This is a genomic window from Cupriavidus sp. (genome assembly GCF_057315035.1).
Window position 1 is genome coordinate 1 of sequence record NZ_DBHKYV010000025.1, and the last position, 52526, is coordinate 52526.

At 63.4% G+C, this 52526-nt stretch carries 50 protein-coding genes, 2 tRNA genes and 1 pseudogene; 27 read left to right on the forward strand and 26 right to left on the reverse strand.

What is annotated here, in order from left to right; all coding sequences use genetic code 11:
- Nucleotides 1-77: 77 nt before the first annotated feature.
- Nucleotides 78-551 carry a deaminase gene (locus tag ACO550_RS25040; RefSeq protein WP_315598320.1) on the reverse strand — a complete coding sequence of 158 codons (474 nt, stop codon included), beginning with the start codon at nt 549-551 and terminating at the stop codon, nt 78-80.
- Between the two features lie 87 nt (nt 552-638).
- Here ACO550_RS25040 and ACO550_RS25045 point away from each other — a divergent pair, with 87 nt between their 5' ends.
- From ACO550_RS25045 to ACO550_RS25070, 6 genes are all read left to right on the forward strand, one after another.
- Nucleotides 639-1139: a DUF3016 domain-containing protein gene (locus ACO550_RS25045; protein WP_315598319.1), complete on the forward strand. Its 501-nt coding sequence runs from the start codon at nt 639-641 to the stop codon at nt 1137-1139.
- 77 nt (nt 1140-1216) lie between these two features.
- Entirely contained in the window at nt 1217-1633 is a 417-nt protein-coding gene (locus ACO550_RS25050) for a cupin domain-containing protein (protein WP_315598318.1), read from the forward strand.
- A gap of 8 nt (nt 1634-1641) precedes the next feature.
- Nucleotides 1642-2007 (forward strand): hypothetical protein, encoded by a 366-nt coding sequence (locus tag ACO550_RS25055; RefSeq protein ID WP_315598317.1) that lies wholly within the window; start codon nt 1642-1644, stop codon nt 2005-2007.
- Between the two features lie 109 nt (nt 2008-2116).
- Complete coding sequence (locus ACO550_RS25060; RefSeq protein WP_315598316.1) at nt 2117-3190, forward strand: linear amide C-N hydrolase; 1074 nt, start codon at nt 2117-2119, stop codon at nt 3188-3190.
- Between the two features lie 49 nt (nt 3191-3239).
- On the forward strand, nt 3240-3797 hold the full coding sequence (locus ACO550_RS25065) for a J domain-containing protein (RefSeq protein WP_315598315.1): 558 nt from the start codon (nt 3240-3242) through the stop codon (nt 3795-3797).
- A gap of 89 nt (nt 3798-3886) precedes the next feature.
- Nucleotides 3887-4432 (forward strand): hypothetical protein, encoded by a 546-nt coding sequence (locus ACO550_RS25070; protein WP_315598314.1) that lies wholly within the window; start codon nt 3887-3889, stop codon nt 4430-4432.
- A gap of 16 nt (nt 4433-4448) precedes the next feature.
- Here ACO550_RS25070 and ACO550_RS25075 read toward each other — a convergent pair whose 3' ends face one another.
- Nucleotides 4449-5234, reverse strand: a complete 786-nt coding sequence (locus tag ACO550_RS25075; protein WP_315598313.1) for an IclR family transcriptional regulator — start codon at nt 5232-5234, stop codon at nt 4449-4451.
- 117 nt (nt 5235-5351) lie between these two features.
- Here ACO550_RS25075 and ACO550_RS25080 point away from each other — a divergent pair, with 117 nt between their 5' ends.
- Both ACO550_RS25080 and ACO550_RS25085 read left to right on the forward strand, forming a co-directional pair.
- Nucleotides 5352-6695 carry an MFS transporter gene (locus ACO550_RS25080; protein WP_315598312.1) on the forward strand — a complete coding sequence of 448 codons (1344 nt, stop codon included), beginning with the start codon at nt 5352-5354 and terminating at the stop codon, nt 6693-6695.
- A gap of 2 nt (nt 6696-6697) precedes the next feature.
- Nucleotides 6698-7153 carry a type II 3-dehydroquinate dehydratase gene (locus ACO550_RS25085; RefSeq protein ID WP_315598311.1) on the forward strand — a complete coding sequence of 152 codons (456 nt, stop codon included), beginning with the start codon at nt 6698-6700 and terminating at the stop codon, nt 7151-7153.
- Between the two features lie 60 nt (nt 7154-7213).
- On the opposite strand, the gene ACO550_RS25090 is transcribed toward ACO550_RS25085, so the two are convergent.
- The gene (locus ACO550_RS25090; RefSeq protein WP_315598310.1) at nt 7214-7873 is read right to left on the reverse strand and encodes a hypothetical protein; all 660 of its coding nucleotides are present in this window, start codon (nt 7871-7873) and stop codon (nt 7214-7216) included.
- Nucleotides 7870-9276 carry a selenium-binding protein SBP56-related protein gene (locus tag ACO550_RS25095; protein WP_315598309.1) on the reverse strand — a complete coding sequence of 469 codons (1407 nt, stop codon included), beginning with the start codon at nt 9274-9276 and terminating at the stop codon, nt 7870-7872. Before ACO550_RS25095 ends, ACO550_RS25090 begins: the two co-directional genes overlap by 4 nt.
- A 232-nt stretch (nt 9277-9508) precedes the next feature.
- On the opposite strand from ACO550_RS25095, the gene ACO550_RS25100 reads away from it, so the two are divergent.
- The 6 genes from ACO550_RS25100 to ACO550_RS25125 are packed head-to-tail and all read left to right on the forward strand — an operon-like array spanning nt 9509 to nt 15357.
- Nucleotides 9509-10609 carry an ABC transporter substrate-binding protein gene (locus ACO550_RS25100; RefSeq protein WP_485994993.1) on the forward strand — a complete coding sequence of 367 codons (1101 nt, stop codon included), beginning with the start codon at nt 9509-9511 and terminating at the stop codon, nt 10607-10609.
- A gap of 2 nt (nt 10610-10611) precedes the next feature.
- Nucleotides 10612-11466, forward strand: a complete 855-nt coding sequence (locus ACO550_RS25105) for an ABC transporter permease subunit (RefSeq protein ID WP_315598308.1) — start codon at nt 10612-10614, stop codon at nt 11464-11466.
- A 12-nt stretch (nt 11467-11478) separates the two neighbouring features.
- Nucleotides 11479-12267, forward strand: a complete 789-nt coding sequence (locus ACO550_RS25110) for an ABC transporter permease subunit (RefSeq protein WP_315598307.1) — start codon at nt 11479-11481, stop codon at nt 12265-12267.
- Nucleotides 12268-12288: 21 nt separating this feature from the next.
- Nucleotides 12289-13059: an ABC transporter ATP-binding protein gene (locus ACO550_RS25115; protein ID WP_315598306.1), complete on the forward strand. Its 771-nt coding sequence runs from the start codon at nt 12289-12291 to the stop codon at nt 13057-13059.
- Nucleotides 13060-13078: 19 nt separating this feature from the next.
- Nucleotides 13079-14005 (forward strand): TauD/TfdA family dioxygenase, encoded by a 927-nt coding sequence (locus ACO550_RS25120; protein ID WP_315598305.1) that lies wholly within the window; start codon nt 13079-13081, stop codon nt 14003-14005.
- Between the two features lie 2 nt (nt 14006-14007).
- Entirely contained in the window at nt 14008-15357 is a 1350-nt protein-coding gene (locus tag ACO550_RS25125) for an NtaA/DmoA family FMN-dependent monooxygenase (RefSeq protein WP_315598304.1), read from the forward strand.
- A gap of 19 nt (nt 15358-15376) precedes the next feature.
- Here the strand turns inward: ACO550_RS25125 and ACO550_RS25130 are convergent, their stop codons facing one another.
- On the reverse strand, nt 15377-16204 hold the full coding sequence (locus ACO550_RS25130; RefSeq protein WP_315598303.1) for a phosphate/phosphite/phosphonate ABC transporter substrate-binding protein: 828 nt from the start codon (nt 16202-16204) through the stop codon (nt 15377-15379).
- Nucleotides 16191-17195 (reverse strand): fatty acid desaturase, encoded by a 1005-nt coding sequence (locus ACO550_RS25135; RefSeq protein WP_315598302.1) that lies wholly within the window; start codon nt 17193-17195, stop codon nt 16191-16193. The genes ACO550_RS25130 and ACO550_RS25135 overlap by 14 nt, the downstream gene beginning before the upstream one ends.
- 207 nt (nt 17196-17402) lie before the next feature.
- On the opposite strand from ACO550_RS25135, the gene ACO550_RS25140 reads away from it, so the two are divergent.
- Complete coding sequence (locus ACO550_RS25140; RefSeq protein WP_315598301.1) at nt 17403-18215, forward strand: MetQ/NlpA family ABC transporter substrate-binding protein; 813 nt, start codon at nt 17403-17405, stop codon at nt 18213-18215.
- An 80-nt stretch (nt 18216-18295) separates the two neighbouring features.
- Here the strand turns inward: ACO550_RS25140 and ACO550_RS25145 are convergent, their stop codons facing one another.
- On the reverse strand, nt 18296-18886 hold the full coding sequence (locus ACO550_RS25145; protein WP_315598300.1) for an HD domain-containing protein: 591 nt from the start codon (nt 18884-18886) through the stop codon (nt 18296-18298).
- A gap of 105 nt (nt 18887-18991) precedes the next feature.
- On the opposite strand from ACO550_RS25145, the gene ACO550_RS25150 reads away from it, so the two are divergent.
- Entirely contained in the window at nt 18992-20314 is a 1323-nt protein-coding gene (locus tag ACO550_RS25150) for a DUF3422 family protein (RefSeq protein WP_315598299.1), read from the forward strand.
- A 44-nt stretch (nt 20315-20358) separates the two neighbouring features.
- Here ACO550_RS25150 and glmS read toward each other — a convergent pair whose 3' ends face one another.
- Entirely contained in the window at nt 20359-22188 is a 1830-nt protein-coding gene (gene glmS, locus ACO550_RS25155; protein ID WP_315598298.1) for a glutamine--fructose-6-phosphate transaminase (isomerizing), read from the reverse strand.
- A gap of 150 nt (nt 22189-22338) precedes the next feature.
- Here glmS and ACO550_RS25160 point away from each other — a divergent pair, with 150 nt between their 5' ends.
- From ACO550_RS25160 to ACO550_RS25170, 3 genes are all read left to right on the forward strand, one after another.
- Entirely contained in the window at nt 22339-22815 is a 477-nt protein-coding gene (locus ACO550_RS25160) for an Lrp/AsnC ligand binding domain-containing protein (protein ID WP_315598297.1), read from the forward strand.
- A 193-nt stretch (nt 22816-23008) separates the two neighbouring features.
- Nucleotides 23009-23407, forward strand: coding sequence for a hypothetical protein (locus ACO550_RS25165; protein WP_315598296.1), 399 nt, complete (start codon nt 23009-23011; stop codon nt 23405-23407).
- Between the two features lie 188 nt (nt 23408-23595).
- On the forward strand, nt 23596-23934 hold the full coding sequence (locus ACO550_RS25170) for a cupin domain-containing protein (RefSeq protein ID WP_315598295.1): 339 nt from the start codon (nt 23596-23598) through the stop codon (nt 23932-23934).
- Here ACO550_RS25170 and ACO550_RS25175 read toward each other — a convergent pair.
- The 4 genes from ACO550_RS25175 to ACO550_RS25190 form a co-directional block, all read right to left on the reverse strand.
- A complete protein-coding gene (locus ACO550_RS25175) occupies nt 23931-24479 on the reverse strand; it encodes a redoxin family protein (RefSeq protein ID WP_315598294.1) in 549 nt (182 codons plus the stop codon). The genes ACO550_RS25170 and ACO550_RS25175 overlap by 4 nt on opposite strands.
- Nucleotides 24480-24553: 74 nt before the next feature.
- Entirely contained in the window at nt 24554-24973 is a 420-nt protein-coding gene (locus ACO550_RS25180; protein WP_315598293.1) for an organic hydroperoxide resistance protein, read from the reverse strand.
- Nucleotides 24974-25021: 48 nt separating this feature from the next.
- Nucleotides 25022-25345, reverse strand: coding sequence for a hydroxyquinol 1,2-dioxygenase (locus ACO550_RS25185; protein ID WP_315598292.1), 324 nt, complete (start codon nt 25343-25345; stop codon nt 25022-25024).
- Between the two features lie 406 nt (nt 25346-25751).
- On the reverse strand, nt 25752-26606 hold the full coding sequence (locus ACO550_RS25190) for a LysR substrate-binding domain-containing protein (protein WP_315596707.1): 855 nt from the start codon (nt 26604-26606) through the stop codon (nt 25752-25754).
- Between the two features lie 111 nt (nt 26607-26717).
- Here ACO550_RS25190 and eno point away from each other — a divergent pair, with 111 nt between their 5' ends.
- Nucleotides 26718-28013, forward strand: a complete 1296-nt coding sequence (eno, locus tag ACO550_RS25195) for a phosphopyruvate hydratase (protein ID WP_315596708.1) — start codon at nt 26718-26720, stop codon at nt 28011-28013.
- A gap of 26 nt (nt 28014-28039) precedes the next feature.
- Here the strand turns inward: eno and ACO550_RS25200 are convergent, their stop codons facing one another.
- The gene (locus ACO550_RS25200; protein WP_315596709.1) at nt 28040-28300 is read right to left on the reverse strand and encodes a hypothetical protein; all 261 of its coding nucleotides are present in this window, start codon (nt 28298-28300) and stop codon (nt 28040-28042) included.
- 314 nt (nt 28301-28614) lie between these two features.
- On the opposite strand from ACO550_RS25200, the gene ACO550_RS25205 reads away from it, so the two are divergent.
- Together ACO550_RS25205 and ACO550_RS25210 are read left to right on the forward strand one after the other, a co-directional pair.
- Nucleotides 28615-29001, forward strand: a complete 387-nt coding sequence (locus tag ACO550_RS25205; RefSeq protein WP_315596710.1) for a hypothetical protein — start codon at nt 28615-28617, stop codon at nt 28999-29001.
- A 372-nt stretch (nt 29002-29373) separates the two neighbouring features.
- Entirely contained in the window at nt 29374-29763 is a 390-nt protein-coding gene (locus ACO550_RS25210; protein ID WP_315596711.1) for a hypothetical protein, read from the forward strand.
- A gap of 71 nt (nt 29764-29834) precedes the next feature.
- Here ACO550_RS25210 and ACO550_RS25215 read toward each other — a convergent pair whose 3' ends face one another.
- The 5 genes from ACO550_RS25215 to ACO550_RS25235 all read right to left on the reverse strand — a co-directional run bounded on the left by ACO550_RS25215 (nt 29835) and on the right by ACO550_RS25235 (nt 37506).
- Nucleotides 29835-34706, reverse strand: coding sequence for an NAD-glutamate dehydrogenase domain-containing protein (locus ACO550_RS25215; protein ID WP_315596712.1), 4872 nt, complete (start codon nt 34704-34706; stop codon nt 29835-29837).
- 129 nt (nt 34707-34835) lie between these two features.
- Nucleotides 34836-35357, reverse strand: a complete 522-nt coding sequence (locus ACO550_RS25220) for a MarR family transcriptional regulator (RefSeq protein WP_315596713.1) — start codon at nt 35355-35357, stop codon at nt 34836-34838.
- Nucleotides 35358-35689: 332 nt separating this feature from the next.
- On the reverse strand, nt 35690-36064 hold the full coding sequence (locus ACO550_RS25225; RefSeq protein ID WP_315596751.1) for a hypothetical protein: 375 nt from the start codon (nt 36062-36064) through the stop codon (nt 35690-35692).
- Nucleotides 36065-36235: 171 nt separating this feature from the next.
- Nucleotides 36236-37213 (reverse strand): tripartite tricarboxylate transporter substrate-binding protein, encoded by a 978-nt coding sequence (locus tag ACO550_RS25230; RefSeq protein WP_315596714.1) that lies wholly within the window; start codon nt 37211-37213, stop codon nt 36236-36238.
- Nucleotides 37214-37430: 217 nt separating this feature from the next.
- Nucleotides 37431-37506 (reverse strand) — tRNA-Lys (locus tag ACO550_RS25235).
- A 126-nt stretch (nt 37507-37632) separates the two neighbouring features.
- Here ACO550_RS25235 and ACO550_RS25240 point away from each other — a divergent pair.
- Both ACO550_RS25240 and ACO550_RS25245 read left to right on the forward strand, forming a co-directional pair.
- A complete protein-coding gene (locus tag ACO550_RS25240) occupies nt 37633-38532 on the forward strand; it encodes a LysR family transcriptional regulator (RefSeq protein ID WP_315596715.1) in 900 nt (299 codons plus the stop codon).
- Between the two features lie 106 nt (nt 38533-38638).
- Nucleotides 38639-40030 (forward strand): 8-oxoguanine deaminase, encoded by a 1392-nt coding sequence (locus tag ACO550_RS25245; RefSeq protein WP_315596716.1) that lies wholly within the window; start codon nt 38639-38641, stop codon nt 40028-40030.
- A gap of 93 nt (nt 40031-40123) precedes the next feature.
- On the opposite strand, the gene ACO550_RS25250 is transcribed toward ACO550_RS25245, so the two are convergent.
- Nucleotides 40124-40199: transfer RNA gene (locus ACO550_RS25250), tRNA-Lys, on the reverse strand.
- Nucleotides 40200-40563: 364 nt separating this feature from the next.
- Here ACO550_RS25250 and ACO550_RS25255 point away from each other — a divergent pair.
- Complete coding sequence (locus ACO550_RS25255) at nt 40564-40827, forward strand: DUF1488 family protein (protein WP_066738920.1); 264 nt, start codon at nt 40564-40566, stop codon at nt 40825-40827.
- 152 nt (nt 40828-40979) lie between these two features.
- Here ACO550_RS25255 and ACO550_RS25260 read toward each other — a convergent pair whose 3' ends face one another.
- The 5 genes from ACO550_RS25260 to folD all read right to left on the reverse strand — a co-directional run bounded on the left by ACO550_RS25260 (nt 40980) and on the right by folD (nt 47219).
- Nucleotides 40980-42863, reverse strand: a complete 1884-nt coding sequence (locus tag ACO550_RS25260; RefSeq protein WP_315596717.1) for a SulP family inorganic anion transporter — start codon at nt 42861-42863, stop codon at nt 40980-40982.
- Between the two features lie 4 nt (nt 42864-42867).
- Nucleotides 42868-43665, reverse strand: a complete 798-nt coding sequence (gene xth, locus ACO550_RS25265; protein ID WP_315596718.1) for an exodeoxyribonuclease III — start codon at nt 43663-43665, stop codon at nt 42868-42870.
- Between the two features lie 21 nt (nt 43666-43686).
- The gene (locus tag ACO550_RS25270) at nt 43687-44097 is read right to left on the reverse strand and encodes a hypothetical protein (protein WP_315596719.1); all 411 of its coding nucleotides are present in this window, start codon (nt 44095-44097) and stop codon (nt 43687-43689) included.
- 30 nt (nt 44098-44127) lie between these two features.
- The gene (locus tag ACO550_RS25275) at nt 44128-46230 is read right to left on the reverse strand and encodes a M3 family metallopeptidase (RefSeq protein ID WP_315596720.1); all 2103 of its coding nucleotides are present in this window, start codon (nt 46228-46230) and stop codon (nt 44128-44130) included.
- 131 nt (nt 46231-46361) lie between these two features.
- On the reverse strand, nt 46362-47219 hold the full coding sequence (gene folD, locus ACO550_RS25280; RefSeq protein WP_315596721.1) for a bifunctional methylenetetrahydrofolate dehydrogenase/methenyltetrahydrofolate cyclohydrolase FolD: 858 nt from the start codon (nt 47217-47219) through the stop codon (nt 46362-46364).
- A 173-nt stretch (nt 47220-47392) separates the two neighbouring features.
- Here folD and ACO550_RS25285 point away from each other — a divergent pair, with 173 nt between their 5' ends.
- Nucleotides 47393-48088, forward strand: coding sequence for an energy-coupling factor ABC transporter permease (locus ACO550_RS25285; RefSeq protein WP_315596722.1), 696 nt, complete (start codon nt 47393-47395; stop codon nt 48086-48088).
- A 150-nt stretch (nt 48089-48238) separates the two neighbouring features.
- Here the strand turns inward: ACO550_RS25285 and ACO550_RS25290 are convergent, their stop codons facing one another.
- Entirely contained in the window at nt 48239-48871 is a 633-nt protein-coding gene (locus ACO550_RS25290; protein WP_315596724.1) for a response regulator transcription factor, read from the reverse strand.
- Nucleotides 48872-49009: 138 nt separating this feature from the next.
- The gene (locus ACO550_RS25295) at nt 49010-51622 is read right to left on the reverse strand and encodes a PAS domain S-box protein (RefSeq protein WP_315596725.1); all 2613 of its coding nucleotides are present in this window, start codon (nt 51620-51622) and stop codon (nt 49010-49012) included.
- A gap of 431 nt (nt 51623-52053) precedes the next feature.
- Here ACO550_RS25295 and aceE point away from each other — a divergent pair.
- A pseudogene (gene aceE / locus ACO550_RS25300) lies at nt 52054-52526 on the forward strand (pyruvate dehydrogenase (acetyl-transferring), homodimeric type); the annotation flags it as partial.

Here is a 52526-nt window from a genome sequence, read left to right on the forward strand (position 1 = left end):
GGAAGTGTCAACCATGTCCTCGCACACCTGTCACCTATGTCCCCGGTCCATACACGCGGGAGAGGGGAGCACCCCCCTCAGCTTTTGGCGTTCTGCCGGTTTTTCCATTCCTCATACAGATCCGCATCGCCTTCCAATCGGACAGGCATGTACTCGATCTTCATCGACTGGTCAGCAAACGGCTTGGCCAGGTCGGCGTAGATCGCCGCTGTCGACAAGCCAAACGGTTCACCGTCGTCGTTCGAATAGGCGTACGTGACTTCGGCCACGCCAGCCAGCCGCATCGCCGCCATGCACATCGGACATGGATGACCGCTGGCATAGACCGCACTGCCGGCAAGGCCCGAACTACCCGGCTTCTGGCTTGCGGCGCGAATCGCATTGAGTTCGGCATGCGAGGTTGGGTCATTGGTCTTGTGGATTTCATTGACCGCGGTCGCCACGACTTCGCCGTCCTTGACGATCACTGCCCCGAACGGGCGGCCCCCGCTCTTCATGTTTGCCTGCGCCAGGCGGATCGCTTCGCGCAGGTATTGCTGTGCGTTCGTCATATCGCATCTCCAGATTCGTAGCCGACCAATAATAACCGCGCGATGTACTAAGCTCATAAAGGCTGCATTCTCCTGAAGGGGGCCGCCATGTCCCGCTTTCCCGCCTTTATGGTGGCCATGCTCGCCACGCTCGGTTCGGCCATCGCTGCCGAGCCGCCGTCGAGCGCGTTGACCATTACCTTCGTTCATCCCGAAACCTATACCGACGCGTCGAAATCGTACGGGTATGGCAGCGATCCCCATGTGCTCGATGCGATCCGCCAGCACCTGCAAAAGCTGGCCGCTCGCGAATTGCCGCCCGGTTATTCGCTGTCGATCGAAATCCTCGACGTCGACCTGGCCGGCTATGTCGACTGGCGCTATCGGGGCGAGGTGCGCGTGATCCGCGATGCCACCTGGCCACGCATGACGCTGCGCTACGCGCTCAGGCATGGTGACCAGACCATCGCCAGCGAGCAGGAGCGTATCAACAACATGAATTTCAACTGGGGCGTGAACCTGTATGGCTACAGCGACCCGCTGCGCTATGAAAAGGCCATGCTCGACGACTGGTTCGAGCGGGCCGTTGCGCGGCGCGTGCACGGTTGAGCGGCACGGCCTTTCATTTGCGTGATGCGGCAGGCCAACTAGACTGAAGCGATTGCAACCCGCGGCGGAGGCATGTCATGGCCGTATCCACGGAACACCCTGTCAGTCATTCCACGTTGGCATTCGGACGCATCTATGCCGACGAGGACGGCGAGTCACACTTCGGCGCATTGTCCTTCGAGATGACCGAGCGAAATTTTGCGCCGCCAGCGCCGGCGTTTCGTGTGTCGCGCATGGACGAGGCGGTGCGACAAGGCTTCCTGGTATTACCAACTGGATGGGTCGGCGAACTGCATCCGACACCGATGCGGATGTGGATCTTCATGCTCGATGGAGAGATGGAGTTCGAGGCATCCGACGGCAACCGTCGCTCATTGGTGCCGGGCAGCGCGCTGCTGCTTGAGGACACCCATGGCAAAGGCCATCGCAGCCATGTGATCGGCGGCAATATCGCTACGCTCGCCGTCGTGCAAATGCCGGTACCTGGCCGCTGAGCCCGCGGATGCCGACACCCGACCAGGCACCCGCTGCGCCACCTACACCACCCCCGCCAGGGGTGCCGGCTGGCTACCGGCAAGGCATCATCACGGCCATCACCGTTTTGCTGGGTTTTTCCCTGGCGTTCTGGCGCTTCTGGGGTTTCGAAAGCCCGGGCCACTGGCACGCCGGTTCCGTGCTGGCGGCGCTATGCCTGGTGCTTGCCGTGGTACTGCAGATCCTCGCGCTGTTTCGCGCACTGCGCATCGAAGACGAAGCTGTTGCCGAGTACCGCAAGACCGTGCGCTGGTTTATCGCCTCCGCGATCGCCCTGGTGCTGGGCCTGACACTGGCAATGATGGACGCGGCCATCCTCGATCAGGCCGGTTGAACGCAAGCCGGTTGATCGCAAAGGGCTTGGGCAATCACGTCTCGTTCGGATAACATGGCCGTCACTTGCCACATGCAAGATGTCCAGCCATCCGCAATGAGGAGTCGAAATGCGCCACCCTCGTCGTCTGGTTTATCCGTGTGTCATTGCGGCCGCCATCCTGGCTGCCACCCCTGCCCTGGCCTGCACCCGCGTGGTCTATCTGGGCGCCAATAACGATGTGATCACGGCCAGGTCGATGGACTGGAAGAACGACATCGACACCAATCTCTATATATTGCCGCGCGGCATTGCGCGCACCGGCGAGACGGGTCCCAATTCCATCAAATGGACCGCGAAATACGGCAGCCTCGTGGCCACCGGCTACGATGTCTCCACTACCGACGGCATGAACGAGAAAGGCCTGGCAACACAGCTGCTCTGGCTCGCGGAATCGCAGTACCCCCAGTTCGGCAAGAATTCGCGCCCAGGCCTGAGCATCGCCGCATGGGCGCAGTACGTGCTCGACAACTTCGCAACAGTCGCCGAGGCCGTGGCCGCGCTCGAGAAGGAACCGTTCACGATCGTCTCCGACAATGTGCCCGGAGAACAGCGCCTGACCACGCTGCACCTTTCGATGTCGGATGCATCCGGCGACAGCGCGATCGTCGAGTACATCCATGGCAAGCAGGTCATTCACCATGACCGCAAGTACCAGGTGATGACCAATTCGCCCACGTTCGACGAACAGCTCGCGCTCAACCAGTACTGGACGCAGATCGGGGGCACCACGTTCCTGCCCGGCACCAACCGCGCATCCGACCGCTTTGCGCGCGCATCGTTCTATGTGAATGCCATTCCAAAGAGCGAAGACCCCGTGGTGGCACTGGCAAGCGTTTTCAGCGTGATCCGCAATACGTCGGTGCCCTACGGCATCAACACCCCCAATGAACCGAATATCTCGTCCACGCGCTGGCGCACCGTGGTGGACCACAAGCGTCTGCTGTACTTCTTCGAGTCGGCGCTGACACCCAATACTTTCTGGGTCGACCTGAAGCAGCTGGACTTCGCTACCGGGGCACCGGTGAAGCGTCTGGACCTGGGAAAATCGCAGCGCAATACCTTCAATGGCGAGGTATCGAAGAGTTTCAAGCCAGCGCCGGCTTTTCGCTTCCTGGGGCTCGACAGCAACCGCGGAAGTTGAGGTTGGCCGTGCTAGGATCGGGGTTTTCCAGTATTCCAGACCAGCCCCCATGACCACGCTCTATGCAACCCTTGGCGTGCAAGCGGACGCCACGCTGGACGATATCAAGCGCGCCTACCGCCGGGCGGCGATGAAGTGGCATCCAGATCGCAACCCTGGCCGGGAGTCCGAGGCTCACGCGGTATTCCAGGAAGTGCGGGCTGCCTACGCGATTCTTTCCGATACCGAGCAGCGGCAAATCTACGACGACGTTTTCGAGCGCGAAATGCAACGCTGGCAAGCCGAGCATGCGGCGCAGGAAGCGCAGGAACGCGAAGCCCAGGAACAGGCAATGCGCGCCGCGCAGGAGCATTACGAGCAGATGGTTTCATTGGCAATGCGGTTTGCCGATGCGGGCCACAACCGCGACGTAGTGTTCGGCGTGCTGCTGGGCCACGACTGCGAGGCCGAACTCGCGGCCCGCATCGCGGACAGCGTCTGGGCCCTGCATCAGTCCCGCAACGCGACTGCGCAGGAGGTCGAGGAGCCTGAACCCGAGACTCCACACAAGAGCCAGTCCAATGCATTCGAGTCGTTCTGGCACGGCCTGTTCCGCTTCCATTCCTGAGCAGTACGCGCGTTGCTCAGTGCATTGCTCAAGTTGCCGGCCCGGAAAGCCGTAGAATCCTGCGGAGATCGTCTGGAGGATTACTTTCAATGAAGAAGGCTTTACTGTTTGCCGCCGCGCTGTGCGCGTCCGCTGCCAACGCCCAGTCGTCGGGCAATGCGGCGGCACCGCTGGGCCTGGAACTCGGCAAGACCAAGTGTGCGAAGTTGACACCGGGGCCGAACCGCGAGAAGGCCGGCACCGCGCAATGGGCCGGCGGTGACGCAATCGAAATCCGCAACCTGGACCGCTTCAACCTGCCCGGGCTGACCCGCGCGATTGTCAATTGCGATAACCAGGACAATGTTGCGCTCGTCACGCTGACCTTCGAGCGCTCGGCGCTTGACGAAGTCAGCCAGAAGCTCGACGCCCACTATGCGTCGAAGCGCAAGACCGAGCCCGGCGCCCAGAACGGCTACGCCGAGTGGGCCGCGTCGAACGGCAGCCTCGAACTGCTCTACGCGCGCGATGGCAAACAATTTACCGTGGCGTACTGGGGCATCGGCGCCAAGGCCAAGTACTTTGCCTACGGCGCCCATGACAAGGCACCGGCGGCACCCGCACCCGCACCCGCGAAGCAGCCCGCTCCGCTGTAAGCCCGTTCCCCTTCCCTCAGCCCTTTCCAAGCGGTGGCCGGGACAGAAACCCGGCCATATTGCTTAGCTTTGCCAGTTCGTTGGCCGCTTCGATCAGTAGTGCCGAGTGTTCGTGGATCCGGGCGGCGGTCAGGCGCGTCCTGGGTCCTGCCAGACTGATGACGCCAACGCAGCGGGAGCCACGAATCACCGGGACCGCCACGGCCGCCATGCGCGCGGCAAACACCTCGTCGATCATCGCATAGCCGCGTACTCGCGCCGCATGCAGGAAGCCCAGCAGCGCTTTCAAGGTGGTGGGAGCGTTGGGTCCGAACTCATTGGGCTGTCCGAAACCCTGTTTCATTACCAGCGCCACCGCGTCTTCGTCGGACATCGTCATCAGCCACGCGTGACCCGTTGACGTGCAGGATAGCCGTGCGGCAACGCCCATATCCGGGTCATAGCGAAATCCGGTGCGCTGTCCGTCGGCCTTCGCTACCCAGATGATGGCCTCGCCATCGACCAATGACAGGCGTGCCAACTCACCGGTCTGCACCGCGATGCGTTCGATGATGGGCTGCGCAATATCGGCGATACCGGTCAGGCTCAGGAACTCCAGTCCATTCGATGTCATGCGCATCGTCAGGATATAGCGGCTATGTTCCACCAGTTGGCGCACATAGCCGCCCTCGACAAGCTCGGCCAACACGCGATGGCACGTGCTGCGCGGCAGGTCCAGCGCGTCCGCGATCGCTACCAGCCCTACGCCCTCACCCTGCGAGGCCAGGAAATCAAGAATCCTCAGTCCGGCTTTCAGTGACATTTTTCATGATACGAAATAGAGTTCCGGTATGGAACGCGGCACCCCTGCCGCGCAAACAATAGCAGTGCACGCAACGCGTAGCAATGCAGACAAGATACTCATAACAGGGGAGACAACATGTCAGTACTAGCTGACTCGAATATCGCGGCCGGTGAGGAAGCTGGCCAGCAGGCGTCGATGGCGAAGCGCGCGGTGGCCGGCGCGACCATCGGCACCGCGCTCGAATGGTTTGACTTCGCGCTCTACGGCGTGGTGGCAGCCACGATTTTTCCGAAGCTGTTTTTCCCGTCGCTGGACCCTACCGCGTCGTTGCTCGCCTCACTGGCAAGCTTCTGGGCCGGCCTCGCGGCGCGACCACTGGGCGCAATCATCTGCGGCATCCTTGGCGACCGCTGGGGTCGCCGCAACCTGATGCTGATTACGGTGTCGGTAATGGGTGTGTCGTCATTCCTGATGGGGCTGCTGCCGACCTACCAGCAAGTGGGCATTCTTGCCCCGATCCTGCTGGTCAGCCTGCGCATCGTCCAGGGTTTCGCATTGGGCGGCGAATCCACGGGTGCCCAGTTGATGGCGGTCGAGCACGCTGCCCCCGATCGCCGCGGCCTGTTCTCGGGGTTCCTCGGCATCTGCTCGCCGTTGAGCCAGATCCTGGCCAACCTGACCTTGTTCGCACTCGCGGCGGCACTGTCGCCCGAAGACTTCGAGTCGTTCGGCTGGCGGATTCCGTTTCTCGCAAGCTTCGTGCTCGTGATCCTGGGTATCTATATCCGCATGAAGGTCAGCGAGACTCCGGCATTCCAGGCGCTCAAGAAAAGCGGCCAACCAGTGCGCACCGGCAATCCGCTAGGCATCGTCTTCAAGTATCACTGGAAAACCGCGCTGCGACTGACGCTGTTCTTCTGCGGCCCCGCTGCGCTGTTCTACCTGATCGTGGTGTTCTCGCTCAGCTACCTGACCCGCAACCTCGGCGTGCCCAAGCAGACCGGCTTCATGTTCCTGATGGTCGCCAATGCATGCGCCATTGTCGGCGCACTGGCGGGTGGGTATCTCAGCGATCGGATCGGACGCAAGCGCGCCCTGCTGATCGGGTCGTTCTGCACGCTGGTCTGCTGCCTGATCTATTTTCCGATCCTGAACCAGCATTCGATCGGCATGACCATGGCCATCATGGGCGCCTTCCTGGGATTCACGCAGTTCCAGAGCGGCATTCAGCCGGTGTGGTTCGCGGAGTCGTTCCCCACCGAGGCGCGCTACACGGGCTCGGCACTGTCGTACTCAGGCGCCAACCTGCTGACCGGGGGCCCGATGCCGATCATCGCCGTGGCCTTGCTCGAAACGTTCCATGGATCGCCGTGGGCCATCGTCGCGGTCTGTGGCTCGCTGAACCTGCTCTCTTTCATCATGATCGCCATTTCCCGCGAAACCCGGGGAACGGCGCTGGAAACCAGCCACGCGCACTAAGCATGAATCGAAAACTCTACATCCTCAATGGCTCCAACCTGAACATGCTGGGCGTCAGGGAACCCCATATCTATGGCAGCACCACGCTCAAGGATATCGAGCAGAACTGCCTGGCCATGGCCGAATCCCTCAAGTTCGATTGTGTGTTCCGGCAGACCAACAGCGAAAGCGAACTCATCGAATGGATTCAGGAGGCGTACTTCCAGGATGCGGCGCTGATCATCAATCCTGCCGGCTTCTCGTTCGGACGAATTCCGGTACTCGATGCAGTCAAGCTGATCCGCAGACCAGTGGTCGAAGTTCATATCAGCAATATTCACCGACGCTCGGAGGAGTACCGGCATTCGACAATTTCGGTGGCCGCCACGGCAGTGATTTGCGGGGCAGGCGCCAATGGCTACCTGCTGGCCATGCGGGCAGTAGAAGATCTGTGGGCGCAGCAGGGAACAACAGCTTGAAATACTGATGATGTGCTCCCCTCTCCCGCGCAGCGGGAGAGGGGAGCCAAAAACTCGCAACTACTCTGCCACCAGCAGCGTTAGCGCGGCCCCTCCCACCAGCACCAGACTCAGCGCCCACACCGCGTCCAGATTGAACCAGCTGCGCCCCACGAAGCGCGGTCCAAGGTAGCGCCACGTCAGCCAGGACAGCGTGCCGCCGGCCATCAGCATGGCCGCCGTATGTACCGCCGCCACGAGCAGGGCCATGCCCACATTGCCAAAGGCCAGCGCACCAGCCGCAAGATGCCCGGCGTCCGACTGCTTGCACAGGCCAAGGTAGATCGGCACCAGCATCAGACCGGCACCATGTGCAATCGCGATTGCAAACGACCACAGTGCGAGTCGCGATGGCGGGATGCGTGACAACGTGCGTGGGTGACGGCGCCGCGCGAGCAGCAGCAGACCGTACGCAATCACCAGCACACACGCGCCAAAGCGGATCTGCGTTTCCCAGGCGACCAATGACGCCAGCACGCCGAACGGCAAGGTCACGGCCAATATCGCCAGCGCATGACCAATCCCAAGATAGCCGAGCGCGGTGAACATGGCAGGCTGGCTGCGCACGAGCATGCCGCTGGAAACCGCCAGCGGCCACCCCATCGCCGGGTTAAGGCCATGGTACAGGCCGCTCGCCAGCACTGCCGCCCAGAGGCCTCCCTGCTCCCAGGCTGGTGTCAAGCGTTCACCGACGGATAGCAGAACGAATCCGTCGAGCAGTCGCCACCTTCGAGGCGAATCTGGTGCGCACGGTAGCCGTCCGGGAAAGTCACGCGAAAGTCTTTGGCCAGCGTCAGGCCGCCATCGGCACCGGCGTTCGCCATGACCTGCATGCCGGGCACACCATCGGGGTAGAACTGGTTATCCCAGGTCGAATAGAGCGAGTTGGTCCAGTAGACGCGACGGCCATCGCGGCTGATCTCCACCATTTGCGGACCACCGGCGAATGCAGTGCCATCCGGATGCGGCGTACGCCGCGCGATACCACCCAAATGGACCGAGCCAGAAAGCTTCGGCTTGCGCGGATCGCTGACATCGTACTGGCGCATCTCACCCGTCCCCCAGCACGATACATAGAGAAAGCGGTCGTCCATCGACAGATCGATATCGGTCACCAGCGGCGGTACCGCGCCAAAGCCCTGCAGCAGCGGCGGCAGGTCGTCCTTCGCCGCGGGTTCGGCCGGGATCGTGGCCGTCTTCTCGATATGGAACTGGCCGCCTTCGCGCCACCAGGTCCAGATCGATCCCTCAAGGTTCGTGGTATCGACAACCACACCGACAAAGCCATACTCACGCACCGGATCATGTGCCGGCCGCACTTCGAGCGCCATCTGGTGCTGTGCGCCAAGATCCAGCGTCTGCACATTGCGCCGCGCGCGCAGGTCCCAGAAATGCAGCCGGTGTCCGTAGCGGTTGCCGAGCAGGTCTTCGGGCACCAGCCCGTTCTCGAACTGCGGCGGCAGCGCCCATTCGCTGGACACCATGTAGTCGCGTGGCAGGTTCCACCAGAAGTCGTAGTGCTTTTCCTGCGCGCCGCGCTCGATTTCCCAGCGGCCCAGTACCTCGAAGGTCTCGCAATCCATGATGAAGATGCCGGGCGCACCTTCGGTGCCATCGGCACCACCCCCGCCAAGGGTACTGATGTAGATACCTTCGGGCCCGCAGTGCACGGTATGCGGCCGCGAGTAACCGGTCTTGCGGAAAATCTCTTCTGGCTCGATCACCTTGTGCATCGCTGCCTGCGTCGGATGCGGCTTGGTGTCGACGATATAGATACGCGAGCTGCGCATGCCCGGAATGATCAGGAAACGTCGCTCCAGGAATGCGTGGCCGGTCAGCGGCGACAGGGCCGACGAACACGCGTTCCAGCCGAAGTGATGCAGTTCGTCGCCCTTTTCCGTCATCGGCACGGTATGCACCACGTTGCCGTAGCGCGGCGAGTTTGGGTCGACGTCGATGACCGCGAGCGCATCGGGCTGTGTGCCATCGGGGCGTAGCAGCAATGTGTAGGCGTAGGTTTCCACCGGCGCTTCCATCGCCAGCCGTGGCGAGGCATGAAACGTCGGATCTGGCCGCAGGTTCATGGTGGAGCCTCCTTGGCGCCGAAGTGGCGTGCGAGCCTACCTAGCCTAGGACGGCATCTCCCGTACGTCAACGCGGCGCTTCGAGCTTAGTCACGCAAGCGGCGCATGCGAACGAAGAAATCCGCATGCCGATATGCCACCTCATCCGATAACAAACACCAGAATCCTTCGTTCTGACCGCACCGTGCCCGCGCGTATCGTTGGACCTCCCTTCACTACGACACGCGCCCCGATGACCGTGCCCCACAATCCCGCGCGCCGCACCGCCATGATCCGCGCTGCGCGCCAAGGCCTCGGCGCCGCTGCCCTGTTTTCAACCTTCGGCGCATCGGCCAGCGCGCGCCCCGATGTGATCCGCATCGGCGTGGCCCAACCGGCTACCGGTACCCCGCCGACCTTCGCCGGAAGCTCGCTGTCGATCGCGCATGCCAAGGGCTGGGTCGAGGAAGCATTCAAACCGGCCGGCACACGTGTGGAGTGGTTCTTCTTCAAGGGTGCCGGGCCGGCGGTCAACGAGGCCTTGACCAACCGGCAACTCGACTTCGCGCTGCAGGGTGACCTGCCGTCGATCGTTGCGCGCGCGGCCGGCCTGAAGACAAAGCTGGTACTGGCCACCGGCGTGCGCGCCAACATCTATATCGGTGTGCCACCCGATTCGCCACTGAAGTCGGTAGCCGATCTGCGCGGCAAGCGGGTATCGCTGTTCAAGGGCACCAACATGCATCTGCCGGCGCTGCGGCTGCTGGAGGCCAACGGCCTGACCGACAAGGACCTGCGCCTGCTGAACCTGGACACTGCCGGCTACCTGGCGGCGCTCAGCACACGCGATATCGATGCGGCCATCGGCGCCATGGATATCTTGCGCCTGCGCGACAAGGGTGCGGTACGCATCCTCTTCAGCAGCAAGAACCAGTCGCCAATCTACACGCGGCAGAGTCATGTACTGGTAACCGAGGACTTCAGCAACCGCTATCCGGAAGCCACCCAGCAGTTCGTCAAGACCGCCGTCGAAGCTGCGCGCTGGGCCTCGGACGAAACGCATCGTGAAGAGGTACTACGCACGTGGGCGCGAGCCGGCACGCCATACGAACACTGGAAGGAGGACTTCGATGGCGAACCACTGCGCGTGCGCCTGAATCCGAACTTCGATCCGTTCCTGGTCTCGCGCTACAAGGACGCCAGCGAGCAGGCCTACCGCTTCCGCCTGAGCCGCGCACGGTTCGACGTGGACCAGTGGATCGACCAGCGCTATCTGAAGGCCGCGCTGAACGACCTGAGCCTGCAGAGTTACTGGCCGATCTATCAACCGAACGGCAAGATCCTGGGAGCCTGACGATGGCCGCCAATCCGATAGCGCTAGAAGCCCCGACCACCGCTGTCACCGCAGTTGCGGCGCCAACCTCAGCGACAGCGGAGCGCCACGTGCTTGCACGTTGGCTCGGCAACACGTTGCTGGCGTGGCCCGTGCCACTGGCCCTGCTGGCGCTCTGGTACCTTGCCGCACGCTACGAGTGGGTCCCGCCACAGGTTCTGCCGGCACCCGACGCCGTGCTGCAAACACTCGACGAGTTGTATCGCAGCGGAGAGCTGTGGTCCAACCTGCAGGTCAGCGCTTTGCGCGTACTCGGTGGCTTCGCGGTGGGGCTGTCCGGCGGATTGGCACTGGGCGCCGCCATGGGTCTGTCGCCGCGCTTTCGCGACTACGTCTATCCGACGTTCAAGGCGTTCAGCCAGGTGCCGGTGCTCGGCTGGTTGCCGTTGCTGATGCTGCTGGTCGGCATCGACGAGGCGCTCAAGATCATCCTGATCGCGAAGGCCGCGCTGGTACCGATCGCGATCAACACTTGCAAGGGCATCGAGAACGTACCGGCGCGCTATCTGGAAGTGGCCCGTGTGCTCAGGCTGACGCGCTGGCAGACACTCTCGCGGGTGGTGGTGCCCGCCGCTGCGGCGCCGATATGGAACGGCGTTCGCTACGGACTGACCCACGCCTGGCTGGCGCTGGTGGTAGTGGAACTGCTGGCGTCATCGGAAGGGCTTGGCTACATGATCGTCTACGGACGCCAGCTGTTCCAGCTGGACATGGTGATCGCCGCGGTGATCGTGGTTGGCGTGGTGGGCTTCACGCTGGACAAGGTTCTGGCCATTGCCGAACAGGCCGTGCTGCGCTGGCGCAAGCCTGGCTTCTGAGGAGACTCCACCATGACGACTCCCGCAACGCCTGCAATCCCCCGGGTACTGCGCGGCTGGATACTGCCTTTGACGTTGCTCGCACTATGGTGGGCTGCCGTGGCATTCGGCTGGTCCACTTCTCCGCTACTGGTACCGGTCTCGAAGGTCTGGGCCACTGCCGTTGACCAGGTCGCCACAGGCAAGCTGTTCGTCGCGCTGCAGGCAAGCCTGTGGCGGGACCTGGCAGGCTTCACGATCGGGTCGATCGCCGGCCTGATGTTCGGCGCGGCGCTGGGGCTCTCGCGCCTGTTCGAGAAGCTCGTGGGGCCGACCTTTCATACCGTCAAGCAGATCTCGCTGTTCGCATGGATTCCGCTGATCTCGGTCTGGTTCGGGCTCGGCGATGCGGCCAAGGTGGTGTTCCTCTCGCTCGCCGCGTTCTTCCCGGTGGTACTGAACACGTTCGAAGGTATCCGAGCGGTACCGGCGGACCTGCTCGAAGTCGCGCGCGTGCTGCGCTTCTCGCGCTGGCAGACCTTAAGGCGCGTGGTGCTTCCGGCTGCTTCGCCTTCCATCTTCGCGGGCATTCATCTGGCGCTGATCTACGCGTGGCTGGCCACGCTGGGCGCCGAGTACCTGCTCGTGGCGGGCAAGGGTATCGGCAACACGATGACCGATGGCCGCGAGAATTTCTGGATGGACCTGGTGCTCTTCGGCGTGATCGTGGTCGGCATGGTCGGCTTTACGCTGAACTGGATTGCCGCCCGCATCGAAGCCTACCTGCTGCGCTGGCGCGGCCGCTCGGTTGCGGCTGCATAACCCCTATCAATCGGAGTCGTCATGCCCCACGCCGGCACACTCAATATCACGCACCTGCACAAGCACTACGACGTCAAGGGCAAGACCTTGCCAGTCCTGGAGGACGTGTCGCTGTCCATCGCCCCCGGTGAATTCGTCAGCATCGTAGGTGCCAGCGGTTGCGGCAAATCCACGCTGCTGCGTCTGGTGGTGGGCCTGGAAGACGAATATCGTGGCGAGATCCGCCTCGATGGGCAGCGCGTGGTCGGCACCAGCCTGCAACGCGGCATCGTGTTTCAGGAACACCGGCTGTTTCCGTGGCTGACCGTATCGCAAAACATCGCCCTGGCACTGATCAACAGCCCGCTCAGCGAAGGCGACAAATTCCGCACCGTGCAGTCGCACATCGCACTGGTCGGCCTGGAAGGCTTTGAGGGCGCCTATCCCTATCAACTGTCCGGTGGCATGTCCCAGCGCGTGGCCATTGCGCGCGCATTGGTAACACGCCCGGAAATCCTGCTGCTCGACGAACCGTTCGGCGCGCTCGATGCACTGACTCGCGCCCATCTGCAGCAGGAACTGCAACGTATCTGGCAGGCCGAGGGCATCACCATGATCCTCGTCACGCACGATGTCGAGGAAGCGGTGTTCCTGGGTGACCGGGTCGTCGTGATGGAACCGCGACCGGGCCGCATCCACCGCATCGTTCCCGTAGACCTGCCACACCCACGTGACCGCGCGTCGCCGGAGTTCGCCCGTGCGCGTGACAGCGTCATGCGCGAATTCCACGCCCAGAAAACCGTATCCCATTGATATCTTCCAGGAGCCTCTGATGACCCAATCGCTTCCTCACATCGATCTCGACGTTCATCCCGTTGCCGGCCGGATTGGCGCGGAAGTGCGCGGCGTCCGGCTCGATGGCGATTTGCCGCCGGCCGCCTTCGATGCCATCCGCATCGCGCTGCTGCGGCACAAGGTACTGTTCTTCCGTCATCAGGAGCATCTCGACGACGCCGCGCAGGAAGCCTTCGGCAAGCTGTTCGGTACACCGGTGGCGCACCCCACGGTCCCGGTGCAGGACGGCACCGATTACCTGCTCGAACTCGATTCCCGGCATGGTGGCCGCGCGAACTCGTGGCATACCGATGTGACGTTCGACCTCGCCTACCCGCAGGTATCGGTGCTGCGCGCAGTCAAGGTTCCAGCCGCCGGCGGTGACACGGTCTGGGCCAACACGGCAGCGGCCTACCAGGACCTGCCCCAACCGTTGCGGGATCTGGCCGATACACTCTGGGCATTGCATACCAATGACTACGACTATGCAGCCTCACGCCCGCAACCGGATAGTGAAGGCGCGCGCCGTTATCGCGAGGTCTTCACCTCCACGCTCTATGAGACCGAGCATCCGGTGGTGCGCGTGCATCCCGAGACCGGCGAGCGCACGCTGGTTCTTGGCCACTTCGTCAAGAAACTGCTCGGCTACTCATCGGTAGATTCGGCACATCTGGTGTCCCTGCTTCAAGGGCATGTGCACAGGCTTGAGAACACCGTGCGCTGGCGCTGGCAGGCTGGCGATGTGGCCATCTGGGACAACCGCGCCACGCAGCACTATGCCATCAACGACTACGGCGATGCGCATCGCATCGTGCGCCGTGTGACCATTGCCGGCGACGTACCGGTCAGCGTCGCGGGCGAGCCAAGCCGCGCCATCAAGCCGGTACCCGCACAGGATAGCCTTCAACAACGCAAGGCGGCCTGAACATGAGCACGGTTCCGCGACAACTCCATCTGGGCGCATTCGTGATGGCTACCGGACACCACGTGGCCGGATGGCGCCATCCTGAAGCGCATGCCGACGCCGGCCGCAGCCTGGCACACTATGCCGCGCTGGCCAGGCGCGCCGAGGCCGCCGGCTTCGACGCGCTGTTCCTGGCCGATGGCGTGGCAATACGCGGCATGGATGATGCCACGCTGCCACACACCGCGCGTGGCGCGACCTTCGAGCCATTGACCCTGCTTTCGGCACTGGCTGCGGTCACGCAACGCATTGGCCTGGTGGCCACCGTGTCCACCACATACAACGAGCCGTATCACGTGGCGCGCAAGTTCGCATCGCTCGATCACCTGAGCGGTGGACGCGCGGGCTGGAACGTGGTGACGTCCTGGTCCGATGCCGAAGCACGCAACTTCAATCTCGACCGCCATCCCGAACATGCGGACCGCTACGCGCGCGCCGAGGAATTCGTCGACGTGGTGACCGGCCTCTGGGATAGCTGGGAAGACGATGCCTTTGCCTATGACAAGGCCAGTGGGGTTCACTTCGACGCCACGAAGCTGCATCGGCTCGATCATCGCGGCAAGCACTTCCAGGTGCGCGGCCCGCTCAACGTTGCGCGCCCGCCGCAAGGCCATCCCGTGATCGTGCAGGCCGGTTCATCCGAAGCCGGACAGGAATTGGCCGCGCGTACCGCGGAGGTCATCTTCACCGCGCAGCAGTCTCTGGAGGGTGCACGGGCGTTCTACAAAGGTCTGAAGGGCAGGCTCGCGCGCTATGGGCGCTCGCCGGACCAGCTCAAGATCCTGCCCGGTGTGTTTCCGGTGGTCGGCCGCAGCACCGCGGAGGCTGAAGAAAAGTTTGAAGCGTTACAGGAACTCGTGCTGCCGTCTGTCGGGCTTGCATTGCTGTCACAACACCTGGGTGGCGTCGACCTGAGCGGATATCCCCTGGACGGGCCGCTGCCCGAGAATCTGCAGGAGCCGAACGGTGCCAAGAGCCGCTTCCAGCTGGTGACCGGGCTAGCGCGCGAAGAAGGCCTGACGATCCGGCAGTTGTACCGGCGCGTGGCAACGGCACGCGGGCACTGGTCAATCCACGGCACACCCGCGCAGATCGTCGACCAGTTGCAGGCGTGGTTCGAAGGAGAAGCTGCCGACGGCTTCAATGTGATGCCTCCCTGGCTGCCGGGCGGGCTCGACGACTTTATCGAACTGGTGCTGCCCGAACTACGCCGGCGCGGGTTGTTCCGCGAGCAATACACGGGTACCACCCTACGCGAACACCTCGGACTGGCGCGCCCCGCCGGCCGCACCGGCGTACGCGTGGCGGCATAGGCAACTCAGCGCCGCGCGGTCACGCCAGTTCGGCGTAGCCGCGCAGGCGCGCTTCCTGCGCCATCGCCGCAATCGGAAAATAGTCGGCCGCGGTGGTGCGCACGACGTCCTCCATGCGCAGGCGTGAACGCAGGCCCGGGTCTTCCTGCAGCACCTGTCGCAGCGCTACCCTGACCTGGCGCACCAGTGACGAACGGGCGCGTCGCGAGGCAATGAACGGCAGTCCCGGCACTGCACGCGTGATACCGATCTGCCGCAGGCCGTCCACCACCTGCGGGTGGTACTCGGCCGCGAATGCCAGCGTCACGCAATCGATCGCCGCCACATCGGCGTCGCCGCTCTTGACTGCGGCCAGCGAGCCCAGATGCGAACCCGTGCGTACTACACCTGCAAAGAAGCGGCCGTGATTGGCCAGCGGTGCCACGGCATGGCGTAGTGCGTTCATGCCGCTATGCGAATCCGGGCCGTTGCACGCAGCCCGTGCGCCGCGACACGACGCCAGCGTGGCCGGCCCGTCCGCATCGCGCACGACGATGGCGCTGCGATAGCTCTGCCGGTGACACCCCGGCACCTTGAAGCGTGGCGTACCGATCAGCCTGACATACGGCGCCAAGCCGTGAACCAGTGGATATCCGCAGGTTTGCGACAACAGCACGTCGTCACGCCGCCAGAACGCATGCAACGCGTCGGCGCCCTCGCCGGGATCCACGGCACTGAGGATCACCGAGCCCCGTTCGCGCGCCAGCAACTGGCCCACGCGATCGATCAATGCGAGCCAGTCCTCGCGCAACGATGCCGAGACGTTGTACATCGGCAGCGCTGCTACCCATCGTTCAGGCTTCGCCATAAGGAGATATCAGGTCAGGTGGTGGCAGGTCGGCATGCCGTGCGGACGGCTTGTGAAACAGTGGATGTGCAACCGGCGCCACGGCTCGCCACGCATAGCGGACCAGCCACTCGCGATAACCGCGCACGAAGAAGCCGTCGTTACGCGCCAGGTAGTCATGCGCGCGACGCCGATAGACCCACGCCAACGCAAACCACGGCACTGCAGGCAGGTCGTGATGCACCAGGTGGTAGTTGTTGTTCAGGAACAGCAGGCGCCAGCCCAATCCGGCATCATTGATCACACTGCGCGCCGCAAGTGAATCGCTGGCCCGATGCTCGTGGAACGAGCGGATCGCCGCCAGCGACAACGCCGGATACGCAACGCCGGCCAGCACCAGCCAGACCGGCATGCCGCACGATGTCTGCAACCATGCCAGCAATGCGCCGAGCAGCGTCAGGTGCGTGAGCCACGCCGGCACATCGTGCCAGTCGCCGGCGCGGAGCCTGGCAACCGCGTCAACGGCAATGGCACCGATCGAAAACGCAGGTTGCAACAGCACGCGCCCTGCCATGGTGTTGCGCACGGCATAGAGCCGACGCATCGCCGGACTCGCGGCATGCCAGTCTCCTGCATAGAGAAAATAGCTTTCCGGGTCGGCGGCGGGCTCCGTCAATTCAGCCGCGTGGTGCTGCAGATGCGCGCGACGGTACAGCCGGTACGGCAACCATATGCCCAGCGGTGCAATGCCGAACAACGCGTTGAGCCATGGCAGGCGCGTGGGATGCCCGTGCAGCAATTCATGCTGCAACGACAGGAACCACGTGGTGCATAGCGTCAGCAACAGGCATGCGAGCGGCAGCCCCAGCCTCACGGCATTGGCGGCAACTCCGAACCATGCAGCGTACACCGCGACAATCAGGATCCACGTCGGCAATTCGGAACGCCAAAGCCAATGGCGACCAGCACGTGCCAGCTCCACGCGCTGGCGGTCGTCGAGATAGGTGGCCATCGGTTCCGCCAACGCTGTGTCAATGAAGACGCAGGATACGGGGAGCCATACCGATGCGGGAACGAAGCATTGTCTCTAACGTTATGCGAACGGAAACCGGCTTTGCTAAGTTGGAATCGTTCTTTGACGCGTTTGAGCGCGGCTTCGCAAAATTCTTCCCACGCAGCTTCAGTTGCCAACGACTTTCATAAGAGAAAAGGGAGCCAGATGATTATCAAGACAGGGATCCGTGCGCTTGTGGCACTGCTGGCGTTCGGCATCGTACAGGCTTCGAACGCAGCCGATGCGGACAAGAAGGAAATTCGTTTTGGCGCCACGGCAGGCCCGTACGCAGACCAGGTTCGCTACGGCATCAAGCCGGTGCTGGAGCAACGTGGCTACAAGGTCACCATCATCGAGTTCAGCGACTACGTGCAACCAAACCTGGCGCTGGCCGACGGAGCGATTGATGCCAATGCATTCCAGCACGTGGTGTACCTGAAGAAATTCTCGGCGGATCGCAAGCTGCAACTGTCGGAGTTGATCCAGGTCCCCACCGCACCGATCGGCATCTACAGCCGCAAACACAAGACCCTGACGGAAGTGAAACCCGGAGCCACCGTGTCACTGCCGAACGACCCTACAAATCTCGCGCGTGCAATCGCCATCCTGCAACAGATCGGCTGGGTCACGCTCAAGCCGGGCACTGATACCGTGCGCGCATCGGAACGCGATATCGAAGGCAATCCGCACAAACTCAAGCTGATCCAGCTGGAAGCCGCACAACTGCCGCGCTCACTCGACGACGTTGACTACGCGTTCGTCAACGGCAACTTTGCCTTGGCCGCAGGCCTGAAACTGACCACGGCACTGACACTCGAAAAGATCCCGGACTACTACATGAACCTGGTGGCCGTGCGTAGCGACGACCTGAACAAGCCCTTCGTGGCCGACATCCGCGACGCCTATCGCTCCGCTGAATTCAAGTCGGTCACGCAACAGCGCTTCGCGGGCTTCGTGCCGCCGGCTTATCAGCGTTGAGGGTGGGCTACCATCTCTCGTGATGCCCCTGGTTGTCTCCCCTCTCCCGCGCGCGGGAGAGGGGAGCAAGATGTGGTCCCTCATTCGGCCTTTGGCTTACGGAAATGCTCTTCCACAAGCCTGGCCGATTCTTCCCACAGCACCGGCGCTCCACGCTCGATAGGTGGTCGATAGCGGGCCAAGGCTTGCTCTTCGGTGACGTGACACTCGACCCAACTGCCGCCTCCGGTTGCGGCGTTGTGAAGTAGCGGCTGGAAGCGGTCCAACGATTTTGCGAAGATGGCGTCGTCGCTTTGCGTCGCCTCGAACTCGGCCCACAGACTGCGAAACTCCGCGGCTTGCGCGTCTGGCAGCAATGAGAAAATCCGCTCGGCCGCCTGCTCCTCCCGTTCCGCCTGACCGGCCTGGGCTGCCGGGTCATGAAACGGAACATCGCCCGCATCGATCTCCACAATGTCATGGATCAGGAGCATCTTCACCACGCGCAACACATCAACAGGTGCTGCTGCATGCTCCGACAGGACCAGCGCATACATGGCGAGGTGCCACGAATGTTCGGCACTGTTTTCCCGACGCGACTGATTGATAAGCGGCGTCATGCGCACGACACTCTTCAGCAGATCAATCTCCCGGAGAAATGACAGCTGGCGTTCCAGGTTGGCGAGGTTCACGATAAATGCGGGCGGTGTGGGATATGCTCGGAATTCTAGCAGCGCGGGGCGACAGCGCATCTTAGACTGGCTACAATAGGCCATACATTTTGCCTGCTCAGTCTCATGGACCACCCACTGCGCGCCACTCTGGCCAACGAACTACATGCGCGCCCCTTCTTGCGCCTTGAAGGCTCCGTAGCCCTCGCACATCTGGCTGTTTATGCAGAGGACAATTCAACGGTTCACGATGTATTGCTGCGAGACCTATGCGCGCTTTCCGGTCTGCCTGAGCCGGCGGACCGTTGCACTCACTATGCTGCGAACTGGAGCGAGCATCGACAGCTGAAGTGGGAGCGTCATACCGAGTTCTCCACGTACACCTTTGTGGCAGCGCGCGACGATGGCGATTATTTCTCGGACCTGGCTACGGAGCACGTGCCACAGGAATGGTTTGCAGGCATCGCGGGTAAGCGCTTCGTGGGTATCCGCATGGAGCTCGTCTCTGGTTCGCGCGCTCCCGAGGCACGTGCCAACTACCGGCAGTGGATTGATGGTCCCATCGCCGCCGGCAGTCGCGTGCTGGGCAATGGGGAGGTATTTTGCGACTGGACGATCAAACCCGACAGCTTCTCGCGCTTTCTCATCATTGATGACGGCTTCCGCGAGGCCCAGAGTGGTCGGCTGCTTCAGCGTCTCTACGAGATTGAGACCTATCGCATGATGGCGCTGCTGGCGTTGCCGGAGGCACGCCAGCTTGGGCAGTCTCTTGATACGCTGCAGCGGACACTAGGGGTGCTCCTCAAGAGCATGGACCGTGACCAGGCGGACCGCGACGACTCGCAGTTGCTGGGCGACCTGACCCATCTCGCGGTACGCAGTGAAGCGTTGGCTGACTGCGGCCATCGATTCAGCGCCAGCCGCGCGTACGAAAAGCTGGTGCTGGCACGGATTCAGGAGCTTCGCGAGGAGCGCATCGATGGAATTCCCACCATCGCGGAGTTCATGGAGCGACGATTCGCGCCGGCGATGGATACATGCAAGGCAAGCTGGAACCGCCTGGAACAGTTCACTGTCCGCGTTGCACGCGCAGTTGACCTCCTGCGTACCCGTGTGAGCCTGGTGCAGGAAGCTAACACCACGCGACTGCTGGAGGGAATGGACCGCACGGCCCGCAGCCAGCTTCATCTCCAGCATGCGGTGGAAGGCCTGTCCGTCGCGGCCATTTCTTACTACGTGCTGTCGCTAACCGGCGTCGCACTGAAATCCCTGCATGCCGCCGACTTTTCAGTCGACCATGAACTTGTCGAAGGCTTGCTCATTGCACCCGTCGTCGCGCTGGTGTTCTTTATCACGCGACGCAGTAAGCGACATGGGGGAAACAAAGAGGTCTCGTCTCTCATGAGCAGGGAAAATTCCGGTAAGACGTCTACAGCCGAACCTACCTGAAGCGACTTCGCAACGTCCCCCTCGTCGGCAGTTAGCCCAGTTTTTCACTCAACAGTCACCGACTTCGCCAGATTCCGTGGCTTGTCGATATCGGTGCCGCGCGCCAGCGCCGTGTGATAGGCCAACAGTTGCATCGGTACCGTATGCACGATTGGTGACAGCAAGCCGTAGTGTTCGGTCAGCCGGATGATTTCCAGCCCGTCACCAGCTTGCAATGCACAGTCGTTGTCCGCAAATACGTACAGCCTGCCGTTGCGCGCGTTGACCTCGTGCATGTTCGACTTCAGCTTTTCCAGCAGACTGTCGTTCGGTGCCACCGCCACCACGGGCATCTGGTCGCTGATCAGCGCCAGCGGTCCGTGCTTGAGTTCGCCGGCGGCATACCCTTCAGCGTGGATGTACGAGATCTCCTTCATCTTCAGTGCACCCTCAAGCGCAATCGGGTAATGCATGCCGCGGCCGAGGAACAGGATGTTCTCCTTGCGCGTGAGCTGGTCCGCCCAGCCGATGAAATGCGGTTCCAGGGCCAGTACGCGGGTCAGTGCATCGGGCAAGTGGCGCAGCGCGCGCAGGTGTTCCAGCTCGTCGGCATCGGAAAGCCGGCCGCGCATCTGGGCCAGCGTAAGTGCCAGCAGGAACAGCGCCACCAGTTGGGTGGTGAATGCCTTGGTCGATGCCACGCCGATTTCAATGCCGGCGCGGGTGATGAAATGCATCGCGCAATCGCGCACCAGTGAACTGGTGGCAACGTTGCAGATTGCCAGGGTCCGATGCATGCCACGCGTCTTTGCCGCCTGCACGGCACCGAGCACATCGGCGGTTTCACCGCTCTGCGACACGGCCACCACCAACATGTTCGGATTGCTGAAAGCCTCGCGATAGCGGTATTCACTCGCGATTTCCACGCGCACTGGCAGGTTGGCCAGTTGTTCGATCCAGTAGCTGGCCGTCAGTGCGGCGTGATAGCTGCCGCCGCAGGCCAGCAACAGTACCGCATCCACGTTGTCGAGTTGGCGGTATGCCCCGTCGCCGAACAGTTCCGGCATGATCGACGTGATGTCCTGCAGCGTATCGGCCACCGCGCGCGGCTGCTCGAAGATTTCCTTCTGCATGTAGTGCTGGTACAAGCCCAGGTCAGCCGCCGCGCTGTGAGCCGCTACGGTGTGCACCGCGCGCTCTGCGCGTTGGCCCCGGCCATCGACGACCCAGTGCCGGTGCATCTGCACATCCACGACATCGCCATCTTCCAGATAGACGATCTGGTTCGTAACACCGGCCAAGGCGATTGCATCGGACGCCATGAAGTTCTCGCCCTCTCCCACACCGACCACCAGCGGCATGCCATTGCGCGCGCCCACCATCCGATGTGGCTCGTCGCGGCACAGCACTGCGATGGCGAAGCTGCCTTGCAAGCGCTTCACTGCCTCGCGCACCGCGTCGAACAGGTCACCGTTATAGAGATGATCGACCAGATGCGCGATGACCTCGCTGTCGGTCTGACTGGCAAAGACATAACCTTGCTGCTCAAGCGATGCGCGCAGGGTTTCGTGGTTTTCGATAATGCCGTTGTGGGACAGTGCGATCCGTGGCGTGTGGTCGTTTGGCGAAACGTGCGGATGGGCATTGGCCGTGACAGGCCGGCCGTGGGTGGCCCAGCGCGTGTGGGCAATGCCCGTGAAGCCATCGATCTGCTGTGCGACGATATCGCGCTGCAACGCCGCCACGCGATCCACGCTGCGCGACCGTTCGATGCGGCCACCGTGTAGCGTGGCTACGCCACATGAGTCATAGCCGCGGTATTCCAGCCGCTTCAGGCCATCCACCAGTTCGCGCACGATGCTGCGCTGCGCCACGGCGCCAACGATTCCACACATAAGCCCTCCCGGATCTGCTTTTGGCATCGGATTCGATGCAATGGAGCGATGGTAGGGTGACGATGATGAAATTTTCTTTCAGATTTTCATCTGAAATGAATGATTAAATTGACGTATGATCAACCTGAAATTTTCTTTCATCATGGATCGATGCCCGATATTGCCCTCGACGACCTCGACCTGCGCATTCTGCGCGTGCTGCAGACGGACGCTTCCGTGTCGAATGTAGAACTCGCGGCGCGCGTGTTCGCCTCTGCCCCCACGACCATGCGCCGCGTACGAAGACTCAGGCAGACCGGCGTCATCGCGCGCGAAATTGCGGTGCTCGATGCGGGCAAGCTCGGTGGATCGCTGACGGCCATCATCGAGATCACGCTCGACCGGCAAACCGCCGAGGACTATGAAGCGTTCGAAAGCCACATCTGCGCCGAGGCCGCGGTAACCCAGTGTTATCGGGTATCGCCAGGGCCCGATTTTGTCGTGACGGCAGAACTTGCCGATATGGGTGCCTACGATGTCTTTGCACGCCGTCTGTTCACGGGTGTTGGCAACGTCCGCAACGTGCGGACCTTCTTTGCCACGCATCGGGCGAAGTTCGAGGCCAACGCACCGGTCGACGTCAGCTAACCCTGTTGGACTTTCACCGCCAGCCACATCGCGCACGTGTTGGCTCGCACCCACCATCCGGCGCTTTTTTTACGCTGTTTCGCGTCAATTGCCGCACATCTTGCCGTCTGCATCCATTGGTACGAGTCCTGCGTAAAAGCAAAGGAACGCCACGCTGCGTTCCTGTGTTTTCACCACGTAATGGAGTACCAACATGTCACGCAGATTTACCACCCTCGCTCTTTCCGCCGCCGCTGTTGCCACAGCCCTGATTGCAGGTTCCGCCCTGGCTTCGGGCCCGCGCGACAGCACGCATGCCGGCGACAAGTATGGCTACAGCTTCCGCATCGATACGCGCGACGTGTATAGCGATGGCGCACGCGCCGGCCGATTTGATACCTACAGTGAAGGCGCTCGCGAGATTGCGCCGACCACGCGCGATGTGAACATCGACCGCTCATTGGCCGGCATGGATCGCCGCGGTGTGTCGGCGGAGCCGTCACGCAAGTTCGATGTGTACACCGATGGCGCGCTGGCGGGCATGGACCGTCGTGGCGTTTCGGCCGAGCCCTCGCGCATGGTTGACGTCTACACCGACGGCGCCGTGGCCTGAGCCGCTGCATCACGGGTCACGCCAACCGTGCGTGACCCGTTGTGCAGCGCAACGACCACACTCATTACGCTGCTTTTGCCACACATCGGTTGCCTTGCCCGGGCGAATTGGCAATAGACTGGAGGCTACCGCGCGCAACAAGGCGCAGCTGTTCCACCAGCCAACCCCCAGCCCAGCGAGCGTATCCCATGTCGATTCCCCACCTGTCTTCCGGCCAGACCACCAGCGTGCTTCCGCTTGGCGCCAACCTGAAGAACACACCGACCACCGCCCTGTTCAAGGCACCACACCTGGAAGTGGCGCGCCTGATATTGCTGGCTGGCAAGCAAATGCCACCGCATGCGGTGGCAGGCCCACTGACCATCCAGTGTCTCGAAGGCGAAATCGAGGTCGCGCTCGATGGTGATTCGCGGCGCTTGCGTCAAGGCGACCTGATCTATCTGGCTGGCAACGTCAGGCACGACGTGAAGGCGCTCAGCGATGCGTCGGTGTTGCTGACGCTCGTGCTGTTCGATAACGGCGCCTAGCCCGCCTTGCGCTCCGCCAGCAGTTTCTTGATGGCGGCCTCGGTTTCCGCGTAGCGGCCCTCGCCGTAGTGCTGGTAGACGATGCGTCCGTTGGCGTCGATCAGGTACAACGCTGGCCAATACTGGTTGCGATAGGCCGACCAGGTGCCGTACGCATTGTCCTGCGCCACCGGATAGCGGATATCGAAACGCTTCAGGGCTGCCTGCACATTCGCCGTCGATTTCTCGAACGGGAATTCCGGCGTGTGCACGCCTACGACCACGAGGCCCTGGTCCTTGTATTTGTCGTACCACTGTTTCACATAGGGCAGCGTGTTCACACAGTTGCCGCATGCGTAGGTCCAGAAGTCGACCAACACTACCTTGCCGCGCAGGTCCTGCATCGACAGCGGTGCTGAGTTGAGCCAGTTATTGATGCCGACGAACTCGGGCGCCACGCCCTGGTCGCCGACCTTGGGGCTTTCGGCAATCGCGCTCGTGGCAAGGTTGTAGACAACTGCGATGCCGATCGCAGCCAGTACGGCGCGCAGAAGGGTACGACGCATGATTCAGATCCAACGTGGCTGGAAGCCGGAACAAAAGGCCCCTCATCCGCGCGAGCGAACGAGGGGTACGACGGTCAGACCAGTTCGGTCTCGATATGGATGTTGCCGTGCAGCGCCTTCGAGTACGGGCAGGTACGGTGCGCCGTTTCCACCAGTGCCTTGGCTACCTCGCGTTCGATACCGGGAATATGCACACGCAGGCGCGCCTGCAGCAGGTACTCGACACCCGCCGTGCCAAGGTCCACCTCGGCATCTACCGACAAGTCTTCCGGCAGCTTGATCTTCTGCTTGCCGGCCGCCAGGCCAATGGCACCGATAAAGCACGCCGACCAGCCAGCCGCCAGCAGTTGCTCGGGGTTCGTGCCTTGGCCCTTGCTGCCGGGCGACGACAGTTCGATGTCGAGCTTGCCGTCGTCGCTACGGGCGGCGCCGTCGCGACCGCCAGACGTGATGTGGACCTTGCCGGTGTACAGGACTTTTTCAATGCGGCTCATGATGTGCTTCTCGTTTCAGATCAGATTGGGTTGAGCGATGAACGGCAATCAGGCGTAGGCGCCATCCAGGTACGGATCGATGCTGCGGGCGGGATCGGCCGAGACACCGGTACGGTCCATGCCGGCAACGGTGTGGGCGCCGTCGTAGTACGGGCTGCGCGGCTCCTGCACCGAACGTGCGCCTTCGGTGTACGGGTCACGCTTATCCGTCACGGAGCGGGCGCCTTCGCTGAAGACGTCACGGGTATCCTGGACCGTGCGGGCGCCATCCAGGTACGGGTCGCGGGCACTGACGACGGAAGCTTGTGCGCCGGCAGCGGCGGCAACGAGGGCAACGGCAAGAACGAGGCGCTTGGTGAGGTTCGTGGACATGATCGGTTTCCTTCAGATTGGGTAGATTTCAGTTCGTGCTGACGTTATGTCGAAGCAGCGTGTTAGCCAGCGTGTCTGCTATTCGTCTCGCGTCGCGCTGCCATGGAACGTATTTAAGGCGGTCCACGTATCGCGCCCGTAGCGTCTTTCGCCCCGTTATGTGAGGGCACGTATCGCCATGGCGGCCTGATACAGACGCGTACAAAAAGGGGATTGGGGATCGGGAGGGGGAGGTGCCGCTCCCCTCTCCCGCGCAGTGGGAGAGGGGTTGAGGGTGAGGGCATGAGGTTCAAATTGCGACTAGTGCCGGCGTGAAACGCTGGCCCTCTCCCCCGGCCCCTCTGTATGGACCGGGGACATGGTGGACACATGTGCGAGGACATGGTTGACACATTCTAGGCGGCCTTCAGCAAGCCAGCCGGTCACGCAGCCAATCCACGAATGCGGCGATATCGGTGGGTAGTTCGCGTGCCGCCGGTACGGCCATCAGTCCGCCCTCGAATGCGGTGAAGCCATGCGGTGCCACCAGGGTTCCGGCGGCCAGTTCCGCGCGAATCAGGCGCTGTTCGATCAGCGCGACCCCCAGGCCCGCCAGCGCGGCCTGGATGCACAGGTGGGTATGCGGAAAGGTCAGCGCGGCGGCCGGGGCAATTCGCTGGCCGGTGCGCGCTTCCCACTGGTCCCATGCGCTCGAGGTGAAATCGTGGGTGATGCGCGCGCCCGTGGCGATGTCCTTGGCATAGGCCGGGGCGCACACCGGGCCGAACGTGACCGGTGCCAGCAGCATGGCGCGCTGGCGATCGGCGGCCGGGTATGAGGACAGATCCCATGCGATGACCACGTCCGCGCCTTCGGTGCGGATTTCGCGTGCCGATGTCATCGAAAGACGGATGCGGATGTCGGGCCGCACACGGTAGAAGTCCACCAATTCCGGCACCAGCCAGCGCATTGCGAATGTGGCACTGCAGGCCACATGCAATGTGGGCCCGCGCGCCTGGTCCAGAACCCTCCCATAGCCTTGTTCAAGTTGGTCGAACACCGCTCGTACCACGTCGTAGAACGCACGCCCATGCTCGTTCAGTCGCACGCCAGTGCCATCGCGCTCGAACAACTCCACACCAGCATGTTCCTGCAACTGGCGCAATTGCCGGCTGACCGCCCCATGGGTGCGGAACAGTTCCTCGGCGGCGCGCGTGACCGAGCCGGTGCGGGCCGTGGCCTCGAACGCGCGCAAGGAGGACATCGGAGGCAGCGAGCGCATTATGTTCTGTGAGAAAAGCTGACGAAGTAGTAAAGATTACTCGATATTCACGCTGACTGAAGCCTCATACGATTTCTACATCGCTATTTTTCTCACGTAAGGGGGATTTTCATGAGCCAGGTCGGTCAGCGCGCGCGCATCGTGCAGGTAATGGGGCAGGAGGTGCTCGACAGTCGGGGTAATCCGACCGTCGAGGTCGAGGTTGTGCTTGAAGACGGTGCGATGGGACGGGCCATCGTGCCCTCCGGCGCATCCACTGGCGCACGCGAAGCAGTGGAGTTGCGCGACGGCAATCCGCACCGTTTTCTTGGGCGCGGCGTGCTGCGCGCGGTGCAGGCTGTCAATACCACGCTGCGTGAGGCACTGGTTGGATGCGATGCCAGCGACCAGGCGCAGATCGACACGCTGATGATCGATCTCGATGGCACGTCCGACAAACGTCGTCTCGGCGCCAACGCACTGCTGGGCGTGTCGTTGGCCGTGGCGCGTGCGGCAGCAGCGTCGCAACAGCTGCCGCTGTTTTCCTATCTTGGCGGTGAGCGTGCCACGCTGTTGCCGGTGCCGTTGATCAACGTCATCAATGGCGGTGCCCATGCCGACAATGCACTCGATTTCCAGGAATTCATGCTTGCCCCGATAGGCGCACCGACGTTTGCCGAAGCGGTGCGCAGCAGTGCCGAGGTGTTTCATACACTGCGCGGCTTGCTAAAAGCAGCCGGACATAACACCAATGTGGGCGACGAAGGCGGCTTCGCACCGGACCTGCGAACCGCCGAGGAGGCGCTGGACTTTCTGGTGGAGGCGATCTCCCGTGCGGGCTATCGAGCTGGTGACGATATTGCGCTGGCCCTTGACCCTGCATCGAGCGAGCTTTATATCGATGGGCAGTACCGTTACGCAGGCGAGGGCGTGACGCGCTCGCGCGAAATGCAGGTCGACTATCTGGCCAGCCTCGCGGCGCGCTATCCAATCGTGTCGATCGAGGATGGCATGGCCGAAGACGATGTGCAGGGCTGGCAAATGCTGACGCAACGGCTCGGCAAGCATTGCCAATTGGTGGGCGACGACGTGTTCTGTACGCACCCCACGTTGTTGCGCGAAGGCGTGGATCGCGGCATGGCCAATGCGATCCTGGTCAAGGCCAACCAGATTGGCACGCTCAGCGAAATGCTGGAGACCTTGCGCGTGGCGCATGGCCATGGCTATGCCGCCGTCATGTCGCACCGCTCCGGCGAAACCGAGGACGTCACGATTGCCGACCTGGCCGTGGCCACGCGGTGCGGGCAGATCAAGACCGGTTCGCTGTCGCGTGCCGATCGAACCGCCAAATATAACCAGTTGCTGCGAATCGAGCGCCAGCTCGGCGATCGGGCAGTCTATGCGGGGGTGTCGGCGCTGCGACGCTGATGCACGACGACGCGGCGACGCTACGCCTACAGCAATGCAAAGCGCGCCGCCTGGGGGCCCAGCACGGCCGGACGGCTGACCGGATAGCGATGATGATCGCCGCCGGCGTCGAACGACAGGTAGTCCGGTGTCCAGCGCAGGCCGCGCAGGTGGCGGGTTTCCAGCCCATCGACGACGATGGCGCCACCCTGGACCGTGACGCTGTCACAGGGCAGGCGCAGCATCTCGGCATCGTCACCGAAGTAGTGGGCTTCCAGCAGGATCGAGGCAGCTTGGTAGGCGGGCATGGTGAGCAGGCGTTGTGACCGGACGGAGGTTGGCGGGTGGCGGTGAGTTTCGGTGAGCGTCGGCGGGCGTCGTCCGATACTGTATAAACGTACAGTAGTATAGCGGCCTTGCCGGACCAGTGCACGTGCCCGATTCTGATTTGCGTATCGGACGCGCCGAATCGGAAAAGTCTCCCTTTCGGCATGCCGTCCTGCCACCTGCGGGCGCCCCGGGCTGGCGCTCACGTCGCATTGGTATAACCTGAATCGCAGGAACCTCCGATCTTCCGGCGCATCTCGACATCGGAGAGGCGCCTGGTTAAAGGAGGCATTGCATGATGATGCAACGTGAGAGCAGGGCTTGCTGGTTTGCGGCGGGAATGCTGACAGGCGCGGTGGCGGCCGCGCTGTGCGCCGTGATGGGCGGTCGGCGTGCGCGGCAAGCGATTGTCGACGCCGGCGACGCAGATGTGCCCGGGCCGTCGGTTGCCGTGTCACATGAAACCGACGGCGGCTCCGACATGTTCGAATACCGCGGATTCGTGGTGCACCTGTTCTGGCAGGCGCTTGGTCCGGAGCGCTATCGGGCCTGGTGCGATATCTGGGAAGCCGGCGCCGTGGTGCAGGAAGCGGGCGGGCCGCCGGCCACCTACTTCACTGCGGCCGAGGCGCGTAACGCGGCAAGTACGTGGGCGCGGCATTGGGTGCAGAACAATGGCTGATCCGTGATGTGCGCGTGATACGATGGCTCGCTTTATCCGGAGTTCATGATGTTTGTCTGCCAGAACCAGTCTTGCGATACGCAATGGGCGCCAGACGCGGTGGAGATCAGGAACGAGGGGCAAGGTCCACTCTTCCGCTGCCCACTCTGCGGCGCACGCAATTACCTCGAGGCCAGCACGGCGCCGGACGGTACGCAGAAATATCGCCAGATTCGTCAGCCAGCGGAGCCAACGCCTTCGCCGAAGCCTGCGCGCCGCCAGGGTGGAAAACGGGCCTGACCCTCCCCCACGCAAGTGGGGCGACGCGTGTTTGTGATCGTGAAGTTGCTCCAGATGCCTCAAGGCGGCGGGTCCCGGACCGTTAAGACAATCATGGACATTAGCGATATATCCCACGATTCCGCCTCCAATGCCGAAGTCATTGGCTGGGCCGGTGCTACCCCGCAAGTCATCGCGCGCGTGCTGAACACCGCGCTGGCTGCGCAGGATCTTTCGGGCTTTGCGGCGCTGCTGTCTGATATCGCACGTGACCGCGGGCTGAAGGGCGCACGCGGGACGCACCAGTCGATTTATGACATGCCGTACGCGAGCCTGCTGCCGCGCCAGAAACACCTGCTGGCCGATGCGTTCGATCTGTTTCTGCGGCTGGGCATCGAGTTCCGCGCGTGCGGTGACGGCGCCGACGACGACCTGACCGCCGACGGCGACGACCCGCCCCCGCTGCGCGATATCGACGACGACGACGTCATCCTCGACGACTGACGGTCGTCAAAGGCGTTTCAAAGTGTTGGCGGCGCAGCCACGCACGCGGCAATCCGCGCGCGCGGCAATCGTCAGGCGCGGTCCAGCAAGCCGATCTCCCTGACTGCCACCGATAGCATCGACAACGCCCCCGCGCCGGAAACACCGGACGCGCGCTGGTCGGTGAGCATCTGTGCATAGCGGTCCAGCGGCACCTGACGGCTGCCGCGCCAGCCGTCGATCAGCGCCTGCGGGTCGTCACTGTCGCGCGATTGCGCGAGCACGCTGGTGGTCAGCGCGCGTTTGAGCCGGCCGAGGTCTTCCAGCGTGGTAGTGCGCGCCAACAGGTCCCAGTGCGTGTCGGCCGGCAGTGACAATGCGCGTTCGCGCAGCCACCCGAAATTCAGCTCGGTATCGAGCGCAAAGTAGACGCCCGCCACCGCGGCCGGGTTGCGCTGCGAAGATGCGGCCACTTCGGCAATGTCGAGCGCTGCGGCGGCGCTGTCGCTGGCGGCCACGCGTAGGGCCAGGTCCTCGTCGACACCGGCCTCGGTCAGCGCAAGTGCGCGCTCGGCCATGGCTTGCGAGGCCTCGGCTGGCAGCAGCGCCGCCAAGTGCGGCATCAGGCGTTGCGCGGCCTCCGTAAAACGCGGTGCGCCGGGCTCGACGATGCCGCCACCGCGCAGGTAGCGGATAAACCAGAGCGTGGCGCGTTCGAGCAGTCGGGCCAGCGCGCCAAACATGCGCGCCTGGATTGCGTCGTCGACCTGGTTGTCGAGTGCGTCGATACGTTCCCACAAGGCCGTCAGCCCGAACACATCGCGCGCCAGCAGACAGGCGCGTACGATATCGGCGGGCCGTGCGTCGGTCTCTTCCATCAGGTGATGGACGAACGTTGCGCCGATGCGGTTCACGAGCATGTTGGTCAGGTGCGTGGCCAGGATCTCGCGCCGCAGCGGATGGCGTTGCATCGCCGCCGCATGTTGGTGCTGCAATGGCTTCGGGAAGTAGTCGACCAGCAGCGCGGCCACCAGCGCGTCTTCCGGCACGTCGGACACCAGCAGTTCGTCGTAGAGCCACATCTTGCTGTAGGCCAGCAGCACCGCGCGCTCGGGCGATGTCAGTCCCTGGCCCAGTCCCTTGCGTTCGGCGATATCTTCCTCCGAGGGCAGGAATTCGAGCGGACGGTTGAGGCGGCCCGCGCGCTCCAGCCAGCGGATCAGCCGCGCCTCGGCATCCACCAGCGCCGGCGCTTCGCGCCCGGCCACCGATAGCGCCTGGGTCTGGAAGTAGTTGTCCTCCAGTACCAGCAGGCCGACTTCATCGGTCATCTCGGCCAGTAGCTTGTTGCGCTGCTTCTCGGTCATCTCGCCATCAGCCACCACCAGCCCGAGCAGGATCTTGATATTGACTTCATGGTCGGAACAGTCGACCCCGGCCGAGTTGTCGATGGCGTCGGTATTCATGCGGCCGCCATTACGTGCGAACTCGATGCGGCCCAGTTGCGTGAAACCGAGGTTGCCGCCTTCGCCCACCACCTTGCAACGCAGTTCGTTGCCATTGACGCGTATCGCGTCATTGGACCGGTCGCCGGCCTGCAGGTGCGTCTCGGTGCTGGCCTTGACGTAAGTACCGATGCCGCCGTTGTAGAGCAGGTCCACCGGCGCGGTCAGGATCGCATGCATCAGTTCGGCCGGCGCCAGCGTTGCGGACTGCACGCCAAGCACCGCCTGCACCTGCGGCGACAGCGGGATCGTCTTGGCCGTGCGCGGATACACGCCACCGCCAGCGGAAATCAGCGCGGTGTCATAGTCGGCCCAACTCGAGCGCGGCAGGTCGAACAGGCGTTGTCGCTCCGCCAGGCTCCGGGCGCAATCGGGATCGGGATCCAGGAAGATGTGGCGATGGTCGAACGCAGCCAGCAGCCTGATATGGGGCGACAGGAGCATGCCATTGCCGAACACGTCGCCAGACATGTCGCCCACGCCCACCACCGAGAAAGGCGTGGTCTGTATATTGACGCCCATCTCGCGGAAATGGCGCTTGACGCTTTCCCAGGCGCCGCGCGCCGTGATGCCCATCTTCTTGTGGTCGTAGCCGACCGACCCACCCGAGGCAAACGCATCGTCGAGCCAGAAGCCATATTCGGCGGAGATCGCATTGGCATAGTCGGAGAACGTGGCCGTGCCCTTGTCGGCGGCCACCACCAGATAGGGGTCGTTCTCGTCATGACGCACCACGTCGGGCGGTGGCACCAGTTCGCCCGAGACCAGGTTGTCGGTCAGGTCCAGCAGGCCGCGCAGGAACGTCTGGTAGCAGGCCACGCCTTCGGCCAGGAACGCGTCGCGGTCGGTGGCTGGGGGCGGGCGCTTGACCACGAAGCCGCCCTTGGATCCCACCGGCACGATCACCGTGTTCTTGACCATCTGCGCCTTCATCAGGCCCAGCACCTCGGTGCGGAAATCCTCGCGCCGGTCGGACCAGCGCAGGCCACCGCGCGCCACGCGTCCGCCGCGCAGGTGCACGCCTTCCACGCGCGGAGAATAGACCCAGATCTCGAACATCGGGCGAGGCTCGGGCAGGCCCTGCACCAGTGCGGGATTGAACTTGAACGACACATACGGACGTGCCTGCCCGTCGGCGCCGCGATGGAAGTAGTTGGTGCGCACCGTGGCGTTGATCACGTTCAGGAACAGGCGCAGGATGCGATCCTCGTCGAGGTTGGGTACCTGGTCGAGCGCGGCATCGATATCGGCGAGCCACTTCCTGGCGCGCGTGTTCTCGTCGTTGTCAGGCGTGGCCGTGGCCGGATCGAAACGCGCAATGAACAGCGACACCAGCATCGATGCAATGTTGGGGTTGGCCGTCAGCGCGCGCTCGATATAGGCATTGCTGAACGTCGAACCCACCTGGCGCAGATACTTGGCGTAGGCGCGCAGGATTGTCACGTCGCGCGCGGCCAGCCCGGCGCGCAGCACCAGCCGGTTGAAGTCGTCGTTCTCGATCTCGCCATTCCATGCGCGGGCAAACGCATCCTCGAACAGCGGCTTGATTTTCTCGATGTCGATGTCGAGCGGCTTGCCATCGGGATCGGCCGCGATTTCCAGGCCGAAGTCGTGAATCCAGACCGGCGCGCAACCATCGGGCTCGATCAGGTACGGGCGCTCCTCGTCCACGCGCACGCCAAGGTGTTCGAGCATCGGCAGGCTCAATGACAGCGCGATGGGTTCGCCGGCACGATAGACCTTGAAGCGGAACGCGCCCGGCGAGGCTTCGATCGGGCGATACAGGTTCATCGCGAGTCCGCTGACGTGCTGGCGCGCGTGTTCCATCAGTTCGATATCGCGCACGGCGGTGCGGGCCGCATAGTCTTCGCGGTAGCCGGCCGGGAACGAATCGCCATAGCGGCGTAGCAGGCGGTTGCCATGCTCTTCGCCGCGGCTGTCATGCAGCGCCTGGGCCAGGTCGTCCTGCCAGCGGCGCGTGGCCTGCACGATCTTCTGTTCGAGTTCGCGCGTATCGACCTCGGGCATGGTGCCCGGCTGCCCGCGCACGGTCAGCTGGATGCGTGCCAGCGGCGATTCCGACAGCAGCGGCGTGAACTCGCAACTGGTGCCGTTGAACGATTGCACCAGCAGCTTCTGGATGCGCTGCCGCAGGTCGGTGTTGTACTTGTCGCGCGGCACGAAGACCAGGCACGAGATAAAGCGGTCGAAGCGGTCGCGCCGCACGAATAGCCGTGTGCGCTGATGCTCCTGCAGGCGCAGGATGCCTAGCACGATGTCGAACAGTTCGTCCTCGTCGGCCTGTAGCAGGTCGTCGCGCGGGTACTGCTCAAGGATCGTCACCAGCGATTTGTAGAGATGGCCCTTGGTCAGGAAGCCGGCGCGTTCCAGGATGTTGGCGCACTTGCGCCGCACCAGCGGGATTTCGCTGGTGCTGACCATATACGCTGTGGACGTGTACAACCCCACGAACCGGCGCTCGCCGAACAGTTTGCCATTGGCATCGAGCAGTTTCACGCCGACATAGTCGAGATAGCCGGGACGATGCACGGTGGAGCGCGAATTGGCCTTGGTGACGAAGATCGGCGAGGCACCTTCAATGATGCTCCGTGCGGCGGCCGGCAGCGGCGTGAGATCGTCGGTACCCGGATCGCGCAGCGCTTCGCGCAGCAGGCCCGCGCCGGAGCCTTCCACGCCGCGCAGGAAGTACTGGCCGTCGCGTGCGATCAGTTCGTAGTCGCGCTGGCCCAGGAACGTGAAATGGTCGTCGAGCATCCATTCCAGGAACGCGCGCGCTTCCAGGGCATCGGGCGTGCCGGCGTCGGGTGCCTGGGCCATCTTGGCCACCGTCTCCTGGGCCGTCTGGCGCATGCGGGGCCAGTCTTCGACGGCGGCCCGCACGTCGCCAAGCGCGCTGCCAATACCAACGCGCAGCGCATCAAGGCGCGCAGCCTCGCCCGTGCGATCCACTTCGAAATGGATGAACGATTCCAGCCGGCAGCCGGCCGTGGCGGTTTCACTGCCGCCCAGGCCGATACTCTCGATGCCGCCGCGCGAATCGCGGCAGATACGGAAGACCGGGTGAATCGCCGAATGCAGTGTCAGGCCGTGACGGTTGATCTCCATGGTCACGGAGTCCACCAGGAACGGCATGTCGTCGTTGACGATCTCCACCACCGTATGGTCCGAATGCCAGCCGTGTTCCTCGAGGTTCGGGTTGTACACGCGCAGTCGGGCGGTACCGGGGACGAATTTCTGGGCGGTCTGCCAGTGCGCCATCACGGCGCCGTAGAGATCTGCCACATTGCGCGCGAGCAGGTCCTCGGCATCGGCCAGATCGTAGTAATGACGCAGCAGGGGTTCGACGATGGCGAACGTGGCGCCGGGCAGGCGCTCGCGCGCCAATGCGACCAGGTCCTCCAGCAGTTGCGCAACCTTTTCTTCGTTCTCCGGGGGCATGGCGTCTCCTCGGTGGTGTGCCGGTGCATGCTCACACTGTAGGAAAGATTTACGCGGGCCGGGTGACAAAACGACGACGCCCCGCAAGGCGGGGCGTCATGGGAGCATGGGGCGCGCCGGCGCCGGAACTCAGGCTGGCATGGCCTGCCGCGCCGCGCGACTGATCACTTCCGGCACTACCACGGAACGCTCATCCTGCTCCCACGCGGCGTGCCGGCCATGGCGTGCCGCATGATCGTCCAGCGTGGAGGTCATGCGATGCAGCAGGCTGCTCAGTGCGCCGCGTTCCGCCGAGCTCAGGTGACCGACTGATACCGAGTGGAGCGCGCGCACGGCCTGCGCGGCGCGTTCGAGGCGCGCGCATGCGGCTCCAGCGATGCGTGGCGTGCCGTCCGCCGGAAAGTCCAGCCAGCCTTCGGCATGGAGCTCGCGCAACAGCCGTTCAGTCTGTGGCACATCCAGGAAGATGGCGCCTTCGCAGGGCTGTCCGCGCATGAACGCGTCAAGGCGGATTGCACGCAACAGCAGCCATTTGGGATAGTTCAGCCCCGATACGCTCAGGGTCTTGTCAAGGGCGCTTTGCCATGCGGTAACCGCATCGACAAGCGAGAGCACAACGGGCTCATGTATTTCGAGTGCTTTGGGCTGCATTCGCTCAGGTCTCCCATAAAAGGGTTGCCGCCTGGACACTTCTTAGGCCGGTGCATTAGCCGGCCCGGGCGGCATGGGCGCCTGCCTCTGGAATCGGGCCGGTCGCTTCTCAATAAAATTGCTAGGCCGAACACTACCAGTAATGTCGAGACATTTGCGTGACAGCGCGGGTAATTCCTAGTCAATCTTTTGGCTGATGCGCCGGGTGAGACGCAGGACGAGGGGGGCGAGGAGCAGGCGGGAGGCGGGAAGGGAGGGCACCGCCCTCCGGCACGGGAGAGCGGTGGAAAAACGCGGGTTACAAGTTACTGCGGTTGCTGCTGTTACTGTTGTTACTGCTTCTTGGCACCGTCAGTGTACGGATCGGCCTTGCCAGCCTTGGCGCCGTCGGTGTACGGGTCGGCCTTGCCAGCCCGGGCGCCATCAGTGTACGGATCGGGCTTGCCAGCCTTGGCGCCATCGGTGTACGGATCCGCCTTCTTGTTCGGTGCCAGCTCGGACTTGGTCGATTTCTTCGCGCCGTCGGTGTACGGGTCGAACTTGCCGGCCTTGGCCGGGTTCTGGTTCGGGTTGGCCTTGTTCTTCGAATGGCTACCGCTGTAGAGATCGCCGCCGTCCGTGTAGTTCTTCTGCGCGTGGGCCAGTTGCATGGCGCCCAGTGCGGTCAGTGCGGCAACGATCAGCGTCGGTACGGTCTTCTTCAGCATCATCATCCTCTCAGGTAGGGGCGGGATCGAAATGATCCGGCCCGACAGAAAATGGCGTTATTGATATTGATGCTGATACTTTACCGGGGTTCGCGGCGGCCCGCTTGCCAAAGTTGTAGTAACAATACTCAGGCGGCGGGCCCGCCACGTCAGCGGAACGTCATGCCGATGTCATTCCAGCGTGATGTTCTGGTCCGTCGCAATCTTCTTGCGCAGTTCCAGTTCGCGCTTGATCTGGGCCGCATATTGCTGCTGCGTGTTGCCGTCCGGATAGGCGCCGGCATCGTGCAGGCGCTTCTTCACATTCGGATCCTGCAGCGCCTTGACCGCGGCATCGTGCACCTTGGCGACGATCGCGGCTGGCGTGCCGGCGGGGGCCACTAGGCCATACCAGGCCATGTTGTTCATGTCCTTCATGCCTTCCTCGGCAAAGGTCGGCACATTGGGCAGGCCTTCCACGCGTTTCGGTGCGGCCACGGCCAGCGCGCGCAGCTTGTCGCTCTGGATAAAGGGCATCGATGACGGCAGGTTGTCGAACTGCGCATTGACCTGGCCAGCCAGCGTGTCGTTCAGTGCCGGGCCCGATCCGCGGTAGGGGATATGCACCATGTCGGTCTTGGTAATGAACTTGAACAGTTCACCGTCCAGGTGCGAGATGCTGCCCTTGCCGGCCGACGCGTAGCTGTACTTGCCCGGATTCGACTTGAGCAGTGCCACGAACTCCTTGAGGTTCTTGGCCGGCACCTTCGGGTTCACGGTCAGCACGTTCGGCACGTTCACGAGATTCGTGATCGGTGCGAAGTCCTTCAGCGGATCGTACGGATTTTTGGCATTGGTGGCCGGGTTGGTCGCCATCGTGCTGACGGTAGCGATGCCCAGCGTATAGCCGTCAGGTGCGGACTTGGCCAAGGCATCGGCGCCGATGGCACCACCGCCACCGCCACGGTTCTCGACCACCACCGGCTGGCCCAGTTCACGGCCCAGCGCATCGGAAACGGCGCGGCCCACGATATCGGTGGTGCCGCCTGCGGCAAACGGCACGATCAGGCGGATGGGCTTGTTCGGGTACGACTGCGCGTGCGCCGTGATTGCCATCAGACCCAACGCGGCAAGGGCGCCCATAGCGCCCGCTTTCAGAACAGCTTTCAAGAGATGCCTCCCAGGTAATGCGTGTCTTCTAACGCTTGTCTTCTAAGTTCCGCATTACGGAACGTAGTTCCGTGATATGCGTTGGGGAGCATTCAACGCGAAAGCTTGTCGGCGGGATATTGGGGGGAACCCGTGGAGATCGGACCACTGGGTAAAGATGGAGGCAGAAAAGCAAAAGGCCCGAAGCTTGTGAGCTTCGGGCCTTTCTGGAATTCGCTGGTGGGGCGTGAGTGACTCGAACACTCGACCTACGGATTAAGAGTCCGCTGCTCTACCAACTGAGCTAACGCCCCAACGAAGAAAGAGATTCTAGCAACGAGTTTTGTATCGCGCAAGCCCCTTCGTGAATTTTTTTGCGAGAGTGGTGCGTCTTACAATGCGCGGGTCCTGAACCGAAAGCCTTGTCGGCCCAATTTTCCATGCATGCGCGCGTTCTTCGCTATCTCGATGAGGTTGTCCGTCGCGGTTCGATCCGGCGGGCGGCGGAACATCTGCACGTGGCGCCGACCGCGATCAATCGCCAGATCCTGGAGCTGGAGGCCGATCTGGGTGCGCCGCTGTTCGACCGCATCAACAAGCGCCTGCACCTGACGCCGCTGGGCGAAATGGTGCTGGCGCATGTGCGGCAGACCCTGCGCGAGCACGAGGCGCTGCAGGCGCGCGTGGCTGAGATCAAGGGAGCGCGGCGTGGCGTGGTAACGATTGCCACCACGTCAGGGCTGGCGGGCTCGTGGATGCCGTCGCTGGTGCACGATTTTCGTCAGCGCCACCCGGGAATCGTGGTGCGCGTGGCTGATCTGCCGGTGGGCGGCATCGTCGCGGCGGTGGAGCAGGGCGATGCGGATCTGGGGCTTGGCTATGACATGCCGGAGGTCGCGGCGCTGCGTACCGTGGCGGGCAGCGACTGGTCGATCGGTGCCGTAGTGGCGCCCGGACATCCGCTGGCGTCGCAATCGTCGGCGCGACTGGCCGAGTGCGCGGGGTATCCGCTGATCTTGCCGGCGCCATCGCTGTCGATCCGGGCGCTGGTGGATGAAGCGTTTGCGCGCCAGTCGCTCGACGTGATGCCGGCGGTGGAATCTACCTCGGTGGTATTGATCCAGCGGCTGGTGGCGACGGGCGCCGGCGTTGCACTGCTCAATCCGCTCGATGTGATGGAAGAGCGCATGCGCGGTTCGGTGGTGTTCGTGCCGCTGCGCGATGGCGACTTGCAGCGGCAGTCGTTGCGGCTGGTAACGCGTGGCCGTAGTCCGCTGACGCCCGCCGCCGGGTTGATGAGCGATGCGATGGCCGCCGCGCTCGCCGGGCTGTCTCGTTAGGGGTGTCCACAATTTGTGGACACCGAGCGCGAAAATCTGCGCTTGGGCCAGTGCGCCGAGCTTGCGTAGACTCGCTTTCGTTCACAACCTGGATACACAACCTGCCATGACCCTGATCCTCCAGCATGCCGACGTACTGGTCACCATGGACGCGCAGCGCCGCGAGATCGCCGATGGCGCGCTGGTCGCCAACGGGCCCGTCATTGAATGGGTGGGCGCCACCGCCGACTTGCCGGAGCAATATCGGCGCATGAGCGACGAAGGCGGCGCCGAAGTTGTCGACATGCGCGGTCATGTGGTGATGCCCGGGCTGGTCAATACGCACCACCATATGTACCAGAGCCTGACGCGTGCCGTGCCCGCTGCGCAGGACGCGGAGCTGTTTGGCTGGCTGACAAACCTGTACATGCTGTGGTCGCACCTGACGCCGGAGATGATCCGCGTCTCGACGCAAACCGCGATGGCTGAGCTGATGCTGTCCGGCTGCACGACCACCAGCGATCATCTCTACCTGTATCCGAATGGTGCGAAGCTCGACGATTCGATCGATGCGGCAAGACAGATCGGCATGCGTTTTCATGCCGCGCGCGGTTCGATGAGCGTGGGCCGTAGCCAGGGTGGCCTGCCTCCCGATGTGGTGGTCGAAACCGAGGCGGCCATCCTGCGCGACAGCCAGCGGCTGGTGGAGCAGTATCACGATGCATCGCGCCATGCGATGCTGCGCGTGGTGCTGGCGCCGTGTTCGCCGTTCTCGGTGTCGCGCGACCTGATGCGCGAGTCCGCCACCATGGCGCGCCACTATGGCGTATCGCTGCACACGCACCTGGCCGAGAACGACAACGATATCGCCTACTCGCGCGAGAAGTTTGGCATGACGCCGGCCCAGTATGCCGAGGACCTGGGCTGGGTCGGCCACGATGTCTGGCACGCGCACTGCGTAAAGCTCGATGACGAAGGCTTGGCGCTGTTTGCGCGCACCGGTACGGGTGTGGCGCACTGTCCGTGCTCGAACATGCGGCTGGCGTCCGGTATCGCGCCGATCCGCCGCATGCGCGATGCGGGTGTGCCGGTGGGGCTTGGTGTCGACGGCAGTGCATCGAACGACGGCGCGCATATGCTCGGCGAAGCGCGCCAGGCCATGCTGTTGCAGCGTGTGGGATTTGGCCCGGCCGCGATGAGTGCGCGCGAGGCGCTGGAGATCGCCACGCTGGGCGGTGCGCGCGTGCTGAATCGCGATGACATTGGTGCGTTGCTGCCTGGCATGTCGGCGGACATCGTGTCCTTCGACATGTCGGCGGTAGGCTACGCCGGTGGCGGGCACGATCCGGTTGCCGCGCTGGTGTTCTGCACGCCGTCCAATGTGTCGACCAGCATCATCAATGGTCGCGTGGTGGTACGCGACGGCCGGCTGTTGACCGTGGATCTGCCCAGCGTGCTGTCGGATCACCGGCGCCTGGCGCGCACCTTGTTCGAGCGCGCGGAACAGGCTGGGGTTTGATGAGTGGGCCGCATAAGCGGCCCCAGCCGAACCTCAATGCGCACGAAAACGCAAAAGGCCGGAAGCATTGCTGCTTCCGGCCTTTCTTGTGTCTGGTGGGGCGTGAGTGACTCGAACACTCGACCTACGGATTAAGAGTCCGCTGCTCTACCAACTGAGCTAACGCCCCGACGAAGACCGAGATTCTAGCAGCATTTTCGGCTTTGTCAAACGCTAAATGAAAAGTCTCGTAATGCCCTGCAAAGTTACGCGGTGGTCCGATCGGGGGCGGTCGATTCTGCGTGCGGCAAGCGTGTGCGTGATCGGTTCGATCGGCTCATCACGCTGACACATGCGCATGCGATGCTTTGCAATTCACCGGGCGCGGCGGCATGCAAAGCGCATGTGGCGGACGGAACTTGTTGCGCCCGCCATCGGTCATTCTGGGGGCATTGAGACGAGTCGCATTCTGCCAGGGCATGCAGGGGATCGAAGACGATTTCCGCAAAGCCATGTTAGGATGCTTCTCCACTTGCATATGGAGGGCTGTGATGATGGAAATCAAATTCCAGGAGCAAGACCGCTACGACATCAACAACGAGGGTTTGCTGTTCCACGCGCTTGTCGACGGTGAGCAAGTGACATGCGTGGTAACACGCGAAGCCCTGTGGGAAGGCTTCAGTGCCGACCAGGTGCTGTCGCTGGAAGAGGCGTTCCGCGCCGGTCGTGACACGATCGAACGCGCGGCCGTGGTACTGATCGAGCAGGGCGTGCCCCAGCCGGTCGTAGTCAAGAGAGCGCACGTGGCGCCGGTCTAAGACCGACGACCGACGGCAGCAACCCTCCGCCGCCGGTTTTGGCCTCGCTGTCCAGCAGGCCGACCGGTGCGCTACATCCCTACCGTTTCTCGTAGTTATTCTCGTAGTAACTTCAACCGATTGCCTAGATAGCCGCTCGCCGGGTTTGCCATTCAGGCAGGATGTGCCGTGTCCACTGGCGCAGTGTGTGGCGCATTGTCTGGCACGTCATGTCGTGGCGTGTGCTGCACGGCGCCGTCGTCGGCTGACGCGAAAGCGGGGCCACCTGGACGCTGCGAGCATTCCTCGAAAATACGCGCATGGCATTGCGCGCAAATCTCGGGAGACAGCGTGGCGATGATGGTGTGCAGCGCCTGCCGCTTGGTCGGGAAGATATGGTCGGCGCCAAGCTTGTTGGTGAACCCGGTCTGCTCCCAGGTATCGAGCACCTGCGTGCGTGGGCGGTGAAAGTAGAGATCGCCACCGGCCGCGCGCCGCTCGGTGAGTTCTGCTTCCCACATCTCGGCGCCGGCCAGGTCGATGAAGTTCATGCTCTTGGTCATAGCCAGCAGATGCTTCTGTTCCGCGTCGACCGTGCGCAGCCAGTGAAGCCGGTCGGTCACGTATTGCACGGCACCGAAGTAGATCGCACCTTCCATGCGCAGCAGCTTGAGTTGCGGGCATTCCGGTTGCGGACGGCGCAGTTCGTCCAGCGGGGTAAAGCGACGGCCGGGATCATCGGCATCGGGCACCAGGCTACGCACGGCCGGCCGCGACGTGCGGTACAGGTAGGCCACCAGCGACAGGATCGTGCCCAGCAGTACGGCCATTTCCAGCCGGATCGCCAGCGTGGCCACGAAGGTACCGACTGCAATCGCGAATTCGGTGCGCGACAGCCGCGCAATGCGGCGCAGCCGCCGGAAATCGAACAGGCCCCAGGCCACCAGCATCAGCATTGCGGCGATCGCGGCAAGCGGAATCTGCGCCAGTAGCGGGGCACTGACGGCCACCAGTGCCACCAGCAGCAACGCCGAGAACACGCTGGCCAGCGGTGTCTTTGCACCGGCTTCGAAATTCGGCATCGAGCGGTTCAACGAGCCGCACGAGATGTAGCCCGAGAACAGACCGCCCGCGATATTCGACAACCCCTGGCCAATAAACTCGCGGTTGGCATCGACATGCTGGCCCGAGCGCAGCGCCACGGCCTTGGCAATCGAGATCGACTGGCCAAGCGCCACGATCGTCAGCGCGGCGGCAATCCCGAGCAGGTCGGGTATCGTGCGCCAGTTGATGTCGGGAAGATGGAAGGGCGGGAGCGCCGAAGGAATCGGTCCCACCACGTTCACATGCTGCGCGCCGCCCCAGCCGCTATGGTTCAGCCAGAGCGACACGCTGAATCCGGCCAGCAGGCCGAGCAGCATGAACGGCATCCGGCGTGCAACGCGCTTGATGGCCAGCGTTACCACCAGCGTGACGCCACCCACGATCAGCGCACCGTGGTTGATGGTGTCGAAGTTATCGAACAGGAAGCGCACCACCCCGAACGCGCTGGTGCCCGTAGGCACTGCCAGGCCGAACAGGTCCTTGAGCGCGTACAACGCGATCAGCGTTGCCGCACCACACGTAAATCCCAGCAGTACCGATGGCGAGATGAAATTGGCCAACGAGCCAAGCCGGAGCACGCCCACCGCCAGTTGCAGGATGCCCACCAGCATGGTCACGGCCAGCGCCAGCGCGATATAGGCAGGGCTGCCAGCAAATGCAACCGGACTCAGCATCGCAAACAGCGCGAGAGAGTTGGCGTTGGTAGGGCCCGACATCACGTGCCAGCTCGATCCGAACAGCGCGGCCACGATGCACGGGATCACCGCGGTGTAGATCCCGTATTGCGGAGGCAGGCCCGCCAGCGTGGCAAACGCCACACCCTGCGGCAATACCAGGACTGCGCCAAGCAACCCGGCGACGAGGTCCGCACGCAACGTCAGCGGCGTGACGCGCCGCAGCCACGGAAACCAGCGTTGCAGGGCGGGAGTGTGGATGCGGGCGGCGGAGCTCATCGGTTCAGGCGAGATTCAGTGCGGCCACCACCGGCGTATGGTCGGACGGCTGCTCCCAGCGTCGCGGTTCCTTGTCGATCAGGCAGGTGGTACAGCGCTGTGCAAGCTCGGGCGACAGCAGGATATGGTCGATGCGCAGGCCAGCGTTGCGGCGGAAACCCATCATGCGATAGTCCCACCATGAGAAGGTTTTCTCGGGCTGTTCGAACATGCGGAACGAGTCGACCAGGCCCATCGCCACCAGTGCCTTGAACGCATCGCGCTCGGGCGGTGACACCAGGTTCTGGCCTTCCCATTTGGCGGGATCATGCACATCGCGGTCTTCAGGCGCGATATTGAAATCGCCGAGCAGCGCCAGCTTCGGGTACTTGACCATTTCGGCGCGCAGCCAGTCGGTCATGGCCTTGAGCCAGTCGAGCTTGTAGACGAACTTGTCGGAATCCAGCGCCTGGCCGTTCGGGAAGTACGCGCTGATCAGCCGCACATCGCCATAGGTACCGGCAATCACCCGCTGCTGCGCATCTTCGTAGCCGGGAATATTGCGTACCACATCGGTGGGCGCCGGCATGGTGCCGTCGCGCGCAACGATTGCCACGCCGTTGTAGGTCTTCTGACCCGTAAAGATGCTATGGAAGCCAGCTGCTTCGAGCTCCGCCAGCGGGTACTTGTCATCGGGCAGTTTCAATTCCTGCAGGCACAGCGCGTCGACTGGCGTACCGGCTGCTTCCTGCGCGGCCATCCATTGCAGCACCTGGGGCAGGCGCACCTTGAGGGAGTTGACGTTCCAGCTCGCGATTCTCATCGGCAATTATTCTTGTGTGGGTTACTGGCCAAACAGGCCACCGAGCAGGTCGCGTTCATTCAGCATGTCGAACGCAATCTGCTCATGAGTCTTCATGCAACGCCGGATCGCGGCCGGGATGGCGGCGCGCGTCTTGCGGCACAGCCCCGGTTGGTCCGCGAGCTCGATATGGAAGCCTTGTACCGTGCGGACCTCGTTGTCGCTCGGTGTGATCGTGACCACGATGCCGAGCTGGGCGCGCAGCTTTTCCTGCATCCGGCGCAGTTCGTCCAGCGTCTGCACCGCTTCCAGCCGGGCGACCAGCCGCTTTTCCTCATGCTGGGTCAGCATCAGGATGCGGCGGTCGGCAGCCGGGTTGTCGAACAGCACTTCCCGCTTGCAGTCGCAGGCACCCGGTGGACATTCCGTACGGATCGGAATCTGCGTGTCCATGGTCCGGGCGCCTGGTCAGCGAGCGTGCGATCAGGCCGCGACCGCAGCTTCCGCCATGCCGCCGTGCCGCAGCAGCGCTTCGATCTGCGGCGCACGCCCACGGAACGCCACGAACGATTCCATGGCCGGCCGGCTGCCGCCTACCGACAGGATCTCGCGGCGGTACCGCTCGCCTACTTCACTGTCGAGCACGCTGCCAGACAACTGTCCGGCTTCCTCGAACGCGGCATAGACATCGGCGGACAGCACCTCGGCCCACTTGTAGCTGTAGTAGCCCGCGGCGTAGCCGCCCGCAAAGATATGGCTGAACGTATTCGGCCAGCGCGACAGCGGCGATTGCGGCACCACGTGCTTCGCATCGTTGATCTGGCGCGAGAGCGTGAGCACGGATACCGGACCTTGCGGGTCGTAGTCGGTATGCAGGTGCATGTCGAACGACGAAAACACGATCTGGCGCAGGGTCATCATGCCGTTCTGGAAATTCTTCGCCGCCAGCATGCGGTCGAACAGCACGCGCGGCAGCGGTGCACCGGTTTCCACGTGGGCCGTCATCGTCGACAGCACCTCGTATTCCCAGCAGAAGTTCTCCATGAACTGCGATGGCAGTTCCACGGCATCCCATTCCACGCCGTTGATGCCCGATACGCCGAGGTCGCCCACCTGCGTAAGCATATGGTGCAAGCCATGGCCGAACTCGTGGAACAGCGTGATGACTTCGTCGTGCGTGAACAGGGCGGGCTTGCCGCCGACGGGCGCGGTGAAGTTGCAGGTCAGGTAGGCCACCGGGGTCTGCACGGTGCCGTTACCGCGCTCCTTGCGGCCGCGCGCGTCGTCCATCCAGGCGCCGCCGCGCTTGCCTTCGCGCGCATAGAGGTCGATGTAGAACTGCGCCAGCAGCGCACCTTGCGGCGACACCACGCGGAAAAAGCGCACGTCCTTGTGCCAGGTCTGCGTGTTATCGGGCTGGATATTCACCGAGAACAGCCTCTCGACCACGCCGAACAGGCCTTCCAGTACCTTGGGCTCCTGGAAGTACTGCTTGACCTCGTCATCGGAGAACGCATAGCGCTTCTGGCGCAGCTTTTCCGAAGCGTAGGCAACATCCCACGGCTCGATCTTGTCGAGGCCCAGTTCGGCCGCTGCGAATTCGCGCAGTTCCTTCCAGTCGGCTTCGGCGTAGGGACGGGCCTTGACCGCGAGTTCGTCGAGGAACTTCAGCACGTCGGCGGGCGACTCGGCCATCTTCGGCACCAGCGAGACTTCGCCGTAGTTGGCGTAGCCAAGCATCTGTGCCTCTTCACGGCGCAGCGTCAGCTGCTCGCGCATGTTCGACGTATTGTCCCAGTCCGCCTGGCCCTGGTTGTACTGCGCGCCAAGTTCCGAGGCACGCGTGACGCTGGCCTCGTACATGGTCTGGCGCAGGCCTCGGTCGTCGGCATACTGCAGCACCGGGAAGTACGACGGGAAGTGCAGCGTGAACTTCCAGCCGGTCTTGCCGTCCTTCTCGGCCGCCAGCGCGGCGGCTTCCTTTGCGTCGGCCGGGATGCCGGACAGACGCGATTCATCCTCCACGTAGAGCGCGTAGCCATTGGTGGCATCGAGCACGTGATCGGAGAAAGCCTTTGAAAGCTGGGCCTGCTGCTCCTGGATCTCGGCGAAACGCGGCTTGCTGTCTTCCGGCAGTTCGGCGCCGCCGAGGCGGAAGCCACGCAGTTCATTCTCGAGCAGTTGCTTGCGGGCAGGCGAGAGGGCGGCAAACTCGGGGCCGGCCGCCACGGCCTTGTACTTGTCGTACAGCGCCAGGCTCTGGCCCAGCGACGACCAGAACTCGGTCATGCGGGGCAGGTTGTCGGCATGTGCCTTGCGCAGTTCTGGCGTATCGGCCACGGCGCTCAGGTGACCCACCACGCCCCAGGCACGGCCCAGCGGTTCGGTGGCGGTCTCGAGCGCTTCCACGGCGCTGGTCCAGGTGGCTGGTGTGGCGGGATCCTCGGCGCGTGCCACGGCGGCCTGGGCATCGGCCAGCAGCACGTCAAGCGCGGTGCCGATGTGTTCGGGCCGGATCTCGGCAAAACGCGGCAGATCGGAAAAATCGAGCAGCGGGTTGTTGGCGCGGTCGGTGGTATCAGTCATGGCAATTCCCGGTTGGCGTGCCGCGACCTGGACCGGTGCGGCACGATTACCTGTGCAAGATGAGGCCTTTGCGGCCAAATATCCAGTACGACTTTGCTATTGGCGCGATTGAAGCGCCATTGGGACCTTCATCAGGCCAGGCCGGCTACGCGCTCGGCGGCTTCCAGCGTGTTGATCAGCAGCATCGTGATCGTCATCGGCCCGACACCGCCCGGTACCGGGGTGATATGGCCGGCCACCTCGCGCACGCCGGCAAAGTCCACGTCGCCGCACAGCTTGCCTTCATCGTTGCGGTTCATGCCCACGTCGATCACGACCGCGCCCGGCTTGACCATCTCGGCGGTGAGGATGTTGCGGCGGCCCACCGCGGCCACGATCACGTCGGCCTCGCGGGTATGCGCGGCCAGGTCGCGCGTCTTGCTGTTGCAGATCGTCACCGTGGCGCCGGCCTGCAGCAGCAGCATTGCCATTGGCTTGCCGACGATGTTCGAGGCGCCCAGCACCACGGCACGTGCGCCGCGCAGCGGGTACTGGATCGATTCGAGCATCTTCATGCAACCGTACGGCGTGCAGGGGCGGAACAGCGGGGCACCGGTCATCAGCGCGCCGGCATTGGCCACGTGGAAGCCATCCACGTCCTTTTCAGGCGCAATCGCCTCCAGGACCTTGTGGCTGTCGATGTGCTTGGGCAGCGGCAGTTGCACCAGGATGCCGTGGATCTTGGGATCGCGGTTCAGCGCGTCGATGCGGGCCAGCAGGTCGGCTTCGGAAAGGTCGGCCGGATAGCGGTCCAGCGACGAATGAAAGCCATTGTCCTCGCAGGCCTTGACCTTGTTGCGCACATAGACCTGGCTGGCCTGGTCTTCGCCGACCAGCACCACGGCCAGCCCCGGCTGGTGGCCGGCGGCGGTCAGGCGGGCGGCGCGCTGGGCAGCTTCGGCGCGGATCTGTTTGGCGAGGGCGTTACCGTCGATGAGTTGGGCGGACATGGGAGTTCGTGACTGGAGAAGCTTGGGGATGGGGCTCAGGCGCCGTGCGTGGACAGCGGTGCCGGATGCGAAACCGCGATTATAAAGGCTTGCGGACCTTCGCAAGCGGCTTGGGCGTGCCTCATTCGCCGCACTGAAGCGCGGTGGTGTTGGCCGACTGCTAGCATGCAGCAATGGACGTTGACGAATCTTCAATTCGGGGCTTGCTGGACACCTGGCCGTTGCCCACGCTGGCTGTCGCGGTGCTGGCATGGGCCGTTGCCCAGCGGCCCTGGCAACTGCTGAGGCGCGAGTCGCTCCAGCATGCGTGGCTTGGCATGCTGTTTTTCCTGACGCTGTTGTGGTCTGCCCATGCCACGATCGCTGGCGGCGTGGTCATACAGTTGATGGGCGCGACGTTGGCCGTGACGATGTTTGGCCTGCCGCTGGCCGTGGTGTCGCTGGCCATTGCCGACCTGGTGTCGCTGCTGGGGCTGGCCTATCTGTCCGGGCAGGTCTGGCAGAACATCGACTGGATATCGCTGGCGCCACGCTTTGTCTGGATGGCGGCCGTGCCGGCGCTGGTGACGGCGGGCCTGCAGGCCTGCCTGCGGCGCTGGCTGCCGCGCCATCTGTTCGTTTTCATTCTGGGCCACGGCTATTTTGCCGCGCTACTTGCCACCATCGTCTGTGGCGGCATGCGGCTGGCCTGGCTGCTGCAGGCGGGTCAGCCTTCCGGTGCTGGCCTCAGCGCCGGCGACCAGATGACCGGCGTGGTCATCATTGCCTTCGGCGAAGCGTTCCTGACCGGCATGCTGGTGGCGATCCTGGTCGTATATCGACCGCAGTGGGTCGTGACATTCTCGGAAATTGAATACCTGAGCCGGTGAGCGGGTTCCGGCTGGACGACAAGCAGGCACTGCGCGTGGCACGGGCCGCTGTCGCTGGCAACCGGGCGAGCCGGCTGCGTATCTGGATGGCGGATGGCGGATGGCGGATGGGGGTTTATCAGGCGCTGGGCGGCGCCTGAGTTCAGTGAATCAGCTGTTGCGCGACAGCGCCAGCCTGAGCAGGTCAGCGACTGTATTCACATTGAGCTTTTCCATGATGTTGGCGCGGTGCGCCTCCACCGTCTTGATCGAAATGCCCAGGTCGTCGGCAATCTGCTTGTTCAGGCGGCCGGCCACGATGCGCTCCAGTACCTGCTGCTCGCGCGTGGTCAGCTTGCCCAGCAGATCCTTGGCGGCGCGCTGTTCGCGGGCAGTGGAATGGTCGGAGCGGGCCTTGGTCAGCATCCGTTCCACCAGCGCGCGCAGTTCCGATTCGTCGAAAGGTTTCTCGATGAAATCGATCGCTCCGCGCTTCATCGTCGATACCGCCATCGGTACATCGCCGTGGCCCGTGATAAAGACGATCGGGATATCGATATTCTCGGCAATCATGCGTTCCTGCAGTTCCGGACCGCTCATGCCAGGCATGCGCACGTCGAGGATCAGGCAGGACACCTGGCCGGCGTCGTAGGCGGAGAGGAACTGCTCGGCGCTGTTGAAGCTGCGCACCTGATAGCCATTGCCCTCTAGCAGCCAGGTCAGCGAGTCGCGCATCGCTTCATCGTCGTCGACGATAAAGACGGTCTCGCCACGATGCGGCGTTGGGCTGGGCGTTGCGGTCATGAAGTCTCCTGGGGCAAAGTCGTTTGCAACGAAGTGTAACTGTATGCGGCGGTGCGCAACACCCCCTGGGTCAATGGCCCGGACGGCCTCCCGATGCCCCGCGGCAGAGGGTCGTCCGGCATGCCAGGGGGGTTCCCGTTACTGTTCGGGTAGCGCAGGCTGCAACGGCAGGGTGATTTTAAACGTACAACCGATGCCGTCCACATTGTTTTCCACCCAGAGCCGGCCCTGGTGGGATTCAATGATCGAACGGCAGATATTCAGGCCCATGCCCATGCCGTCCGATTTGGTGCTGAAGAACGGTTCAAACAGCCGTTCCTTGGTGGCCTCGTCCACGCCGGGGCCCTGGTCGATCACGTCGATACAGCAGCATTGGCCGAACTCGACGTTCTCGATGCGCGCATGCAGGCGCACCACGCCCGCGGCGCGCATGGCCGGCAGGCCGGCCATGGCCTCCACGGCATTCTTGAGCAGGTTCAACAGCACCTGTTCGATCAGCACCGGATCCACGTACAGCATCAGCGGCGGAGCCGGCAGGCGGGTCAGGATGGTCACGCGGCGGCGCGTGGCTTCCAGATCGGCCAGGCCCACGGAGTCGGCCACGATGTCATGGAGCGCGGCCTCGCGCCGTTGCGGCTGGCTGCGCTTCACGAAGCCGCGGATGCGGCTGATGATCGTGCCCGCGCGCACGGCCTGCGCCGAGGTCTTTTCCAGTACCGGGATCAGGTCTTCGGGCGTGCTGCGGCCCGAATGCAGGCGCGCCACGGCACCCATGCAGTAGTTATTGATGGCGGCCAGCGGCTGGTTCAACTCGTGTGCCAGCGACGAGGCCATTTCACCCATGGTGGTCAGGCGGCTCGTGAACTGCAGGCGCTCCTCGTGCTGTCGGGCCATTTCCTCGGCGGCCTTGCGTACGGTGACGTCGGTGGCGATCTGCATCTGCGCCAGGTGGCCGTCCACCCACTGGATGTACCGGCGACGCACCTCGAACCACTTCTGCATGTCGGGTACGAACACTTCGCGCGCGTCGGATGCGTACGGCATCAGTTCGGAGGCGGGCAGGCCGGCGTAGGCATCGACAAAGTCGGTGTTGTCGCTCGACATCTGCTCCTTGTCGAAATCGTCGCCGGCCAGCTTCAGGTGGCCCTCGGCCTCCCAGCCAAACAGCTGGCGGTAGTAGCGATTGGCAAACAGCAGTTCGGCCTTGTCGGTGGCCAGCACCGACACCGCGGCATCGAGGCTTTCGAGCACGGTGGTGAAGCGGTCGTGCGCGGCGGCCAGTTCCTCGCGAGCCCGCTTGGGTTCGGTGATGTCAGTCATCGAACTCATCCAGCCCGTATGGCGGCCCCGGCTGTCGACCAGCGGCGACACATACATGCGGGCGAAGAAGCTGCTGCCGTCGCGGCGCATCACGCGCATTTCATAGCCCGTGGCCGGCGATTTGCCCTGCAGCGTCAGGTCGATCTGCTTCTGCATCTCCTGCTGGTCATTGGGCGGCCAGTAGGGGAAGGGCGGCACGCGGCCAACCAGTTCGGTCTCGGACCAGCCTGTCATGCGGCAGAACGCCGGATTCACGTAGGTGATGCGGCCATTGAGGTCGAGCGCGCGCAGGCCGATCAGCATCGAGTTTTCCATCGCGCGGCGGAACGATGTCTCGGCCAGCAGCGCGCGCTGCGCCTCGGAGCGGCGGCTGGTATGCCGCCACATGCTCCACAGGCTCCACAGCAGGAAGCACGACAGCCCCACCACCAGCCACAGCAGCATGTTGTTGGGCAGGTTCGACGGCGGCGGGTACGCATCGGCGCGTAGCGACAGCGAATGGCCTGGCGGGTCGAGCAGTACCTCGTAGGACAGCGCATTGCCGGGCACCGGACGCACCGATGTGCTGGCACGCGTCTGGTTGTTCTTGTCGATCAGCGAAAAGCGGTAGCGCTCAGTCAGTTCCGGCGGCAGCAGGTGGGTCAGGATGCCGTTGATCGAATACAGCGCGCCGAGCGTACCGAGGAACTCGTTGTCGCGCACGATCGGTACTTCCATCAGCATGAAGCTGTCGCCGCGATCGTTCATCAGCGGACGCGAGTAGACCACGCGCTGGGTTTCACGCGCGGCGTCGAACGTGTCGAGCACTTCCGGTTCAAGCGGCTGGTCCACCGTCTCGCGCAGGCGCGCCGCGAACTCGGATGTGGACGGCAGCGACCAGCGACCGCGCTTGGTGGCGTCGAGCCAGTTGATAAAGACGATCTCGGGGTTCTCGCGCAGGATTTCCTGGGCGGCCGTACGGTAGGCGCCCTGGTCGAGCTGCGCGGCGGCGATATCGCGCGCCAGCGACGCCAACTGGTCCTGGTTGCTCAGCAGTGACAGCCGTACGCGTTGCTGCGCCCATGCGGCGTCGCGATACAGCGCATCGCGCTGCTGCTGGCGTTCGGTTTCATGCAGCGACCAGAGGATGACGCCCATCGCCACCGTGAACAGCACGATGGCCACCAGCGGGATGAACATGAACCAGCTGGTGGCGACCAGGTTGCGCCAGCGCATGATCCAGAGCCGGCGAGGCGCCGGCGCCAGCTGTTCCCTGGCGTCCTGATGCTCGCCATGGACGCTATGTTCGGGGTGGTCAAGATGCGGGTCGCCATGTTCCGCACGCGCGACACCGGTCGACACGCCATGAGAAGCGTCGCTGACCGTGCTGGCGGAGTTCGGTGGCAGGATGGCCGTGCGCAGGCCGGAGAGGATTCGTTTGAAAAACTGCATAGGGGATTGACGGCTGACCAGCCAGTGTATCGGCTTTATTGCGGTGCGTCGCTTGGGGAAACCGCCTACTCGCCACAGCGGGATCGGGCTTGGTGGGGAAGTCCGCCACAGTGCCGTGCCGGCGGTTCTGGTGCACTGCCGCATAATTTCACATTATAAAAAAGGACTTCGTAATCTGAAAATTTCGCTTGTCAGCCGCTGCTGTGCTTCCATAGAATCGCTTCGACCGAACAATGCGGGCGAGCGCCATGCGTTTGCCGACCGAGGATCCGGGCGATACGACCCGAAATAAGGATCCCGGGCCCTGGCCAGTGAACCGATGCCAGGGAAAGGCGAGGGGCTTCGCCGCGACGTCAAAACCGTCACACCGGCCGACCGATATCCGCCACACCAAGGCGGCGCCGGGGCAGGAATTTACCCAGGAGGCAGTCATGTCCGCTGTACCAGAGCAGATCCTCGGCGCCAGCAGCGCCAACGACGCAGATCCCCAGGAAACGCACGAATGGCTGGATGCCCTGCAGGGCGTCCTGAATGCGGAAGGTGCCGATCGCGCAGCCTTCCTGATCGACAAGCAGATCGAATACGCACGCGTGAATGGCGTTACGCAGCCGTTCCACGCCGAAACGCCGTACATCAACACCATCCCGGTGGAGCAGCAGGCGCGCATTCCCGGCGACCAGGACGTCGAGCACCGCATCCGCTCGTACACGCGCTGGAACGCCATGGCCATGGTGCTGCGTGCCAACAAGCACACCAACGTTGGCGGCCACATCTCGTCGTTCGCCTCGGCGGCCACGCTCTATGACGTGGGCTACAACCACTTCTGGCGCGCCCCGTCGGAACAGAGCGGCGGCGACCTGGTTTTCGTGCAGGGCCACTCGGCACCGGGCGTGTACTCGCGCGC

Bases quoted from the DNA above. Each gene is read 5' to 3' on its own strand.
- ACO550_RS25040 (WP_315598320.1), bottom strand. From the start codon at position 551: ATGACGAACGCACAGCAATACCTGCGCGAAGCGATCCGCCTGGCGCAG.
- ACO550_RS25045 (WP_315598319.1), top strand. From the start codon at position 639: ATGTCCCGCTTTCCCGCCTTTATGGTGGCCATGCTCGCCACGCTCGGT.
- ACO550_RS25050 (WP_315598318.1), top strand. From the start codon at position 1,217: ATGGCCGTATCCACGGAACACCCTGTCAGTCATTCCACGTTGGCATTC.
- ACO550_RS25055 (WP_315598317.1), top strand. From the start codon at position 1,642: ATGCCGACACCCGACCAGGCACCCGCTGCGCCACCTACACCACCCCCG.
- ACO550_RS25060 (WP_315598316.1), top strand. From the start codon at position 2,117: ATGCGCCACCCTCGTCGTCTGGTTTATCCGTGTGTCATTGCGGCCGCC.
- ACO550_RS25065 (WP_315598315.1), top strand. From the start codon at position 3,240: ATGACCACGCTCTATGCAACCCTTGGCGTGCAAGCGGACGCCACGCTG.
- ACO550_RS25070 (WP_315598314.1), top strand. From the start codon at position 3,887: ATGAAGAAGGCTTTACTGTTTGCCGCCGCGCTGTGCGCGTCCGCTGCC.
- ACO550_RS25075 (WP_315598313.1), bottom strand. From the start codon at position 5,234: ATGTCACTGAAAGCCGGACTGAGGATTCTTGATTTCCTGGCCTCGCAG.
- ACO550_RS25080 (WP_315598312.1), top strand. From the start codon at position 5,352: ATGTCAGTACTAGCTGACTCGAATATCGCGGCCGGTGAGGAAGCTGGC.
- ACO550_RS25085 (WP_315598311.1), top strand. From the start codon at position 6,698: ATGAATCGAAAACTCTACATCCTCAATGGCTCCAACCTGAACATGCTG.
- ACO550_RS25095 (WP_315598309.1), bottom strand. From the start codon at position 9,276: ATGAACCTGCGGCCAGATCCGACGTTTCATGCCTCGCCACGGCTGGCG.
- ACO550_RS25100 (WP_485994993.1), top strand. From the start codon at position 9,509: ATGACCGTGCCCCACAATCCCGCGCGCCGCACCGCCATGATCCGCGCT.
- ACO550_RS25105 (WP_315598308.1), top strand. From the start codon at position 10,612: ATGGCCGCCAATCCGATAGCGCTAGAAGCCCCGACCACCGCTGTCACC.
- ACO550_RS25110 (WP_315598307.1), top strand. From the start codon at position 11,479: ATGACGACTCCCGCAACGCCTGCAATCCCCCGGGTACTGCGCGGCTGG.
- ACO550_RS25115 (WP_315598306.1), top strand. From the start codon at position 12,289: ATGCCCCACGCCGGCACACTCAATATCACGCACCTGCACAAGCACTAC.
- ACO550_RS25120 (WP_315598305.1), top strand. From the start codon at position 13,079: ATGACCCAATCGCTTCCTCACATCGATCTCGACGTTCATCCCGTTGCC.
- ACO550_RS25125 (WP_315598304.1), top strand. From the start codon at position 14,008: ATGAGCACGGTTCCGCGACAACTCCATCTGGGCGCATTCGTGATGGCT.
- ACO550_RS25130 (WP_315598303.1), bottom strand. From the start codon at position 16,204: ATGGCGAAGCCTGAACGATGGGTAGCAGCGCTGCCGATGTACAACGTC.
- ACO550_RS25135 (WP_315598302.1), bottom strand. From the start codon at position 17,195: ATGGCCACCTATCTCGACGACCGCCAGCGCGTGGAGCTGGCACGTGCT.
- ACO550_RS25140 (WP_315598301.1), top strand. From the start codon at position 17,403: ATGATTATCAAGACAGGGATCCGTGCGCTTGTGGCACTGCTGGCGTTC.
- ACO550_RS25150 (WP_315598299.1), top strand. From the start codon at position 18,992: ATGGACCACCCACTGCGCGCCACTCTGGCCAACGAACTACATGCGCGC.
- glmS (WP_315598298.1), bottom strand. From the start codon at position 22,188: ATGTGTGGAATCGTTGGCGCCGTGGCGCAGCGCAGCATCGTGCGCGAA.
- ACO550_RS25160 (WP_315598297.1), top strand. From the start codon at position 22,339: ATGCCCGATATTGCCCTCGACGACCTCGACCTGCGCATTCTGCGCGTG.
- ACO550_RS25165 (WP_315598296.1), top strand. From the start codon at position 23,009: ATGTCACGCAGATTTACCACCCTCGCTCTTTCCGCCGCCGCTGTTGCC.
- ACO550_RS25170 (WP_315598295.1), top strand. From the start codon at position 23,596: ATGTCGATTCCCCACCTGTCTTCCGGCCAGACCACCAGCGTGCTTCCG.
- ACO550_RS25175 (WP_315598294.1), bottom strand. From the start codon at position 24,479: ATGCGTCGTACCCTTCTGCGCGCCGTACTGGCTGCGATCGGCATCGCA.
- ACO550_RS25180 (WP_315598293.1), bottom strand. From the start codon at position 24,973: ATGAGCCGCATTGAAAAAGTCCTGTACACCGGCAAGGTCCACATCACG.
- ACO550_RS25185 (WP_315598292.1), bottom strand. From the start codon at position 25,345: ATGTCCACGAACCTCACCAAGCGCCTCGTTCTTGCCGTTGCCCTCGTT.
- ACO550_RS25190 (WP_315596707.1), bottom strand. From the start codon at position 26,606: ATGCGCTCGCTGCCTCCGATGTCCTCCTTGCGCGCGTTCGAGGCCACG.
- eno (WP_315596708.1), top strand. From the start codon at position 26,718: ATGAGCCAGGTCGGTCAGCGCGCGCGCATCGTGCAGGTAATGGGGCAG.
- ACO550_RS25200 (WP_315596709.1), bottom strand. From the start codon at position 28,300: ATGCCCGCCTACCAAGCTGCCTCGATCCTGCTGGAAGCCCACTACTTC.
- ACO550_RS25205 (WP_315596710.1), top strand. From the start codon at position 28,615: ATGATGATGCAACGTGAGAGCAGGGCTTGCTGGTTTGCGGCGGGAATG.
- ACO550_RS25210 (WP_315596711.1), top strand. From the start codon at position 29,374: ATGGACATTAGCGATATATCCCACGATTCCGCCTCCAATGCCGAAGTC.
- ACO550_RS25215 (WP_315596712.1), bottom strand. From the start codon at position 34,706: ATGCCCCCGGAGAACGAAGAAAAGGTTGCGCAACTGCTGGAGGACCTG.
- ACO550_RS25220 (WP_315596713.1), bottom strand. From the start codon at position 35,357: ATGCAGCCCAAAGCACTCGAAATACATGAGCCCGTTGTGCTCTCGCTT.
- ACO550_RS25225 (WP_315596751.1), bottom strand. From the start codon at position 36,064: ATGCTGAAGAAGACCGTACCGACGCTGATCGTTGCCGCACTGACCGCA.
- ACO550_RS25240 (WP_315596715.1), top strand. From the start codon at position 37,633: ATGCATGCGCGCGTTCTTCGCTATCTCGATGAGGTTGTCCGTCGCGGT.
- ACO550_RS25245 (WP_315596716.1), top strand. From the start codon at position 38,639: ATGACCCTGATCCTCCAGCATGCCGACGTACTGGTCACCATGGACGCG.
- ACO550_RS25255 (WP_066738920.1), top strand. From the start codon at position 40,564: ATGGAAATCAAATTCCAGGAGCAAGACCGCTACGACATCAACAACGAG.
- ACO550_RS25260 (WP_315596717.1), bottom strand. From the start codon at position 42,863: ATGAGCTCCGCCGCCCGCATCCACACTCCCGCCCTGCAACGCTGGTTT.
- xth (WP_315596718.1), bottom strand. From the start codon at position 43,665: ATGAGAATCGCGAGCTGGAACGTCAACTCCCTCAAGGTGCGCCTGCCC.
- ACO550_RS25270 (WP_315596719.1), bottom strand. From the start codon at position 44,097: ATGGACACGCAGATTCCGATCCGTACGGAATGTCCACCGGGTGCCTGC.
- ACO550_RS25275 (WP_315596720.1), bottom strand. From the start codon at position 46,230: ATGACTGATACCACCGACCGCGCCAACAACCCGCTGCTCGATTTTTCC.
- folD (WP_315596721.1), bottom strand. From the start codon at position 47,219: ATGTCCGCCCAACTCATCGACGGTAACGCCCTCGCCAAACAGATCCGC.
- ACO550_RS25285 (WP_315596722.1), top strand. From the start codon at position 47,393: ATGGACGTTGACGAATCTTCAATTCGGGGCTTGCTGGACACCTGGCCG.
- ACO550_RS25290 (WP_315596724.1), bottom strand. From the start codon at position 48,871: ATGACCGCAACGCCCAGCCCAACGCCGCATCGTGGCGAGACCGTCTTT.
- ACO550_RS25295 (WP_315596725.1), bottom strand. From the start codon at position 51,622: ATGCAGTTTTTCAAACGAATCCTCTCCGGCCTGCGCACGGCCATCCTG.